The 57,671-nt window shown below is 44.0% G+C and carries 53 protein-coding genes (2 of these 53 only partly in view); 20 read left to right on the top strand and 33 right to left on the bottom strand.

The genetic code is table 11. The features are described 5' to 3' along the window. The 6 genes from ACP26M_RS22660 to prfH all read left to right on the top strand — a co-directional run. A protein-coding gene (locus tag ACP26M_RS22660) for a family 43 glycosylhydrolase (RefSeq protein ID WP_426583520.1) crosses the window boundary here: on the top strand, positions 1 to 593 show its 3' portion. Its footprint begins 295 nt before the window's first position; 593 of the gene's 888 nt are visible here — the last part of the coding sequence; its start codon lies off the left edge, out of view; it ends in the stop codon at positions 591 to 593. Further along, complete coding sequence (locus ACP26M_RS22665; RefSeq protein WP_426589755.1) at positions 491 to 1,444, top strand: hypothetical protein; 954 nt, start codon at positions 491 to 493, stop codon at positions 1,442 to 1,444. The genes ACP26M_RS22660 and ACP26M_RS22665 overlap by 103 nt, the downstream gene beginning before the upstream one ends. Positions 1,445 to 1,746: 302 nt before the next feature. Next, entirely contained in the window at positions 1,747 to 3,021 is a 1,275-nt protein-coding gene (locus ACP26M_RS22670) for an alginate lyase family protein (RefSeq protein WP_426583522.1), read from the top strand. 459 nt (positions 3,022 to 3,480) lie between these two features. Beyond that, complete coding sequence (locus ACP26M_RS22675) at positions 3,481 to 4,212, top strand: hypothetical protein (protein WP_426583524.1); 732 nt, start codon at positions 3,481 to 3,483, stop codon at positions 4,210 to 4,212. A 5-nt stretch (positions 4,213 to 4,217) separates the two neighbouring features. Then, the gene (locus ACP26M_RS22680; protein WP_426583526.1) at positions 4,218 to 5,618 is read left to right on the top strand and encodes an RtcB family protein; all 1,401 of its coding nucleotides are present in this window, start codon (positions 4,218 to 4,220) and stop codon (positions 5,616 to 5,618) included. A 2-nt stretch (positions 5,619 to 5,620) separates the two neighbouring features. Beyond that, positions 5,621 to 6,235 carry a peptide chain release factor H gene (prfH, locus tag ACP26M_RS22685; protein ID WP_426583528.1) on the top strand — a complete coding sequence of 205 codons (615 nt, stop codon included), beginning with the start codon at positions 5,621 to 5,623 and terminating at the stop codon, positions 6,233 to 6,235. Positions 6,236 to 6,626: 391 nt separating this feature from the next. Here the strand turns inward: prfH and ACP26M_RS22690 are convergent, their stop codons facing one another. Genes ACP26M_RS22690 through ACP26M_RS22710 form a run of 5 tightly spaced genes read right to left on the bottom strand, consistent with a single transcriptional unit; the run spans position 6,627 to position 12,536 of the window. Next, positions 6,627 to 8,009 carry a leucine-rich repeat domain-containing protein gene (locus ACP26M_RS22690; protein WP_426583530.1) on the bottom strand — a complete coding sequence of 461 codons (1,383 nt, stop codon included), beginning with the start codon at positions 8,007 to 8,009 and terminating at the stop codon, positions 6,627 to 6,629. 17 nt (positions 8,010 to 8,026) lie between these two features. Next, entirely contained in the window at positions 8,027 to 8,797 is a 771-nt protein-coding gene (locus tag ACP26M_RS22695; protein ID WP_426583532.1) for a hypothetical protein, read from the bottom strand. Positions 8,798 to 8,816: 19 nt separating this feature from the next. Further along, positions 8,817 to 9,914: a hypothetical protein gene (locus ACP26M_RS22700; RefSeq protein ID WP_426583534.1), complete on the bottom strand. Its 1,098-nt coding sequence runs from the start codon at positions 9,912 to 9,914 to the stop codon at positions 8,817 to 8,819. A gap of 2 nt (positions 9,915 to 9,916) precedes the next feature. Beyond that, complete coding sequence (locus tag ACP26M_RS22705) at positions 9,917 to 10,774, bottom strand: methyltransferase domain-containing protein (protein WP_426583536.1); 858 nt, start codon at positions 10,772 to 10,774, stop codon at positions 9,917 to 9,919. Next, the gene (locus ACP26M_RS22710) at positions 10,767 to 12,536 is read right to left on the bottom strand and encodes an FAD-binding protein (RefSeq protein ID WP_426583538.1); all 1,770 of its coding nucleotides are present in this window, start codon (positions 12,534 to 12,536) and stop codon (positions 10,767 to 10,769) included. The genes ACP26M_RS22705 and ACP26M_RS22710 overlap by 8 nt, the downstream gene beginning before the upstream one ends. Before the next feature lie 56 nt (positions 12,537 to 12,592). On the opposite strand from ACP26M_RS22710, the gene ACP26M_RS22715 reads away from it, so the two are divergent. The 3 genes from ACP26M_RS22715 (at position 12,593) to ACP26M_RS22725 (ending at position 15,218) form a co-directional block, all read left to right on the top strand. After that, positions 12,593 to 13,759 carry an aminotransferase class V-fold PLP-dependent enzyme gene (locus tag ACP26M_RS22715; RefSeq protein WP_426583540.1) on the top strand — a complete coding sequence of 389 codons (1,167 nt, stop codon included), beginning with the start codon at positions 12,593 to 12,595 and terminating at the stop codon, positions 13,757 to 13,759. Positions 13,760 to 13,996: 237 nt separating this feature from the next. After that, positions 13,997 to 14,932: a DUF6268 family outer membrane beta-barrel protein gene (locus tag ACP26M_RS22720; protein WP_426583542.1), complete on the top strand. Its 936-nt coding sequence runs from the start codon at positions 13,997 to 13,999 to the stop codon at positions 14,930 to 14,932. Between the two features lie 55 nt (positions 14,933 to 14,987). Beyond that, on the top strand, positions 14,988 to 15,218 hold the full coding sequence (locus tag ACP26M_RS22725) for a hypothetical protein (RefSeq protein ID WP_426583544.1): 231 nt from the start codon (positions 14,988 to 14,990) through the stop codon (positions 15,216 to 15,218). A 445-nt stretch (positions 15,219 to 15,663) separates the two neighbouring features. Here ACP26M_RS22725 and ACP26M_RS22730 read toward each other — a convergent pair whose 3' ends face one another. From ACP26M_RS22730 to ACP26M_RS22745, 4 genes are all read right to left on the bottom strand, one after another. After that, the gene (locus tag ACP26M_RS22730; RefSeq protein ID WP_426583546.1) at positions 15,664 to 17,172 is read right to left on the bottom strand and encodes a carboxylesterase/lipase family protein; all 1,509 of its coding nucleotides are present in this window, start codon (positions 17,170 to 17,172) and stop codon (positions 15,664 to 15,666) included. A 13-nt stretch (positions 17,173 to 17,185) separates the two neighbouring features. After that, entirely contained in the window at positions 17,186 to 18,784 is a 1,599-nt protein-coding gene (locus ACP26M_RS22735; RefSeq protein WP_426583548.1) for a S8 family peptidase, read from the bottom strand. A 115-nt stretch (positions 18,785 to 18,899) separates the two neighbouring features. Next, positions 18,900 to 20,573: a tetratricopeptide repeat protein gene (locus tag ACP26M_RS22740; RefSeq protein WP_426583550.1), complete on the bottom strand. Its 1,674-nt coding sequence runs from the start codon at positions 20,571 to 20,573 to the stop codon at positions 18,900 to 18,902. Between the two features lie 60 nt (positions 20,574 to 20,633). Beyond that, on the bottom strand, positions 20,634 to 22,385 hold the full coding sequence (locus ACP26M_RS22745) for a c-type cytochrome (protein ID WP_426583552.1): 1,752 nt from the start codon (positions 22,383 to 22,385) through the stop codon (positions 20,634 to 20,636). A 204-nt stretch (positions 22,386 to 22,589) separates the two neighbouring features. Between ACP26M_RS22745 and ACP26M_RS22750 the strand changes: the two genes are divergently transcribed. Genes ACP26M_RS22750 through ACP26M_RS22760 form a run of 3 tightly spaced genes read left to right on the top strand, consistent with a single transcriptional unit; the run spans position 22,590 to position 25,621 of the window. Beyond that, positions 22,590 to 23,645, top strand: a complete 1,056-nt coding sequence (locus ACP26M_RS22750; RefSeq protein ID WP_426583554.1) for an AAA family ATPase — start codon at positions 22,590 to 22,592, stop codon at positions 23,643 to 23,645. Positions 23,646 to 23,648: 3 nt separating this feature from the next. Beyond that, complete coding sequence (locus ACP26M_RS22755) at positions 23,649 to 24,305, top strand: DUF4276 family protein (RefSeq protein WP_426583556.1); 657 nt, start codon at positions 23,649 to 23,651, stop codon at positions 24,303 to 24,305. 11 nt (positions 24,306 to 24,316) lie between these two features. Then, a complete protein-coding gene (locus ACP26M_RS22760; RefSeq protein WP_426583558.1) occupies positions 24,317 to 25,621 on the top strand; it encodes an amino acid permease in 1,305 nt (434 codons plus the stop codon). A 13-nt stretch (positions 25,622 to 25,634) separates the two neighbouring features. On the opposite strand, the gene acs is transcribed toward ACP26M_RS22760, so the two are convergent. Beyond that, positions 25,635 to 27,536: an acetate--CoA ligase gene (gene acs, locus ACP26M_RS22765; RefSeq protein ID WP_229701670.1), complete on the bottom strand. Its 1,902-nt coding sequence runs from the start codon at positions 27,534 to 27,536 to the stop codon at positions 25,635 to 25,637. A 496-nt stretch (positions 27,537 to 28,032) separates the two neighbouring features. Between acs and ACP26M_RS22770 the strand changes: the two genes are divergently transcribed. After that, complete coding sequence (locus ACP26M_RS22770; RefSeq protein WP_426583561.1) at positions 28,033 to 29,691, top strand: glutamine--tRNA ligase/YqeY domain fusion protein; 1,659 nt, start codon at positions 28,033 to 28,035, stop codon at positions 29,689 to 29,691. 200 nt (positions 29,692 to 29,891) lie between these two features. Here the strand turns inward: ACP26M_RS22770 and ACP26M_RS22775 are convergent, their stop codons facing one another. The 6 genes from ACP26M_RS22775 to ACP26M_RS22800 form a co-directional block, all read right to left on the bottom strand. Beyond that, positions 29,892 to 30,674, bottom strand: a complete 783-nt coding sequence (locus tag ACP26M_RS22775) for an enoyl-CoA hydratase/isomerase family protein (protein ID WP_426583563.1) — start codon at positions 30,672 to 30,674, stop codon at positions 29,892 to 29,894. Positions 30,675 to 30,679: 5 nt separating this feature from the next. After that, a complete protein-coding gene (locus ACP26M_RS22780; protein ID WP_091166978.1) occupies positions 30,680 to 31,099 on the bottom strand; it encodes a cobalamin B12-binding domain-containing protein in 420 nt (139 codons plus the stop codon). A 644-nt stretch (positions 31,100 to 31,743) separates the two neighbouring features. Then, on the bottom strand, positions 31,744 to 33,099 hold the full coding sequence (xrtN, locus tag ACP26M_RS22785) for an exosortase N (RefSeq protein ID WP_426583565.1): 1,356 nt from the start codon (positions 33,097 to 33,099) through the stop codon (positions 31,744 to 31,746). Then, complete coding sequence (locus ACP26M_RS22790; RefSeq protein WP_426583567.1) at positions 33,080 to 35,587, bottom strand: XrtN system VIT domain-containing protein; 2,508 nt, start codon at positions 35,585 to 35,587, stop codon at positions 33,080 to 33,082. Before ACP26M_RS22790 ends, xrtN begins: the two co-directional genes overlap by 20 nt. 51 nt (positions 35,588 to 35,638) lie before the next feature. Further along, positions 35,639 to 35,941 carry a winged helix-turn-helix domain-containing protein gene (locus ACP26M_RS22795; protein ID WP_091166986.1) on the bottom strand — a complete coding sequence of 101 codons (303 nt, stop codon included), beginning with the start codon at positions 35,939 to 35,941 and terminating at the stop codon, positions 35,639 to 35,641. Next, positions 35,938 to 36,555 (bottom strand): hypothetical protein, encoded by a 618-nt coding sequence (locus tag ACP26M_RS22800; protein ID WP_188833656.1) that lies wholly within the window; start codon positions 36,553 to 36,555, stop codon positions 35,938 to 35,940. The genes ACP26M_RS22795 and ACP26M_RS22800 overlap by 4 nt, the downstream gene beginning before the upstream one ends. A gap of 316 nt (positions 36,556 to 36,871) precedes the next feature. Between ACP26M_RS22800 and ACP26M_RS22805 the strand changes: the two genes are divergently transcribed. Together ACP26M_RS22805 and ACP26M_RS22810 are read left to right on the top strand one after the other, a co-directional pair. After that, positions 36,872 to 37,690 carry a DCC1-like thiol-disulfide oxidoreductase family protein gene (locus ACP26M_RS22805; protein ID WP_188833655.1) on the top strand — a complete coding sequence of 273 codons (819 nt, stop codon included), beginning with the start codon at positions 36,872 to 36,874 and terminating at the stop codon, positions 37,688 to 37,690. A gap of 2 nt (positions 37,691 to 37,692) precedes the next feature. Then, on the top strand, positions 37,693 to 38,622 hold the full coding sequence (locus tag ACP26M_RS22810) for a TIGR01777 family oxidoreductase (protein ID WP_090532387.1): 930 nt from the start codon (positions 37,693 to 37,695) through the stop codon (positions 38,620 to 38,622). Between the two features lie 237 nt (positions 38,623 to 38,859). Here the strand turns inward: ACP26M_RS22810 and feoB are convergent, their stop codons facing one another. From feoB to ACP26M_RS22840, 6 genes are all read right to left on the bottom strand, one after another. Beyond that, entirely contained in the window at positions 38,860 to 40,974 is a 2,115-nt protein-coding gene (feoB, locus tag ACP26M_RS22815; RefSeq protein WP_426583571.1) for a ferrous iron transport protein B, read from the bottom strand. 10 nt (positions 40,975 to 40,984) lie between these two features. Continuing rightward, a complete protein-coding gene (locus ACP26M_RS22820; RefSeq protein ID WP_090532383.1) occupies positions 40,985 to 41,200 on the bottom strand; it encodes a FeoA family protein in 216 nt (71 codons plus the stop codon). 439 nt (positions 41,201 to 41,639) lie between these two features. Beyond that, positions 41,640 to 41,792, bottom strand: coding sequence for a hypothetical protein (locus ACP26M_RS22825; RefSeq protein WP_426583573.1), 153 nt, complete (start codon positions 41,790 to 41,792; stop codon positions 41,640 to 41,642). Continuing rightward, positions 41,789 to 42,178, bottom strand: a complete 390-nt coding sequence (locus ACP26M_RS22830) for a VanZ family protein (RefSeq protein WP_426583575.1) — start codon at positions 42,176 to 42,178, stop codon at positions 41,789 to 41,791. The genes ACP26M_RS22825 and ACP26M_RS22830 overlap by 4 nt, the downstream gene beginning before the upstream one ends. A 1-nt stretch (position 42,179) precedes the next feature. Further along, positions 42,180 to 42,560 (bottom strand): glycine cleavage system protein GcvH, encoded by a 381-nt coding sequence (gene gcvH / locus ACP26M_RS22835; RefSeq protein WP_176625936.1) that lies wholly within the window; start codon positions 42,558 to 42,560, stop codon positions 42,180 to 42,182. A 123-nt stretch (positions 42,561 to 42,683) separates the two neighbouring features. Next, positions 42,684 to 43,661: a tetratricopeptide repeat protein gene (locus ACP26M_RS22840; RefSeq protein ID WP_426583577.1), complete on the bottom strand. Its 978-nt coding sequence runs from the start codon at positions 43,659 to 43,661 to the stop codon at positions 42,684 to 42,686. A gap of 109 nt (positions 43,662 to 43,770) precedes the next feature. Between ACP26M_RS22840 and ACP26M_RS22845 the strand changes: the two genes are divergently transcribed. The 3 genes from ACP26M_RS22845 (at position 43,771) to ACP26M_RS22855 (ending at position 46,401) form a co-directional block, all read left to right on the top strand. Then, positions 43,771 to 44,982, top strand: coding sequence for a serine hydrolase domain-containing protein (locus tag ACP26M_RS22845; protein ID WP_426583579.1), 1,212 nt, complete (start codon positions 43,771 to 43,773; stop codon positions 44,980 to 44,982). 125 nt (positions 44,983 to 45,107) lie between these two features. Beyond that, positions 45,108 to 45,422 (top strand): YbaB/EbfC family nucleoid-associated protein, encoded by a 315-nt coding sequence (locus tag ACP26M_RS22850; protein WP_090532373.1) that lies wholly within the window; start codon positions 45,108 to 45,110, stop codon positions 45,420 to 45,422. 301 nt (positions 45,423 to 45,723) lie between these two features. Next, a complete protein-coding gene (locus ACP26M_RS22855; RefSeq protein ID WP_426583581.1) occupies positions 45,724 to 46,401 on the top strand; it encodes a metal-dependent hydrolase in 678 nt (225 codons plus the stop codon). Positions 46,402 to 46,704: 303 nt separating this feature from the next. Here the strand turns inward: ACP26M_RS22855 and ACP26M_RS22860 are convergent, their stop codons facing one another. The 7 genes from ACP26M_RS22860 to ACP26M_RS22890 all read right to left on the bottom strand — a co-directional run bounded on the left by ACP26M_RS22860 (position 46,705) and on the right by ACP26M_RS22890 (position 54,641). Continuing rightward, a complete protein-coding gene (locus ACP26M_RS22860; RefSeq protein ID WP_188833649.1) occupies positions 46,705 to 46,890 on the bottom strand; it encodes a hypothetical protein in 186 nt (61 codons plus the stop codon). Between the two features lie 72 nt (positions 46,891 to 46,962). Further along, positions 46,963 to 48,225, bottom strand: a complete 1,263-nt coding sequence (locus ACP26M_RS22865; RefSeq protein WP_426583583.1) for a glucose-1-phosphate adenylyltransferase — start codon at positions 48,223 to 48,225, stop codon at positions 46,963 to 46,965. Further along, complete coding sequence (locus ACP26M_RS22870; RefSeq protein ID WP_426583585.1) at positions 48,222 to 49,646, bottom strand: glycogen synthase; 1,425 nt, start codon at positions 49,644 to 49,646, stop codon at positions 48,222 to 48,224. The genes ACP26M_RS22865 and ACP26M_RS22870 overlap by 4 nt, the downstream gene beginning before the upstream one ends. A 412-nt stretch (positions 49,647 to 50,058) precedes the next feature. Beyond that, positions 50,059 to 52,866 carry a DNA polymerase I gene (polA, locus tag ACP26M_RS22875; RefSeq protein ID WP_426583587.1) on the bottom strand — a complete coding sequence of 936 codons (2,808 nt, stop codon included), beginning with the start codon at positions 52,864 to 52,866 and terminating at the stop codon, positions 50,059 to 50,061. Between the two features lie 158 nt (positions 52,867 to 53,024). Then, a complete protein-coding gene (locus ACP26M_RS22880) occupies positions 53,025 to 53,588 on the bottom strand; it encodes a DNA-3-methyladenine glycosylase I (protein WP_426583589.1) in 564 nt (187 codons plus the stop codon). Beyond that, on the bottom strand, positions 53,588 to 54,187 hold the full coding sequence (locus ACP26M_RS22885; protein WP_426583591.1) for a biopolymer transporter ExbD: 600 nt from the start codon (positions 54,185 to 54,187) through the stop codon (positions 53,588 to 53,590). Before ACP26M_RS22885 ends, ACP26M_RS22880 begins: the two co-directional genes overlap by 1 nt. A gap of 106 nt (positions 54,188 to 54,293) precedes the next feature. Next, complete coding sequence (locus ACP26M_RS22890) at positions 54,294 to 54,641, bottom strand: carboxymuconolactone decarboxylase family protein (RefSeq protein WP_090532360.1); 348 nt, start codon at positions 54,639 to 54,641, stop codon at positions 54,294 to 54,296. A gap of 121 nt (positions 54,642 to 54,762) precedes the next feature. On the opposite strand from ACP26M_RS22890, the gene ACP26M_RS22895 reads away from it, so the two are divergent. Together ACP26M_RS22895 and ACP26M_RS22900 are read left to right on the top strand one after the other, a co-directional pair. After that, positions 54,763 to 55,140 (top strand): VOC family protein, encoded by a 378-nt coding sequence (locus ACP26M_RS22895; protein WP_426583594.1) that lies wholly within the window; start codon positions 54,763 to 54,765, stop codon positions 55,138 to 55,140. A gap of 127 nt (positions 55,141 to 55,267) precedes the next feature. After that, entirely contained in the window at positions 55,268 to 55,627 is a 360-nt protein-coding gene (locus tag ACP26M_RS22900) for a VOC family protein (RefSeq protein WP_426583596.1), read from the top strand. 218 nt (positions 55,628 to 55,845) lie between these two features. Here the strand turns inward: ACP26M_RS22900 and ACP26M_RS22905 are convergent, their stop codons facing one another. The 4 genes from ACP26M_RS22905 to ACP26M_RS22920 form a co-directional block, all read right to left on the bottom strand. Then, the gene (locus tag ACP26M_RS22905; RefSeq protein ID WP_426583598.1) at positions 55,846 to 56,178 is read right to left on the bottom strand and encodes an MGMT family protein; all 333 of its coding nucleotides are present in this window, start codon (positions 56,176 to 56,178) and stop codon (positions 55,846 to 55,848) included. Beyond that, positions 56,178 to 56,837, bottom strand: coding sequence for a tRNA (guanosine(46)-N7)-methyltransferase TrmB (gene trmB, locus ACP26M_RS22910; protein WP_426583600.1), 660 nt, complete (start codon positions 56,835 to 56,837; stop codon positions 56,178 to 56,180). The genes ACP26M_RS22905 and trmB overlap by 1 nt, the downstream gene beginning before the upstream one ends. A 279-nt stretch (positions 56,838 to 57,116) precedes the next feature. Continuing rightward, the gene (locus ACP26M_RS22915; protein WP_176625917.1) at positions 57,117 to 57,563 is read right to left on the bottom strand and encodes a hypothetical protein; all 447 of its coding nucleotides are present in this window, start codon (positions 57,561 to 57,563) and stop codon (positions 57,117 to 57,119) included. Positions 57,564 to 57,566: 3 nt separating this feature from the next. Next, a protein-coding gene (locus ACP26M_RS22920; RefSeq protein ID WP_426583602.1) for a phage holin family protein crosses the window boundary here: on the bottom strand, positions 57,567 to 57,671 show its final stretch. The gene runs 246 nt beyond the window's last position; only the last 105 of its 351 coding nucleotides appear in the window; its start codon lies off the right edge, out of view; the stop codon is at positions 57,567 to 57,569.

Consider the following 57,671-nt stretch of genomic DNA (forward strand, 5'->3'; position numbering starts at 1 on the left):
TGCGCAACGGTAAAGAAGCTTATGGGCAGGGGATCTGGGCGCCCTGTATCAGGTACCACAACGGTACATTTTATATTTTCTCCAACATAAACCGGCACGGCCTGCAGGTATTTACCGCTAAAAGCGCGGCCGGCCCCTGGAAACAATATGACCTTAAAAAGCCTGTTTATGACCTTTCGGTTCTGTTCGAAAACAACAGGATCTACATCGTTTACGGGCAAAGCGAAATCAGGATGATTGAACTCAAGCCCGACCTTAGCGGCTTTGAACCCAATAGATGGACTTCAGGTCGGTGGGCCGTACTACGTTCCTCTCGCCTGTTACCTGGCAGGATGGCTGGCCTTACTTTGGCCTGGCGGACAACCTGGGCCGCTCGCCCAAAACCTGGTTTAAGCCTAACAACACATCAGTACCGCATGCCCCTTACGTGCGGAGCGACGATTTTAAATTGGGCCGGCTGGTCTCCGCCTGGCAGTGGAACCATAACCCCATCAACACTCACTGGAAACTTAAAGCCGGCGAACTACAGCTGCGCACCCTGCCCGCAAAAGATTTTTTATGGGCACACAACACACTTACCCAACGCTGCGTAGGCCCCGAGAGCGAAGCTACAGTAATCCTGGATGCCTCGCGTCTGAAGGAAGGAGATATCGCCGGTTTAGGCCTGATGAACATCCCTTACGCCTGGGTGGCCGTACTGCATGAGGGTAACCGGTATACGCTGCGTTTTTTTGACCAGTATAAGCATCAAACTATTGATAAGCCGCTACAATCGCCGCGGGTGAGCCTACGGGCCTTCGGCGATTTTGATAACGATGTTGCCCGGCTGAGCTACAGCACTAACGGAACGCGGTTTGAAAGCCTTGGCGATACCATTCGCCTGCCTTACCAGTTAAAAACATTCCAGGGTACCCGTTTTGCGCTGTTTGCCTATAATACCCAAAATAAAGAAGGCGGCTATGCCGCATTCAGTAAATTTGAACTGAAGGAGCCTATGGCTGACCGATCCAAAAACCTGCCCATCGGAAAAACAATTACACTAACCAACCTGGCCGATGGCCGGATGGTGCGGGCCGATCCCCACGGCATGCTCGTCCCCGGACGGAGTTACCGAACCAAGGAAAAAGACACGGGCTGTAAATTCAGGGTGATTGACCGGGGAAATGGCCGCGTTGTGCTGCAGGCCATGAACGGTACCGGCTTTGTAACCATTACCGGCCAGGGTATGGCGGCCGACGTTCGGCTCAGCCAACAGGAAACTGCCGCCAGCCTGCTGCTGTGGCAGGATATGCTGCGGGGCCAGTGCATGCTGCTCTCGTTACATACCAACCGTTTTGTGGGCCTGAACCCTCATACCGGCGAATTGTACGGGGCCGATTGGCCCGGAACCCTGCCCGGCAAAAAAGATGGTACCGTTTTTAGCTGGCAGGAAATTGTCCCATAAACCCGCGGCAAGTTTACCTGTATGATGCAGGGCTATATGGTGCAATTATCGGCTGTTTCATTTGGCCAGCCATGCCTGTCTATGAAAAAAACTTAGCTGTTTTTGAACCGGTGCCCTCCCTTATTTATCTATAAACACAGGAATGTGAACCCACTGATATACCACCAATTCGATTTAAAATTTAATTTTTGATTAATATTACTTTCCAGAGAGTATAAATAATTTGCTTTATTGTCTTATAATGGAGTTTTGCTCAGACTATAAGTAAAATATTGCTCACTAAATTTAATTATATCTACAAAATGAAAAGTAAATCAATTCGTTTGGCTATTTGTGTCATAGCCTCGCTTTGCGGATGCAGCAAACCGGTATCTGTTCAGAGCGTAACAACCGGCGGTAAAGACAGTGTAGCAGGCAAAAATTTAACGTCATATTCGTTAGGCAGCGTAACAACCATTGTTCACCCGGGAATGCTGCATTCGGCAGCGGATTTTGCCCGGATGACGGCCAAAGTAAATGCCGGGGCGCAACCCTGGCTCGACGGCTGGAACAAGCTCGTTGCTAACGGCCATTCATCTGCTACGTATGTTCCCAGGCCGGTAGATACTATTGTGCGCGGGAAGGCGGCAAGCGGAAAAGGCGAGAATTACATACTGGCTTGCCAGGACGCGGCCGCGGCTTATCAAAATGCATTACGCTGGAAAATTAAGGGCGATACCGCCTGCGGGAATAATGCCGTGGCTATTATGAACGCGTGGGCCGCAAAATGCAAACTGATTGACGGCGATAGTAACAAACAGCTTGCAGCCGGCCTGCAGGGTTACCAATGGGCCAACGCGGCTGAAATTATGCGTAGCTACAGTGGCTGGTCGGCATCCGATTTTACCGCTTTTAAAAACTTTATGCTTAATGTGTATTATCCCGTATCAAGCGATTTCCTGGCGAGGCATAACAATACCTGCGGAACACATTACTGGTTAAATTGGGATATGTCAAACCTTTGTACCGTGCTGGCCATTGGCATTCTTTGTGATGATATCAGTAAAGTTAATTACGCTATAAATTATTACCAGCACAGTGGTGTTGGTACCGCGTATATAGGGCGTGTAACCACCGCTACCTATCCCAACGGAATGGACCAGGCGCAGGAAGCCGGAAGAGACCAGGGACATGCCACGATGGAAGTTCCGCTCTTTGGCACTTTTTGCCAGATGTTATACAACCAGGGCCAAAACTTTTTCGACTATAATCCCTGGAACCACGTTAACCCGCCGCTTTTGGGGGTAAGCGAATATATCGCGGCTTACAACATCAATACAACCAACACTGTTCCTTATACAACTTATAATAACTGTGAAAATTCAAACCAAACCGTTATTTCAAGCGGAGGCCGGGGCAATGTTCGCCCGGGTTGGGAACTTGTTTATAACTATTATGTTAAAGTAAAGGGAAAAACAGCCACCTATACTACCCAATTTGCAACTAAAGTACGCCCCGAAGGAGGTGGCGGCGATTACGGAGGTAATAGTGGCGGCTATGATCAATTAGGCTTTGGCACACTGACCTTCTCCCGTTAAACAACAAACAACTAAACAGGCTGCACTGGCTTTGTCAAATATTGATGAAGCCAGTGCTTTTCTATGGTAATAGATATGCGCAGTTTAAATCATAAACAGCAAGCGCTGGCGATGGAAATTGTAGCTACGTTGCGGCCCAAACCTGCAAACTAAATAGCCGCCTCTTGATATTTCGAATTAAATTCTATCTTTGTATCCAATTCCTGATTTGTTAATCTTTTAAATATCAAGGAATCATGACAGAGCAAATCTACATATCGCCCCTTTCGCTCATTGCCTGATCAGGCAGGCAAACCCTGTATTTTATTAAATAATTAAACGGTTGCGTCAGTAACCTGTGCATTATTTTGCCTGCCCCCAAATTCACTGGATTTTTTGAGCGCTCTAACAAGGGTATATCCTTACTCAAGGACGAACTGAGATCAAAAATCAAATTCAGGAAAATTAAATGAAAGTGTGATGAACACACATGAATGGCCGCGCTGTGTCAAATCGGCACGGCGCAAAAGGCGGCTCGTTAAAACCGGTCGGGATAAACAACTGATACAGCTTGACAAACGGCGCGATGAACTAAGGGTGCAAAAAAGGCTTTTGCCTATGGTTGCGCTTGAACACCCGTATCAACGTGGCTGGAAACGTTTTTTTGTGTTGCGGGATGACCATAAGCATAACCCGGGGAATGACTTTTATGAAGCCTTGCTAATGAAAATTAACACGGTTGAATATCATCAGGACAAATCCTTCAAACGGAAAAGACGACGAAAACAACGTTATGTGTACCAGGCTAAACCGCAAATGCTGCGTGAGTTGTCGCAGCATAGCTGGGATATCAACAGGATCAATTTAACCGAACAGGAAAAGGTTTGCTTTACCCGTGTTGAAACTTTTGATGTTAAAACCTACCGTACCGAGGTGAAATACGTGTTTGCCGAGCCCTGGCGATATGTGCTGAAGGTGGTACCACATATGGTTACGCATATCAAAATGATCGATGCGGATATTGAAAGGGAATTAGCGTGGATAGACGAACACATTGATAACAACCACTTGTGGCCGCGCATTAACCTGTTAACCCGTGGCCGGAGCTATCGCTGGAAAAATGAGTTTAACGACCGGCCAAAATACATTAACAAATTTAAAAACACACCCAGGTATGCCTGTAAAGAAGCCTACCTGGAATTAGAAACATAACCCACATGGGCAATTTAAGAACAAAAGATTTAAGTAAAATAGGTTATCATAATGATCAGCTGCGAAGCCTGGTTATTGGTATAATCTCTAAAAATTTCAAGCACCATAGTAAGCAGCAGCTACTGGACTTATTGGTGGATATTAAGAACGATCCGGAAGCATTTCTGGATGATAAGTTAACAAGCAAGATAGCCGAAAAGGTAATTGGCAAAACGGATGCTCCATCCTTTAAAGCGTTTGCACTGCGTGATGAACCGGTATACTGCAAAACTTACGGTGGCAAGGGTATTGAGCAATCGGCCAAAAAACAAATGGAGCTGGCTAATATGCTGCCTGTAAGCGTTCAAGGTGCGTTAATGCCTGACGCGCATATGGGTTTTGGTTTGCCTATTGGTGGCGTACTCGCTGCAAACAACGCGGTAATTCCCTATGCTGTAGGTATGGATATTGGCTGCCGCATGGCGTTGTCGATTATTGATGAGAGCGATGGTTTTCTAAAACGGTTCGAATATCAAATTAAACAAGCCTTAAAAAATCATACTCATTTTGGTATGGAAGGGGGCCTGGAGGTAAGGCAGGAGCATGAAGTGCTGGATAGCAGGGTATTTGATGAGATCCCATTTTTGAAACCGCTGCGGAGTAAGGCGGTAAGGCAATTAGGCACATCGGGCAACGGAAACCACTTTGTGGAGTTTGGCGAGATTGAACTTTTGGCTGATAACGCTTTAGGTTTACCCGCTAAAAAGTACACGGCCTTGTTAACACATTCAGGCAGCCGGGGTTTAGGTTCGGCAATAGCAAGGCAGTACACGCAGATAGCCATGAATACCTGCAAACTTCCGCGCCACGCACAGCAACTGGCCTGGTTGGATATGGACAGCGAGGCGGGCCAGGAATATTGGTTAACCATGACCCTCGCCGGAGATTATGCCAAAGCTTGTCATGAGCGCATACACGCTAACCTTTTAAAGGCTTTAGGCTTGAAAGCTTTGCACGTGGTAGAGAACCACCACAACTTTGCCTGGAAAGATCGATTGGCTGACGGCCAGGAGGTTATTATCCATCGCAAAGGCGCGACACCGGCGCATCAAGGCGAGCTGGGTATTATCCCCGGCAGCATGACCACGCCGGCTTACCTGGTATCGGGCAAAGGCGCAAGTGATGCTTTATATTCTGCATCGCACGGTGCCGGCCGGGCCATGAGCAGGCAAAAGGCTAAAGACAGCATGACGGTTTCGGCCATGAAAAAGTTGCTGACCAATGCAGGTGTAACCTTAATTGGCGGTACCGTTGAAGAGAACCCCTTAGCTTATAAGGATATCGAGGCCGTAATGGCGGTGCAAAGCGACCTGGTTGATATTCAGGGCAAGTTTTATCCACGTATCGTTCGGATGAATAAGGAGTAGTGATGAAAAAGATGATGATACAAATCACTTCAGGCAAAGGCCCGGCAGAATGCTGCCGGGTTGTAGCCCGCGTACAAAACCTGATGTTGAAGCAAGCCAAACAGCAAGGCATTCAGCTTGAAGTACTGGAAAACAAAGCCGGCGGGTTAAACGGCACTTTACTATCCGCTACGATGATGGCTACAGGTAATAACCTGGATGCCTTTGTAAAAGAATGGAACGGCACTATACAATGGATAGCGCAAAGTCCGTATCGAAAATACCATAAGCGTAAAAACTGGTTTGTAGGCGTATCTGTTTTTGACGTAAAAGAACTGATGCAATGGAACCCTAAAGATGTAAAGCTGGAAACCTGTCGTTCGTCGGGGCCAGGCGGCCAAAATGTAAACAAGGTGGAAACCGCGGTTCGGGGAACCCATTTACCATCGGGACTGCAAGTTATGGCAATGGATACCCGGTCGCAGCTCGAAAACAAGAAGCTTTGTTTAGCCCGGCTGGAAGCCAAAATACTGATCTGGCAAACAGAAAAATTGATAGAGCAGCAGCAAAGTCAATGGCAGGAGCATAACGCCCTGGAGCGTGGTAATCCGGTTAAAACCATCAGGGCAGTAATTTAAAACACGCGGCAAAAGTAACCGGGTTTTTTCGTGAGAAAAGGTAAAAAATCGATGTTTTTATAAATGGTAAGGTTTAATAAAAGCCTCAAAACGGCGTTTGGCTGTTGTTTTAGAGGTTTTGAACACTCTGATATCCTCCACATATCGGTTACCAGGCTTTTAGATTAATTTCTAAAAGCCTGTTTTTTTATAGGTACTGCACCGGCACAACACTTTCCGTAAGTTTTATTGATATGTTCCAATCCCAATCTGCGTAAAAAATAGACTTGTAAGGTTTTTGGCCAAAACGTTGTTGTCCCAGCGGAAAGTATCTTGTTATCCGTTTCGTTAATAAATTAACTATCGGCTGATCCTATTGATACTGTCGACACGGCACCAGTATATTAATCATTTATCTGGTTTGAAAGTGAATATCACAATGCGGCAACCACTGCTTTAACTGTGTCTTGTCTTCTTTTGATAAGTAATTGTCATCCAATCTTATCTCTTTTAATTTTGTTAATTTTTTGATTTCAGGAGAAATATAACGAAGTGGGTTATTCCAAATTTCAAGTTTTTCGAGATTAACCAACGAACCTATACAGTTAGGGATACTATCTATTTGGTTATCAAAAATTAGTAATTCTCTAAGATTTGACAGATAGCGAATATTATCAGAGATGCCTTTAATCTTATTGCTATAGACCTGTAATGTTTGAAGCCCACTTAATTTATTATCTACGAAGCCCAAATCTTTAAACTCATTTTCTTCAATTGAGAGCCATTTTAGGTGGGGAACAGTCTTGATTTTTTCAGGAAACATTGACAATTTATTGCCAGAAATATCAAGGTATTCTAAACTATCAAGGTTTGAAAGATCAGTTTTAATTTCGTTGATTTCCGTTTTTCCTACCAGCAGGCTTTTTAGCCCTCGCATTTTATACAAATCATCAGGAAGTGACTTTATGGGGTTTGCACCCAAATAAACACTATGAAGTGATTTAATTTTATAAAGCTGTGAGGGTATTGTTGTAAATTTATTCTGTGCGAGGTAAATTGTATTAATTGGTAATGTGCTGACAGCATCGGGCAGGTAAGCAAGTCCGGCACCTTGAAGATTTAGATACGCTCCCTCATTAGCCATTACAATTGACACTCCTGAAGACGTATAAAGGGTTTTCAATTTGCCTGCATCAATTTTGTTCACAATTTCTACTATACGCTTCTGCGCTAATGAATCGGATTGCCCCCTTTTGCTAAATAACCATGCCTTTACTATTCCCTTGCTTTTAATGCAGGGATATTGAAAGTTTGGGTTCCATTCAATGTCATTCGTTTCAACTGCAGATCTATCGGAGTACCGGTATCGTTGCCAGGTTGGCATCTCTTCCTCTTTTGTAGACGTAATGACAATACCGCTATCCGGGATGATAACAGTTTTAGTCCAAAGAAAAGCTGGAGGTAGCTCAGGGTAACCTTGAATTCCGAAAACTATCCCTGCTGCGCCCCTGGATGCTTTAGAGAAGATAAAAGTTGTATGTTCCTGCCATTTCAAAGCACAATAAGAAACAGTAAAAATATATACTGCCGATACTCCCATCTGTATTAGTTTAAAATGTTTAGTCTTGGAAGCAAAATAATTAATGAGATAAAGTAATATTGAACTTATCATCATCAATATCCCTATTCCCAGTCCAAACCCACCGGTGAAGTAAATTATTGCAAGGCCTAAACAGATGGCCAATATGGCAAGGGCTTTGAGCGGAGTTATGTTTGATCTTTTCAATTTTGTCAAGCTTGGAATCGCTAATACTAATATGGCAACAACCAGGAATCCTTCCCTGTACTCAGATCGTAATGATAAACTCCCGCGCGCATGCCTGCGTAAATAATATTATTTCTGATAACCATTGAATTGGGATAAAGAGCCGCGTACCATAATCCTTTATCTACTAAAAAAAATATTTGTGCATTTCGACCTACTTTTAACAAACTTTTAGAAGTAATAATGATAAAGTTATCTTGATGATCTAATGCAATAGCTTCTGGTGCTGTTGGTAGTTTTAAGTGTTCTCTTACAGCCCACTTATCATTTGGTTTGTAGATTTCAATAATGCTTCCTTCCGAGGTTCCTAAGTGTGCAAGCCCTTCAATGGCGTATTGTTTGCCTCCTCTATTAATAAACTGCACTATCTCATGATTTGATATTTTATAATAATTCTTACCATCACTTGAAACCCAGTATAGAGCACCACCCCATTCACCTCTGTAAAAGCCCACTAAATAACCATCTTCTACTTTCAAGATTGAAGCCCTTCCCCCAAAGTCACGACTATCAGCTTTTTTAACTTTAATTTTAAAAGGTAATTGAGGAGATGGAAGTTCTTTCTTATCTACCACAAAAACAGAATCGTTTTTCTTATAGACAGCCCATTCGTGAAAAGAGAAACCATATTTTCTGAGGCTGTCCGGATTAGTAGGAATTGGATGCGTATTCCAGTTACTGATTAGCTTTTTATCAGTTTGGCCTAAACAACTTTCGAGGCTAAATACTATTAATATAATAAGTAGGTTAACTTTCATAAGTTGTAGAAAGAATTAATTAATAATCATAAATATGCTCTATCGTCACTCCTTTTAGTTTAAGTGTTCTTACAAGCGAGCTAAGGTTTCCCACCGTTGTCACTATAGCAACCCTGCTTAAGCCCGGCTTGGTAAAGATTGGCTGAGTAAATAGTATTTTATAATTACCGGTAACATTTAAAGGCCTGTCAGTTAAAACAGTAAGCATAATAGCACTTTTATTTCCGGCAATCTCAGTAAAACCAACACCATTTTCTGCCAGCTTATTAACCGCTGTATTGAATTCAGCATAACGCGGTAAATTAGCCAGCACCATACCGTTTGGCAATACTTTTACATTATGCATAAATCCGGTTGTATCCAAGCCTGTGGGTAGCCTATCCATCATTACTGCTGTTTGCAACGAGGCTGTTTCATAAGCCGATTTGGTGCCGAGGCCAATCAACCAGCCATAGCCGCTTTTAACCAATAGTTCGGTGGTTAGATAATAGCGCCTCTCCAGTTTACGAAGCAAATGCGGACCGGAGAAAGAGGTGCTGCTCCACAACATTTTAAGCTGATGGTTAAAATCATACTCGTACCATGGCAGCGCCTCAATAAATTTCACATAGCTCTGTTCATAGTCGGCGTTAAACTTATCTTCGGCGGTCATTTCTTCGTTGGAGCTGATGTCGGTCACCCGGCCAACAATGGTCTCGTAAAATGATTTAATACCGTACTCAACGGTTGTGCTGCCGGCTATTACCCATATCATCACATGATAACCGGTATTGAAAGGGAAATTGCCTTTAATCTGATCGTACATTACACCGTAACCACCCCACATCTGGTCAACATGTTTCAGGTATGGAAAGGTGGTTGAAGTATGGGTTTTAAAGTAATCTGCCTGCTCAGCCGGACTAAACACCAGGAACCATTCGGGGTAGGTCAGAAAAGTTTGATCAGGCGGACGTACGGCTGCCTGAGGTGTTAGCGGGTGCTTATTAATTGACAGCCAGGCTTTATCCACCAACAAACCCTTCCCGGCAGGCACAGTGGATGGCTTCCTGTTTTTAACAACAAAAGTTATGATAGCCAGTAGCAGCGCAATTAATGTCAGTATCCTTAGCCTTTTCATGCCTATATTTTGGTAAACAACATTAAGGTATTATCGGATGGATCTTTATCTTGTAGTATTCGTTTACCGGCATCTTTAAATCCCGCCTGCTCAATAATGGCTGCCCATTCATCTGCGGACTTGAAGTTTTTAAAATCTCTGGCTTCAAACTCCCAGGTTTCGTTCAATCCCACATTAAATACCGTATGCACCAAAGAAACAAAGGTGGCCATTTCTGGCGTTTTAACATTATGGTCGCGGATAACAAACGAGCCGCCGGGCCGTAGGATTCGGTATATCGATTCCACAAACCCATCCAGCTTCGCTACCGGGCAGTGGTGTAAACCAATATAGCACGTAACCACGTCCAGGCTTGCATCAGGAATAGTTAAACTACTAATTGGGTTATAGCCATTAATATCCACAAAATTGCCCAGCTTGCCCAGCTGCCCCCGCTCCATAATGTCTCCCGGCGAATTGGTTGGCGCGAGATCATTAATAAGATATATCGGGCCGGTGACCTTGATTTCTTTTCTTAGCTGACTAATATAACGACCGGTAGAACCGATCTCGGCATAACCGGAGATCTGTTTAACATCGCCTAATAACCCCAGTGTTTGCCTGACTATTTCTTTTTTTTGCTTTTTAAGCGCTGGCAAGGCATAAGTTAGTTCTGATAAGAATGGCTTAATGCCTTTCAATTTGCTTTGAACTGATTTATAGATCTCCTCATCGGTTTTGCCTATGGCGGTTTCTTCTTTTATTAATTGATGGAATTTATCCTCGGGATACAAATGAAATATCACCTGTAAAAAGCGGTAAAAATCGTCGCTCCATTTGGTGTCGTTAAATACTGCTTTAAATTCGGATGTATTAGCCATTGCTTGTGGGTTTTAATGGTTGATAATAGGTATCCCAAAAAATGTTCCTGAATTTATAGCCAGGATCAAGCTTGGTTTTCAAGTCGAATAACTTTTGCGCGTTAGGATATGCTTTATGAAACTGTGCCGCGGTTGGATGTACCTGGTAAGGTAAATAATAAGCACCGTTTACAGCAATTACGGCATCAGCCAGTTCACGGGTCCATACAGCAACAGCATGTTTAGATGCCGGATCTGTGCGTTGCTTGTAATAAACCACAAAAGCAAATACCTCTTCCCGTGCCCATGCCAGGTAAGTACCCGGGTCGGCTTTGGCATGTCTGATGGATACATTAAGCACGTTAACATTAAAACGGATAAATATTTCGGCCATGGCTTGTTCAAATTCCTCAAAGCGCTGAACAGGAACAAAGTATTCCAATAATACATAAGTGCTGTTGATTCGTGATTTGGGTTCCAGTTCGGCAACATCATAACCGGCTTCGTAGTTGCGCCAGTGGATCTTTTTGCCCCTGAACAGTAAAGGGTCAATTATAAACTCCCGGTAAGGCTTGCCTAATGGTCTTTCTGTAAACGCCCACAGGAAATACCGTTCCAGCGGATAGGATTCTTTCAGTGGCATCAGCCGGGTTTTAACTGTCGGCTTTTCGGTGGTTTCTATCCAGCTTACAGCTCTTAAACGCGTGTATTTTGGAGGGTAAATATCACCATTATGGAAAACTACCTGTGAATTATCGCGTATGGTTTTGAAGAAGTAATCTTTATATTCTTCAACTTTCATTTTTTTATCAATTCGTTTAATGGCCAGGTTATCGGCTAACTCGAGTTCAGCCTGAACGATAACGCCAATGCCATTATAACCGCCAATTGCGCCAAAGAATACTTCCGGGTTTTCTGTTTTAGTAGCATGTACTAACGAGCCATCGGCTAACACAACATCAATTGACCGTACTGATAAAACAACCGGCCCCATGCCCATATATCGCCCATGGGCATTAACACTCAATGCGCCGCCTACCGTGAAATTGGCGTAGGTTTGCATGACCTTGATGCTCAGGTCATACTCATCAATATATTGCTGAATATCGCACCAGCGGATACCCGTCTGTACTTTGATGAGTTTATCTGCTGCTGAAAACTCCAGTACTTTGTTCATTCCGCGCATATCAATATGCAGACTATGCGGGCTTGCTGTTTGTCCACCCATGCTGAAACGGCCGCCGCCTACGGAGATAGCGCCGGTAGCGTTTTTAACAATTTCGCAGATTTCTTCGACCGAAGTTGGACGCGCAATTTTACTAACCAATACGGGGTTCAGCCGGGTTACATCGTCAATAATACGCTCATCGGTTTTAAGGTGGGGGATCTCTTTACCTTCATCGTTTTTCAAATAATCGGGTGCCGACCCGGGTACCGAACCGTATTGGTTTGGCGTATAATCCCCTTTTTTGAAACCTAACCGCCAGAATAACCATAATGGCCCAAGCACGGGTATTAAAACAGTAAACAGCCAATAGCCTGAATAGCCCTGATCATGCAGGCGCTTAATAGAAGTAGCTATAATGATCCAGAATAATAAAGGATATAGAATAAACGTAGCACCTTCGCCAGCAAGCAATAACAAGTTGTACAACACGTAAAAAGTGCACCAGTAAAACAGGGAAGCCAGCCAAAAAGCCCCTTTTGATAAGCGGCCGTTAAAAGAAAATAGCAGATAGGTTACAGGTAGTTTTTGTTTCAGGCGCATGGATGGTCTTGGCAATACGCTAATATATCATTACTTTCAATTATAATTATAGCCGCGTATATAAATGTAACATGATACCCAGAGGTAAATTATATATCAGCTATAAGAATTTGGTTGAAGGTGCTTATTACTGCCTTACTGATCGCTTTCGCTCACCAGGGCCGGATGTTGATCAATGCGCTAACGAAATGGTTTGCCTCTCGGTGAGAACTGGAATCGATCTGGTATTAAATGCTTTGAATTTTCCGCCGGGCTTCGAGATGATTGTTACTGATATCAATATCCCGGATATGTTCGCCATAATTAACTGGCACGAATTAACGCTTGTTCCCATCCCGGTTAATAAGTATACCTTAAATATGTCCCCGGCCCAGGTGGAAGCAGCAATTACACCTGCAACCAAAGCCATACTGATCACTCACCTTTTTGGCGGTATCATGGAAATTGAAGCGATAGTTGCCATAGCAAAAAAGTATAACCTCATTATATTTGAGGATTGCGCACAAGCATATGCCGGTAATTTATATAGCGGGAATCCCGCATCAGACGTAGTGATGTTTAGCTTTGGCTTTATTAAAACCAATACGGCTATTAGCGGGGCGATGATCAAAATAAAAGACCCGGCTTTGTACGCTGAGGTTGTTGCGCAAAATAGGCGCTACCATCAACAAAGTACTGCAGGCTATTTTAAAAAGCTTTTTAAAGTGCTGTTTGTAAAGCTGCTCACCAATAAAGGTATTTATACCGGGTTTTATAATTTAGTAATGGCTTTGGGAAAGGACTTTGAACAGGTATTAGGTGGCTTTACAAAGGGCTTCCCCGGCAACGATATTTTTAGACAGATCCGGCATCAGCCTTCCACTCCAAATCAAAGGCTGCTCCGAAAAAAGCTTGCTAACTTTGATCAAAATAGTATTACTAAAAGGATCCAATTAGCCAAAGATATTTTATCAAAGATCCCCGATAATTATAAAATTGGTTTTGACAACAAGAGGCATTCTTACTGGGTGATGCCTGTTGAAACCCATAATCCGGACGCACTGATCAAACACTTGCGTAATAACGGTTTTGATGCCTCGCAAAAAGCATCAAGCTTAATCAAGTTGAGCGAGGCGGGCGGCGTTCCCAAACCTGAAGAATTAGCATTAGACAATCTTGTTTATTTACCAGTATATCCCGCTATGAGCGCAAAAGACCGTAATAAACTAATACAATTAATAATCAATTTTTCGCACTGATCTCTTCTTATGCTGACAGGTTGTGGTGCTTTAACGTTTTCCATAACTGGGCTTCAATTGCTTAACCATATCCCTGGCCGAAAGACGTCCGTTTATTAATAAAAAATAGCCCGAACTATCCCACCCCACCCATCCAAATCCACTTTTAAAAAAATATCATCAACAGCAATGAGGGTAAAACGCTTCAGGCGTGTTTAAGAGACAAATTTTAATAATCGTCTTAACAACACAAATGCTATGAAAGCAACATTCCTGATCTATCTTGTTATCTTTTTGATTTCGTTTAAATTTACTGCAGGCGCCCAGCAAAAAACGGCAACCAATGCCGATTCAGTATTTAAACCCAAAATCGGATCATTTGATGCCGGTTACTCCTACTCGCCGTTTACCGTTAAAAATAAAAACATGAACATCAGGCAAGTGAATGCTTCGCTCAACGTACCGCTGATAAATAATTTCAGGGACGGAAAGCTTGATTTTTTACTTGCCGGCGTTAGTTACAGCGGGCTTTCCTTATCCGGAACAGGAAAATCGTTCGGCGGTACTGATTTTTATTCTATTTCGGTGCCCATCACTTTTCAAAAATCGTTTTCTGCAAAGTACGCGCTGCTGGTATCAGCAATCCCTACCTTATCATCCGACCTGAAAGATGTTTCGGGCGAAGACATGCTATATTCAGGCTTTGCCATGCTCAAGATCCGTAAGTCTAAAAGCTTTTCCTACGCCGTTGGTGTGGGTTATTCAAGGCAGTTTTTTGGTACGATACTGCTGCCGGTTATCGGGATAGAATGGCAGATCAGCGAAAAACTGAGCCTTAGCGGCACCCTGCCCGTTTCCGAAAAATTAAAATACCAGCTCAACGATAAAAGTATCATTGGTTTCAGCAGCGACTTTGGTATTGGCGGGGGCTCATACCGGTTGTCAAAAAAAACCGGGTCAAATTATTTACAGGTACAGCAGTATAAAAACACGCTTTTTTATAATTACCAGCTGGCTAAAAACTTTTCGGTACAAATAAGCGGCGGGTACAATTTTGTGCAGAAGCTTGACTTGTACAATAAAGATCAAAAAGTTAACTGGGCACCATTTAACGACCTGAACAAACGTGTTCCCCTGGTCGAACTGAAAAAGACCGGCTTTACCGTCGAATCAGGGATCAGCTACCGGTTTTAACCCGGAGCCGGTGCAAGTATTCCTTATCAATGTATAACATCAATCAACCGCAGCAATGGAAACAACTATTAATTTAATGGTCGAGGTTTTTAAAACAAATGTTGAGGATCCAGCGCAGGCCGCAAAATTGGTGGGCCTGCTTCAAAAACGGATTACCAATAGCAGTGTAAATTTTGACCTGGAAGATTGTGATAAAGTATTGAGGATAGAGGGCCCGGATGTTTCACCGCAATCTGTCGTGGGCATCCTTAAAGATTATGGCTACAAGTGCCAGCCGCTTGAATAAACACAAAGCCCGGATTATAACACTTGTATGCCTATTCGCTTGTCAAATAAACCCGAAGAGCTGTTAAAAAACAGATGAAACGCGTTATTGAGAAAGCATCAAGGCAATCTGAAAAAAGCCGTTATGGCATGTAAAATATATTTTAGGGATATTATGCGGGGCCGCGTTAGGGATTGCAGTGCAAAGCCCGCAGCGCGGATGGGGATTGCGGGCCGGAAAAGCGAGGACTTGTAACGTAAAGCCCGGGCCGCAGGCAACGCCCAAATCTATAAAGTCAATCGAAAATATACTTATAATCAATAGCTTACAATCATGTCATTATAAGGAACGAAGCAATCCCGAACTATACGGAGCAACTCTGCTAACTGGGGATTGCTTCGTTCCTCGCAATGACGGCTTTTTCAATAAGATTTTATCAAACCATTTTAAACCGCATCCAGGGCAACTATTTTAGTACAAAGCAGGAAGAAGGATGGGCCCTGTCGTTGTAAATATCGTTAAGCTGCGTTGGTCCCGAAACGGTATCAAAAACCATGATATTATTTTCGCCGGCTACAAAATGAGGCCATTGCTTATCATTAACCTGGCCCGGAGCTTTGCCTTTTATAAAGTTTACCCAGGTTTGGTGTATTTGGTTAGCCAGTTTTAGTTCTGTATCGTTAAAATTGTTTTGTTTGGGTAAAAACCAAACATAGCTTAATTCATCGGCATGGGTTGCACCGGTACCATCGCGCTTGTAATCAAAACGGTACATCCAAACGTGGCTGCCTGCCTGCGCTAATGTGTTAGCCAGCCGGTAGCTGTGCATCTGGTACATGTATTGGGTGAGTACTTTTATGGCGGCGCTATCTGCACTGCCATTTTTAGCCTCACTTTCAAAGTTTGATAAAATATAACGGTAATTATCACCAAACCAGCCATATAGCACTGTGCTATCGGGGTGATTGAGGCGTTTATCAAAATTCATAAACATTTTACTTTCAAACTTATTGGTACCGATGAGGAAGTGTACTTTATCATTCCTGTTTTTGAGGATATATTGATATGGATCCTGCGAAATCACCGCGCCATCTATCACGGGGCCAAAATAGTTGGTGCCCTGTGCCCCATTGCTGATGTTTGCCTGTGCTGCTATAAGTTTTTCGGCGGAGATTTTGAGGAGATCGGCAGGTTTGCTAACACCCAGCTCGGTCATTAACCGCTGCCTGATGCCCTTAGCGGTAACAGAATCCCGGATGCATTGCACGGCGCCGCTTTCTAAAATCTGCTGGTTGAAATAGCCTTTGGATTGCGGTGTTGCCAACAGGGCACTGGTGAGTTTTGCGCCTGCCGATTCGCCCATGACGGTAACCTTCGAAGCATCGCCGCCCATCGCCGTAATATTTTGCCTGATCCATTTCAGCGCCATGATCAGATCGAGCAGGCCATTATTTCCGGATGATTGATAAGCTTTGTTTACATCGCCCAAATACATAAAGCCGAAAACGCCAAGGCGATAATTAATGGTAACGGTAACAACACTGTCATCGTCGGCAAAAGCGTGCCCGTTCATCCCCATACCCGAGCCGCCTGTAAGCGAGCCGCCATGTACCCATACCAGCACCGGAAGCCTGGCATCCCTTGCTGTTGTTGGTGTATAAACGTTCAATGTCAGGCAATCTTCGCTGCCTTTTAGTCCGCCTGTGCCGCCACCCTGCGATGCCGGGCTTCCAAATTTTTCGCATGAAAGCGTATCTTTCCATGCCATCATTGGCTGCGGGGGCATAAAACGCAAAGGGCCAACCGGTGGTTTAGCATACGGGATGCCTTTAAATACCAGGGTTGGCCCTTCTTCGATACCTTTTATCCATCCACCTGATACTTTTGTTACAACTGTTTGGGCAGAGGTGGTAAAACCTAAAAATATGCCCAGTAAAAACGTGTAACCCGGAATCAGGCGGATGATATTTTTCATAACATGGTTGATCTTAATAAGTGGCAGCCAGCTGAAGCGCGTTATAAGCATTAACAACGCCGCCGGTTACACAAAGATCGGTAAACGGAACTTCTTTTTTAGTCTCTCCATCTTTAATCTCTACATTATGCGATATTTTCACTACCGATTTCATGATGATCTCCTTAACCTGTACAGCCGTTAATTTTGGATAATATGAACGGATAAGCGCTGCCAGACCGGTTACAACCGGTGCCGCCATACTGGTACCATCATGCTCGGCATAGGCTGATTTTGGTGTGGTTGAATTAATGGCCACACCCGGTGCAAACACATCAACACTGGTTTTGCCATAATTGGAGAAAGATGCTTTCAGCGTTTCGTCGTCTTTAGGGCCCGATGCGCCAACTTCTATCCAGGCACCGGCTACGCCGCTTTTGTCCTCATAAATACGGTTAGGGACGTTCAGTTCAACTTCGGTGTTATTGTTGTCATTACCCGCGGCATGTACCAGCAGCACATCCTTGCTTAAAGCAAATTTCACTGCTTCATCAACAGCTTTTTTATTGTACGAGTAACTTTTGCCGAAGCTCATGTTGATCACCTTAGCGCCGTTAGCCGCAGCATAACGAATAGCGTTTGCTACATCCTTATCGCGTTCATCGCCGGTAGGTACTGTACGTACCGACATGATAGCTACATCATTGGCCACACCCATAACACCAAGGTTGTTATCCCGTATCGCGCCAATGATCCCGGCAACGTGGGTGCCATGATCAGCATCCGGGCCTGTTACGTCATTATTGCCGTAAAAACGCTCATTAGCATTGTTATAGTTATCGCCCACGGTATCCCTCGAATTGAAATTAAGGTTGAGGTGATAATCCAACTGCTCTTTAAAGTGAGTTAAGCCGCCGTTTACCTCTTTCTCCCTGAACTCGGCTACATTTTTAAACGAAGGCAGGGCGCTTACCAATACACGTTTAACATAGGCCTCGCCATTATCTTTAGGCTCAAATTTGGTGATATCATCAAGGCTTGGGTTTTGATTGCCCAGCTTCGTCAATACCCCATCAAGCAGGGTGTTGAATTTATTGATCACCGTATAGGTTTGCTGTGCTTTGGCAACCTGCTTATCCATATCAGCTTTCATAGCGCTGTATGCTTTAAAATCGGCAAGGTCTTTACCAGTAAGTTTCGTACTGTCGGCATTGGCAAAGCGGGCGTTGTTGATCCGTACAAGGCGGGTTAGCTCCAGGTTATCATAATGTACATCTCCCTTGGCCGAGCCAATAAAATCCCAGCCGTGCATGTCATCAGCATAACCGTTTTTATCATCATCCTTTTTATTCGCGGCGGTTTCTTGCGGGTTGTTCCAGATCACCTTTTTAAGGTCCTCATGGTCCACATCAATGCCCCCATCAATTACGGCTACCAGCACGGTAACGTGTTTTTTGCCTTTTAACAGTTCGTTGTATGCTTTTTCGGTACTGATCCCAAATACAGAATCGGTTTTAAGATCAAGGTTTTGCCAGTTGGGTTTTGTTTTTGGAGCTTCCTGCGCATAAGTGAATACAGGTAAGCAAAGCCCGGCTACCAGCACAAGCTTTTTAAGCGGAAAATTGTTTATCATTAATACTTTCAGTAATAGTTTATAAGTACAAAAACTCTAAAGTAGGTTTTTAATTATTTAAAAAATGTGCGGGTTTGGTGATTTTAACACGTTTTCAGGAAAAATATCTTGCCGGTCACTCTACTTTTTGCTCAAAAATATGTTCAATTATAAATTTTGATTCTTCTACGTAAACCTTTTTCCTGATCAGTTCCCGTAAATCGTCGGTGGCGCCATCCCTTATCTCATACTTCTTTTCTTTACAGGTTTTTATAAAACCTGTATATAATTGTTTCGCTTTGCCTGTTTCGCCTTTTGCAAGTGTGGCAAGCGCAATATTAAACATGGCGTAAGTGGCGTCATCCTGGTATTTCAGCGCCTTGTAAGAATATTTTATACAGTCATCAAACTTACCAGCGCAATAACATGACCACCCCAGGTTACCCAAGGCATTGGCATAAGTGCTGTCAATAGCTATTGCTTTTTTGGCGGCATCAATAGCTTCCTGGTAGTTACCCGATTGCGTATAGCTTAAATTGAGCCCTACGTAGGCGTATTTATAGGTCGGGTCGGCCTTTACTGCTTTCTGATGATAAGTTATGGCTGTTTCATATTGTTTTTTCTGATAGTAGCAGTCGCCTATCCTGTCGTATGGAAAAGGATATGATTTATCAATGCTGATAGCTTTTTGGAGATCTTTTATGGCATCATCCAATTTATCTGCGTAATAATAAGCGTCGCCGCGATCAACATAAAAAGTCCGTCGGTCGGGTTCCAGGTTGATGGCCTGTGTGTAAAGACTGATTGCTGTTTCGTATTCGTTTCTGTCGCAGTAAATATCACCTTTCAGGTTATAACCATCACCATCGTCGGCATTTTGGTTAATATGCTGATTGATAAAATAAAGGGCGCTATCAGGCATGTCCATATTTCTGTAGCACCTGGTAAGGTTGTAGTAAGTCCAACTATAATTGGGTTTTAACCGTAATGTCAATCGCAGATCAGTTGCTGCTTCCTTATATTTTTCAAGGTCGATCAGGCAGTCGGCCCGGTCATAATAAAGTACAAAATAGCCCGGGAAAAATTTAATGGCCTGGTTGTAATCAGCTATCGCCTTGTCAAGCTCATCAAGATTATAATAGCACTTAGCCCGCATCTGGTATGCATGGGCATACTGCGGCCATACCGCCAATATTTGATCACAAAACGTTATACATTCCCGGTATTTATGTTCATCAAACAGCATTTCTGCTTTCATTGTGTTGGCCGAAATCAATTTCGGGCTGTCTTTTAGCAACCGGTTCAATTCAGTACCTGCGGCTGATTTTCCTTTAAATGACGCGGTAAGTAATTTTAATCGTTTAGCAAAAACGGTATTAGGAGCATTTTTAAAAAAGCCGTCTAAAATTTTATCGGCATTTTTATCGCCGGGCTGTGATGTGAATACCAATTTAAAAAAATCTTTCCCCAGTTGTTTTTCCGCAGGCGAAAGATTGCTATTGTCAGCAATATCCTTAACAAGGCTAAAAATTTCGTATCCCTGATAGGGCATGATCCGCGTTACATCTTTTTGTAAGGTGATGTTTTTAATGCTTTTGGATAGTAACATCATTCCTTTATCAATGCTGTCTTGCCTGAAACAGGTGATAGCCTCTTTTAAATAGGATGCATAGTCGCTGATCTGGTAACCAGGTGCAGTTATTGGTACGGAATTTTTTTTACTGGAAGTATCCGCCGGTACTAAAGCCCAGGTGGTTAAGGGGGCTAAAATAAACAGCCAAAAAGCTATTGGTTTAAATGATAAGGTCATGCTATAAAAATAGCATATCCGGTTAATATTAAAAAATGGAAATGGGTTGCCGGTTTAATCCTATTTGCCCAGTTCAGCCCTAACCTTTTTTACCTCAGCCGCGGTAACCAGGCTGCTGTTATTACCAAAATTATTGCGGATATAGGTAAGTACAGCAGCGATATCAGCATCACTTAAAAAATTATGCTTGGGCATGGCGCTGTTGTAAGGCCTGTTTTTCACCTTGATGGGTCCATCGAGGCCATTAAGCAGTACCCTTATAGCAAGGTCTTTTTCCATAAACTTACCACCGGTTACCCATTCCGATCCGCTAAGCGGCGGGATCATATTACCATCGCCGCGGCCATTTTTTTGATGACAGTTAGCGCAATAGGTATTGTAAATTTTAGCGCCGCCTTTGAGCATGCCGGTTTGCAGATCGCTCTTTAAAACATCGGGCAACCTGAAACCCGGTAGTTTTTTACGGAGCTCCATTTTGGCAAGTTCGGCCTTGCCAAACCCGGCTTTGTTACCCGTGTAGGAAATTTTCCAGATCTTTCCTTCCTCTGTTTCGCTGATGTATAAGGAACCATCCGGCCCCATGGCCAGCCCCATTGGCCGGTAAGCCGCGTCACTTACGCTTACTACCGTGTTTTTTCCGGTAAAGCCATCGGCAAAAATTTCCCATTGCCCAAAAGGTTTGCCGTTTTTAAAGGGTACAAAGCATACAAAAAAGCCGGCCTGCGGATAAGGCGACCTGTTGGTTGAACCATGAAAGGCAATAAAAGCCCCGTTTTTATATCTTGCCGGGAACTGATCGCCGGTATAAAAAAACAGGTCGTTGGGGGCCCAGTGCGCGGGGAAAGCCATGATAGGCTGGGTGTATTTAGCGCCGTTGCCGGCTTTTATCCCATTGCCGCCATATTCGGGGTTCAGAAGTTTTTTCTTTTTAATGGGATCATAATAATAGTATGGCCAGCCTACATCCGTGCCTTTTTTTACTTTAATAAACTCTTCAGCAGGCAGCACCGCGCTTTGCCAGGCGCTGAATATTTTAGGGAACTGCAGGCGCAGGTCGTCGCGACCGTGGGCCACCACGTACAGGCAATTGTCGGCAGTATTCCAGTCCATAGCAACAACGCTGCGCATACCTGTGGCATAGCGGATCCCATCGGTCTGTACTTGATTAGGTTTAGCCTCATCAAACTGCCAGATGCCCCCATATTGCTGCAGCAAGGGGCAGCCCTTGATCCCTTTTGAACCGGGCACCCTGTTTTGCTCCTGGCAGGCGTTTGAGGGCGCGCCAAATGCCACGTACATGTGCCCGGCATTATCAAAGGCCAATGGCTTGGCGTCATGCTCATGCGGGGCGGTAGCATCATGTAAAATCAATTCGAGCGGGGCATCGGGTACCAATGTTTGCGGATTTAATTTTGTGCGATAAACATTTGCCTCCGAGCTGAAGTACAGGTATCCTTTATGCACCCTCATGCCTGTGCCATAGGGACCTTTGTCTTCATAGTTGGCAAACTTTTTAATGATGTCAGCCCGACCATCGCCGTTAGTATCACGCAGTCCAACGTTGCCGCCGATAGAATCGGGGAAGCGGAGTTTTACATAAACATCGCCATTGGTGTTCACCGCGATGTGACGTGCGCGGCCTTCCAGGCTATCAACCACCACAACCGCTTTAAATTTGCCGGGCAGGAATAAGCCGCCATTGGTGGTATCCTTAGCAGGTGGGATATTTTTTATTCCGATATTTTTAAAACTGAGCACAGATATCGCGCACAAGGCCATCAAAATACCGATTACGGTTGTTTTATTTTTCATTACGGATAGGCAGATTATGCTTAAGCCAGATTGTTGCTTAAAAGCAAGTCCTGCTATAAAAGAGATTTTAGTGGTAAATGTTTAGGAAGATTTATTTTTTAGCAGACGAGGAATGACAGAACGATAAATTAATGAAACACTGTATTAAAAAGATAAGGTTTGTAAATTGATATCGATTAATATTTAAATGATAAATTTGTGTTCATGGACTATATTGAGATAAAGGGATACAAATCTATCAAGGAAGCCAAAGTTGAGTTAAAGCCGATCAATATATTGATTGGAGCTAACGGCTCGGGTAAAAGTAACTTTATTTCATTTTTTGATTTTTTAAATAGGGTAAGTAATCAGAGTCTTAGAGAATATGTTGGACTTAACGGGGGAGCTGAAAAGTTCTTATATCAGGGAAGTAAAATAACATCTCAAATAAGTGCTGAGATTTCGTTTGAAAATCACAAAAATGCATATTCATTTACTGTTCAGGCAGAAGATGATGTTTTTATTTTTACTAAAGAATTATTCTGGTTTAATGATGATGCCCGGGATTCTGCATCGTATAAACCAGAAGCTTCGGTAAAAACAGCACCTGATTTTCGTGCAAAATATATAAGAGAGCATTTAAATAGCTTCAAGAAATATCACTTTCATGAAACTGGCAAGAATTCGCCATTCACTCAAATGAGCAATGTGTTGAACAGCTCTTATATCTTCTATGAAGACGGCAGGAACCTTGCGTCATTCTTGCACCACATAAAACAAAATGATCTGATAATATACAATCGCATCATAAAAATGATTCAAAGCATTGCACCGTATTTCTCTGATTTCTTTTTACAAGCGAATAAGGAAGGGCATATACGATTGCAATGGCAGGACAAATATAGTTCGACTATTTATGGTGCTTCCGATCTTTCGGATGGTACCATCAGGTTTATAGCTTTAACGGCATTGTTTATGCAACCTAAACTGCGCAAAAGCATAATCATTGATGAACCCGAACTTGGCTTACATCCTTTTGCTATCACTAAATTGGCCGGCATGATTAAAAGTGCTGCATCAAGAGGTGCCCAGGTAATTGTCGCTACGCAGTCCTCTGATCTTGTTAATCATTTTGAAGCAGATGACATTATTACCGTTGACCAGATCGACGGTAAAACAGAATTTAAAAGGTTACACGAAGAAGAACTATCGGCTTGGCTCGAAGATTATTCAATAGGAGATTTATGGCAAAGAAATATCCTTGAAGGGGGGCAACCGTAATTAATGAAAAGAATCATCATAGTCTGTGAGGGCCAAACCGAACAGGAGTTCTGCAAAGATGTATTACAACCTTATTTCAATTCAAAGGATATCTACCTCCAATATCCTCTTATAAAAAAATCAGGTGGTGGATTGGTGTCATGGACAGCTTTAAAAAAACAAATAGAAAACCACCTGGCACAAGATAAGGAAGCTTTTGTAACCACGTTCATTGATTATTATGGCATTGATGATAAACATGTCTTTCCTGGTTGGGATGCATCTAAAAAAGTAGCAGACAAAAGTCAGCGAATGAGTTTACTTGAAACTTCCATGCATGTGACCATTGATAATTCAATAAATCATCGGTTTATCCCATATCTCCAATTACATGAATTTGAAGGGCTATTATTTAATGACATTAAGGTATTTGAAGAAAGTTTCCGGCCAGATGAATTTCTTAATAAACCGGAATTGGAACAAACCATTAATGCAAATCCAAACCCTGAGTTAATTAACGACACCCCTCAAAATGCTCCATCCTATAGATTAAGCCGCTTAATTAAAGGCTATAACAAAATTGTTTATGGTTCCATTTTAGCCGAAAGCATCGGTTTAATAAAAATGCGGAATAAGAGTCCACGGTTTAATAACTGGATAACAATACTGGAAAACCTATAGCACCCAATAAAATGTCCGAAAAAAACAAATTAGGCCTGTGGACCAGCACCTCGCTGGTGATTGGCAATATGATTGGCGCAGGTATTTTCCTGATGCCCGCGGCTATGGCTTCGTTCGGGAGCATTGGTTTGCTGGGCTGGGTGTTTTCGGCAATAGGCTCGTTCTTTTTAGCGAAGGTTTTCAGCAACCTGAGCAAGCTGCTGCCCCATGCTACCGGCGGGCCGTATGCCTACACCCGCGACGGGTTGGGCGATTTTATTGGATTTTTAGTGGCCTGGGGATATTACCTTGCTGTGGCCTGTGCCAACGCGGCAATTACTATCTCGTTTGTGAGCGCTTTAAGCACCTTTTTTCCAATATTGGGAAGCAGTAGTGTTATTGCTGTGATTACCGGTTTATGCTCCATCTGGTTATTAGCTTATATCAATACATTGGGCGTTGTTACCGGCGGCAAGCTGCAATTGGTTACCACCATTTTAAAAGTGTTGCCACTGCTGCTGGTAGCTATCGGCGGTTTGTTTTTCATTAAGGCAGCAAACTTCAGTCCTTTTAACGCCAGCGGGACAGGCATAGTCAGCGCCCTGCAGGCAACCGCTACCATGACCATGTTTGCGTTTATTGGTATTGAAAGTGCCACCGTACCATCGGGCAGCGTGGCCAATCCTGAAAAAACAGTAGCCAGGGCAACCATGCTGGGACTGCTTATTACCACCTTTATCTATATACTGGGGAGTGTAAGCGTGATCGGTATTATCCCGGCGGCGCAGCTGCAAAAGTCACTTACACCTTATGCCGATACCGCGGTGATCATCTACGGCAGCAGCGCCCGTTATTGGGTAAGCGCCGGTATTGCCATCGCCGCTTTCGGTTCGCTGAACGGGTGGACGTTATTGCAGGGACAAGTGCCTTATGCCATTTCAAAAGATCAACTTTTCCCGCCGATATTCAGCCGCACTAATAAAAAGGGGGTGCCTTATATGGGTATTATCATCAGCAGTATCATGGTATCGCTGTTTATGGCCATGAATTATACCAAAGGCCTGGTAACACAATTTAAATTCCTGTTGCTGCTTTCGCTGTTGAGCGTTTTGATCCCCTATTTGTTATCGGCAGCGGCTTACCTGGTTATCCGGGTACGAAAAAGCCCAAAGGCGGGCGGCTGGGCCGGAGCTATAGCACTGGCTATGCTGGCTTTTGCCTATGCGCTTTGGGCTATTGCGGGAGCCGGGCAGGAAGCTGTGTATTACGGCTTTTTACTGCTGATGGCCGGGATCCCGTTTTATGTTTGGGCCGCATTTACCAAAAATGCGAATTAGTTTTTCTTAAATATTACAAAGCCCCTGCCTTGATCTCGTCAACTACTGCCGGATCAAGCAAAGTACTGGTATCGCCCAGGTTTGAGGTATCCCCCTCGGCTATCTTGCGCAAAATGCGGCGCATGATCTTGCCCGAACGTGTTTTTGGCAAGCCGGTTACAAACTGGATCTTATCCGGTTTGGCTATCGGGCCAATGATACGCGATACCGTCATGATGATATCCTTGCGGGTGATGTCCTCATCGCCATGCTTATCAGGGCTCACCACATAGGCATAAACACCCTGGCCTTTAATATCGTGCGGATAACCAACAACTGCCGATTCAACTACGCTGCTATGCATGTTGATGGCATTCTCCACTTCGGCAGTGCCTATACGGTGACCGGATACGTTCAATACGTCATCCACGCGACCGGTAATGCGGTAATAACCATCCTCATCGCGCAGGCAGCCATCCCCGGTGAAATACATGTTTTCGTAAGTGGCGAAGTAAGTGGTGCGGCAGCGCTCATGATCGCCATAAGTAGTACGCAGCATACCCGGCCACGGAAATTTGATACACAGGTTGCCGCTTACACCGTTGCCTTCAATCACTTTGCCGTTTTCGTCAACCAAAACAGGTTGTACGCCTGGTAACGGTAAGGTAGCATACCCCGGTTTGGTTGGGGTAATACCGGCGATAGGAGAAATCATGATACCGCCATTTTCGGTTTGCCACCAGGTGTCAACAATCGGGCAGCGGTTTTTGCCGATATTGTCATCAAACCAATGCCATGCTTCCTCATTGATAGGCTCACCTACGGAGCCCAATTTTTTAAGCGAGCTCAGGTCTTTATTATTTACGTTATCCAGCCCAAAACTCATCAGTGAGCGGATAGCTGTTGGCGCGGTATATAATATGTTTACTTTGAATTTATCTACAATCTCCCAGAAACGACCGCAATCAGGGTAAGTTGGGATCCCTTCAAACATCAGCGTAGTAGCGCCCTGCGAAAGCGGGCCATATACGATATAAGAGTGACCGGTGATCCAGCCGATATCGGCAGTACAGAAATATACCTCGCCCTGGTTGTACTGAAATACATTGGCAAAAGTATAACCTGTATAAACCATGTAGCCGCCGCAGGTATGTACCACCCCTTTGGGTTTACCGGTTGAGCCAGATGTGTAGAGGATGAAGAGCATATCTTCGGCATCCATCACTTCCGCAGGGCAGCTTGGGTTACCTTGTGTTTCCACTTTTTTGATCTCATCTTCCCACCAAACATCGCGGCCTTTGATCATGGATACCGGCGTACGGCTGCGGGTAAGCACAATAACTTTTTTAACCGAGCGGCATTGTACCAAAGCATCATCAATCACGGTTTTAAGCGGAACTTCCTTATTGCCGCGCTTGCCGCCATCGCAGGTGATCACGATAGTACATTCAGCATCATTGATCCTATCGGCAATGGACTGTGCAGAAAAACCACCAAACACTACCGAGTGGATAGCACCGATACGCGCGCAAGCCAAAACAGCAATAGCCAGCTCGGGGATCATGGGCATATAGATACAAACACGGTCACCTTTTTTTGCACCGTTGTTTTTAAGTACGTTGGCAAACTGGCAAACCTTATCATGCAACTGGCGGTATGTTAATATCCGGTGGTCTTCTTCCGGGTCGTTAGGCTCCCAGATGATGGCCGGTTTATCACCAAGAGTTTCGAGGTGACGGTCGAGACAGTTTTCGGTTATATTGAGTTTTGCACCCTGGAACCATTTGATCTTAGGCTCCTTAAAGTTCCAATCTAGTACGGTGTCCCACTTTTTTTGCCATAAAAAATTATCGGCAATGCCGGCCCAAAACTGCTCGGGCTGCTCAACACTTTGCTGGTAAACTTTTTTGTACTCTTCAAATGATGTAATTTTCATCGGTTGGTTGTTTGGTTGATGAAGCTGTTCCGGGTTTAAATTGTTTGTTTTTGTTCCTCCGTACCAAGTTTCATGCTGGTTTAAATGGTGGGCGTAATTTAATAATTTATGTGTGATGTATCTATTAAAATTCTTACTTTTTAAAATATTTTAAAAAGTAAGAATTGGACTAATTGTGGGCTCCGTTTGTTGTTGTTCCCGGCCGCGTGCGCAGGCAGCGTTAGGGATAGCAGTGTAAAGCCCGCAGCGAACGAGAGGGAGCGTAGGGGCCAAGCGAGGACTTGCAACGGAAAGCCCGGGCCGCAGGCAACGCCCATGTTATAAACCCGATTGGGAGGGCTATCTCCTTGCATTGGATACCCGGCATGTGGGGCACCGATAAATCCGGCATGGCTTCCTGTTTTGACTGGCCAATAATACACAACCGAATATGCTATGATAATGCGCACAGCCGCCTAAAATTTTGTTACTTTTGCTCATATTGCTATACTAATTTATGAGCGAAGAAAGATCACTGAACTTTATAGAGGAAATTGTTGAAGAAGATTTGGCTGCCGGTAAAAACGACAACCGTGTACTTACCCGTTTCCCGCCCGAACCTAATGGTTACCTGCATATTGGTCATGCCAAGTCAATTTGCCTTAACTTTGGTTTGGCAAAAAAATACAATGGCCTTACCAATCTCCGTTTTGACGATACCAACCCCGTTAAGGAGGATATTGAATATGTTGACAGTATTAAGGAAGATGTAAAATGGCTTGGCTTTGATTGGGCCAATGAGCTTTATGCTTCTGATTATTTCGATCAGCTGTATGCCTTTGCCGTTGAACTGATCAAAAATAACCTGGCCTATGTTGATGACAGCACAGCCGAAGAAATAGCCGCCCAGAAGGGTACACCTACCGAACCAGGCACGCCAAACCAATACCGCAGTCGCTCAGTAGAAGAAAACCTGCAGCTGTTTGCCGATATGAAAGATGGCAAATACCCCGACGGCGCGAAAGTACTGCGTGCAAAGGTTGACCTCGCGTCGCCCAACATGCACCTGCGCGACCCATTGATGTACCGTATTAAACACGCTCATCACCATCGCACAGGCGATAAATGGTGTATTTACCCCATGTATGATTTTGCTCACGGGCAATCGGATGCTATTGAAGAGATCACGCACTCTATCTGTACGCTGGAGTTTGTACCTCACCGTCCGTTGTACGATTGGTTTATTGAAAAACTGAATATTTTCCCTTCAAAACAGTACGAGTTTGCCCGCTTAAACCTTAACTATACGGTAATGAGCAAGCGTAAATTGCTGCAACTGGTTACAGAAGGCTATGTTGATGGCTGGGACGATCCGCGTATGCCTACCATCAGTGGTTTACGTCGCCGTGGTTATACTCCTGCTTCTATCCGTGAGTTTTGCGAGCGTATTGGCGTTGCCAAACGCGAAAACATGATAGATGTTGGCTTGCTGGAGTTCTGTATCCGCGAGGACCTGAACAAAACCGCATGGCGCCGTATGGCTGTGCTTGATCCGGTTAAGCTGATCCTGGATAATTATCCTGAAGGCGAAACCGAAGTAATGCACGGCGAAAACAACCCTGAGGTTGAAGGCGGCGACGGCGGCAGGGATATTCCATTTGGCCGTGAGTTGTGGATAGAGCGTGAAGACTTTATGGAAGTTGCTCCTAAAAAATTCTTCCGTTTAGGTATCGGGCTGATGGTTCGCCTAAAAAATGCTTATATCATTAAAGGCGAAAGCATTGTTAAAGATGCAGATGGTAATATCACCGAGATCCATTGCAGCTACCTGCCCGAATCAAAATCAGGCCATGATACCAGCGGCATTAATGTAAAAGGCACCATCCACTGGGTGAGTGTTGAACACGCCAAAACTGCCGAAGTAAGGTTATATGACCGGTTATTCCAGGTTGAAGACCCTTCAAATGAGGATGGCGACTTTAAAGATTATATCAATCCTAACAGCCTGCATGTATTGTCAACAGTATACATTGAGCCCGACCTGGTTAATGCCGAGTTAGGCAAGCCGGTTCAGTTTATGCGTAAAGGTTATTTTACTTTAGATAAAAACTCGACTCAGGATAAACTGGTGTTTAACCGCACCGTTACATTGAAGGACGGCTGGGGTAAAAAGTAATCACCCCTGGCCCCCCTTAAAAAAATCATGTCATTGCGAGCGAAGCGTGGCAATCGCACGGAAGCATATCCGCCCTGTATAGCATGCGATTGCTTCGTCGTTCCTCCTCGCAATGACATGTTTTTTGTGTTCCGGACACCCGTGACGACAACAACGGCATAGCCTTAAGCTTTCTGCATTCAGCTTTTAGCCTTATAAAGTTATTCCCCTTTAAACTCCGCTTTCCGTTTTTCCATAAAGGCTGCTACGCCTTCTTTAAAATCTTTTGTGCCGAAGCATTTGCCAAACTCGGTTATTTCAGTTTCATAGCCATTAATACTATCGGCATAAGCGGCATTGATACTGCGGATGGCTGCCGCAAGGGCTAAAGGGGCACGGGATAATATTTTATTCAGGATCTCTTCGGCTTTTATAAGGAGTTCCTCAGCAGTTGTTACGTGGGTAACCAGGCCATATTGCAGGGCATCGGCAGCAGTGATCATATCTGCCGTAAGGATCATTTCCATCGCTTTGCCTTTACCAACCAGTTGGGTAAGGCGTTGTGTACCCCCATAACCGGGAATGAGCCCTAAAGTTACTTCAGGCAGGCCCATTTTAGCATTGTCAGATGCTATGCGGATGTGGCAGGCCATGGCCAGTTCGAGCCCACCGCCCAAAGCAAACCCATTTACCGCTGCTATTACAGGCTTGCTGCCGTTAGCTATTAAATCAAAAACTTCGGTGTGGCCTGTACGCGAAAGCTGCATACCGCCATTGGTATCTAAGGCTGCAAACTCACTGATATCAGCCCCGGCAACAAATGCTTTTGATCCGGCTCCGGTAATGATGATACCACCAACCTCCGGATTTTGGAAAGCTTCGGTAAAAGCGCTATGCAGTTCGGCCAGCGTATCTTTATTAAGAGCGTTCAGTTTGCTTTCGCGGTTAATAGTGATTTGTTGAACGCGCCCCTTGTTTGTAATCAGCAAATTTTGAAATTCCATAGGTATTAGAAATTGCGGTGTTCATGTACCCAACCGGTTATATATTTTACAATATCCTGCGTACTGGTGCCGGGCGGAAAAAGTTCGCCAACGCCCAGCTTTTGCAGCTCAAGCATATCTTCATGCGGAATAATACCACCGCCGGTAACCAAAACATCATCCATTTTTTTCTCTTTAATGAGATTAATGATGCGCGGAAATACCGTCATATGCGCGCCCGAAAGTATAGAAATGCCAATGGCGTCAACATCCTCCTGCAGGGCAGTGTTTACCACCATTTCGGGAGTTTGGCGTAGCCCTGTATAAATAACTTCCATACCTGCATCGCGCAGCGAAGTGGCAATAATGCGCGCGCCGCGGTCATGGCCATCGAGCCCTACTTTGGCAACTAAAACACGGATTGGTCGGTTAAAGGTATTACTCATGAATAACCTATTGGTTTTTGTAAAAGTAATAAGAAAATTATGGAAGTTGTTTGTGTTTATTATAGGCGGTTTAAAACGATAGTTTTTGAATGTAGAGACGCATAATTGCATCTCACACTTGCAATTTACGGCAGCTGAGGTGCTTTTGAAATCGGCTTGTCCTTCGGAGACGCAATTATGCATCCCTACAATTTTTCTCATTTTTAAGCAAGTTCTTTATAATGGCTTGATCTTAAGTTGGTTTTTTGGTCGATTTATAAATATGGGCGTTGCCTGCGGCCCGTGCTATCCACTCATACTACACGGGCATTAGCCACAAGGCCGGCATCCGCTCCTATCACTAACGCGGCAACGCACACCATCGCTATGTATCTTAAAACCTGTTTAAATTTGACGAATATCGTTTACAGGTAGATAAAACTTCATTGCCGTTGGTTTTAACCAACGGAATAAAGCATTCACAACAAGAGGGCTTCAGCCCAAATCCGCTTGAATAATTAGGCTAAAGCCAGGAGTTTTCGGCTCTTAATCCGTTGGTTAAAACCAACGGCAATTAATATTCTTCATTCTTAAACAGCTTCTTATACGTCATCATGGTTCTTTCCGAAAATTTCCCCGATTGTTATTCGGAAAGGTGGTAAGTATCATTGCTTAATAGCCGGCAAATTTTTCACCTCCTCTAACAATGCGGCTTCTGTAGCTGCGTTAACGTTTACCAGGTAAAACGGCTTGGCTCCTTTTGCTGCTGCCCATCGCCATTCAAACTCATTGATTGATTTCATGTTACCATTATCAAACCACCAGGCAGCGTAAATCTTATCCTTTGCCTTGGTAAGCACTCCTAAATAAACCTGCCGACCGGCAATTACTTCCTTTTTTATCGTACTGAAAATATAACCGCTTCCCTGCCAGCAAATCATGGGGTCATGTTCGGGGCAATAAAATCGAGAGGGTTTCACATAAACCAGCGCACCGGTATTTTCAAATTTAATTACCCCGCTTTCCAGTACCGATTTTTTATAACCGGGTAAGGATACGTTACTTACGCTTTTGTCCTCCAGGTCATCTATCGATTTGATGTTTATAGTTATTACAACCAACGCCACGGCCAAAGCAAGGTGTATCAGCGGGAAGCGCAGTTCATCCGGCGCCAGCCTGATGGTTTTATAAAATCGGAGGTCGATGTACGGCTTTTCGGTTCGTTTCAATACGAAAGAAGAAAGGAACAATAAAGGCAATACCACGTAAATGAGCAGGCAGATAATCCCGGTCAGGTCATGCATCGTTGTACCAGCCGGTATTTTGAAAAAAACCAGCAGCAGGATACGGCAAAGGTTGCACAGGATGTTGAGCGCAAAAGTAAGCACCAACAAAAACAAGATCCACACCAGGTGCAATTGCTTTGCCGCCTGCCGCTGGTAATGAGCTATTATAAACAGGCAGATCATGAACGAGGTGGCAAGCATATGCAAACCTGCGCAGGCCTGGTCCACAGAAAATTCGAAACCTTTAAACCGGATGATGTTGCCTGCAGCGCTGGCTTCCATTCCCATAGATGCAAGCAGAGAGGCTGCTACTTCACTAAGCCAGATCCTTAAAGGAAAGCTGAATGTATTACTGACATATTCGAACGCGGGTGAAATGAGCAATAACAACAGGAACAATACCAGGCTTATTTTTCCTTTTAAGTTCTCAAAGAAAAGCAGTGCAGAAAACAGCAAGGCCAGGAACAAATTTGTTTTAACCGGAAAATAAATGGCAACTGTTGTAAAAACAATGGCCGGGACGAGGTGCCTTAATGAAAGGCTCCCACGCTTTACCTTGCAGATATAAGGCAGCAGCGCCAGGCCAAGCACCGTATTGGCATCCCACTTAAAATAAATGATACCTAACCTCGCTGCAATGCCAATGTATATTAACCAGCAGCTACTGATGATTAGCCTGCTGCCGGTTAATTTAAATGAGATATACTCCTGCAAATTATAGCTCCGGCTGAACATGCTTGCTCTTATATACTAAGAAATTTATCACCGCTATTACAACCAGGATCAACAACCACTCACCGGGTTCGGGTACTGCGCCCGATGATTTTGCAGAAGCGTTTTGAAGGCTGTTCTTATTTTCATCAATCCCGAAGCGTTCATAATCTTTTTGAGTTTCGAGTACAATAAGGCTCGAAACAGGCGAGGCTATAAAAGCCTGGTTAGCCTCATCGATAATATCCGGCTGCACATAGGTTTTATCAAAATAATGCGGACCAACCTTTTTCATAATATCGTTATAAGCAAACAGGCGTAGCAGGTGGTCAGGCGCATTGCCTGCTTTTAAAGTATCGCCAGTTTGTTCAATAACTAAACCCGATTGAGCGAGCACAACATGAGTTGAATCTTCCTGCGAATGGCTAAATTCATGTTTTGTGAGCTTACTTTGCAGCGTTGCTACATCTCCTTCGTTATAAGTGAATACCCGCATCTCTTTCAATGCCTTTAAATAAGGTGTTAGGTTGGTGCCGATATTGTATAACTGCAATTGTTTTGCACCCGGCAGATAGCTGGTTAATGCTTTGCCAAACTCCGATTCGTCAAGGTCGCGCAGGTTAGGAGAGGTTTCGGCGCATTTGGTAATCAGCAATGAACTTTCGGAGTGTTTGATCTCATTAACCGGGAACATACTGAAGTTGAGTTTGCCCATCCTGCTGTAAACATTGTCACGGTTATCTTCAGTCAAAGCCTCAAGCTTGCCATCGTAATAGTAAACTTTTTTGGTTTTGATGGCCGGCCAAAGCTCGTCCAGTTCGCTGGCCGACCAGCTTGCGTTAAGGTCGAGGTAGACGGCTTCCGGGTTAAAGTTTGTGGTTTGAGGCACATAATCTTTCAGCTGATAGCCTTTGCCTGCAAATGCGAACGGCATATCGGCAAGCGGCGGGGCTTTAAACGTGATCTGCTCATCCGGTTGATAAGGCCGGTCGGCAGTATAAACGCCTTCGCTGATCTCATCAAAGTTTGGCATGTGGAGGCTTTCAGGTTTCTTCGAAAAAGATACCTGGATGGCTTCGGTTGCGTCTTCGGGCGATGGGCCATCGAAATAACTGCTTTCATAGGTAAGCATATCGCTTTGCTTGCGCAGCGGACTGGTGATCCCCACCCTGAATTTGCGGTTTTCTTCGGGAGTACATGGAAAAATTCGTGCCGTTACTGTATTGCCCTCCTGCCAGTGAATTACCGATGGGTCATGCTGCTCAACACCTACAATCTCGTGATAGGCAGAGTCGGCTTTGGCTTTGGTGGTTAATCTTGATTTTTGTTCTTTACCATCTATCCATAATGATAAGGAACTAACAACCGAACCTTCGGGCACATGGAATGTGTATATCGCCTCTTCTTTGCCAAGCCATGCCCGAACGCCCCCGTTCTCAGTGTTGTGTACGGTTAGTGTTTTTTCGGTATAAGCTAAACGGTATTCAGGAAAGATTTTAACATTGGTGATCACGTTGGCCGTTTTTAACTTATCGCCGCTCCAAAGCCGTTCCTGCGCCTGGTGGCGGGAATCGTACATGGCTTCTAATATTTTTATCCGCTCCTTTTCGTCAAGGTTTAAGTCGCCGCCAAACAGGCTTGCTATCACTATAAAAGGATCATGCTGCATTGGTTCATCGAATGAGGCTTTATTCCAATCGCCCCAATACCAGCTATCACTAAGGTTGGCAGTTTTATACACGATGCCCGCTTTGATGATCCGTTGCGCTATAGCGTTTTTAGGGATATTTTGACTGATCACCACCCAGGTCGGCAGTTTGCCTTCAGACAGTGTATTGTGATTGATAGCAAGGTTAACCTGGTTATTGATGCTTTTCCATTGCCATATAAATATGCTGCATGCAATGACAGGCACTAACAGGCCAGCCCCCAATGCCATTTTTAAGGACTTGCTGCCCCTTACTGTTCTTTTAATGGTGATAAACGTTACTATAGCCAAACCCATCGGCACAAAAACATGCAGCGAAAGCCCCAGCGCGATAGCTGCAAAAATGCCGATGAGATACATGGAGGTAAGGTATACGCTGTAATAAATAAAAAGCAGGAAAGCCATCCCCAGGAAAAATGTCACCACGTGTTTCATTTTTGAACTGAGCTCATTCATAAATACAGAAAGTATAATGCTGATTGTGGAGATACAGATAACAACCGACAGCCAGGTAACCGAAGTGTTGAAAACAGGGATGCTCAGGTTAAGTGCGAACGCGCTGATGAACCAAAGTGCCAGGAGGAGCACCCAATAATGTAAGCGCCTGAATCCTTTATATATCACCACAAAGAAAAACACAAGTGAGGCGGAGTAATTGAAGCAAAAAGCACCAAAAGCAGTTCCTTCGGTAAGTTCAAAAAGGCCGGACCCCTCCATAAGGAAGAATCCGGCAGATATAGTGATTAGGATTAGGCCAAGTTTAACAACACTATCTTCAAATAAAATTGCTTTAAGGTTTTTCATATTTTATAAATTAAAAGTACTTTGTATTTCAAAGTTTATAGATAAAAAAAATTACAGTTTTTGTTGTTTAATCAAATTTTCGAGGGCAAGGAGGTGCAATTTGAAGGCGGCCCGCCCTTTTTCGGATGCCAGGTAACGTGTATTGGGTTTGCGGCCTATGAAAGTTTTCTCCACCTGGATGTATTCTTCCTTCTCCAGCGCTTTCAGGTGCGATGCCAGGTTACCGTCGGTAAGGTTAAGCAATTCTTTAAGCGAGTTAAAGTCGTAGCTTTCATTAGCAACCAATACGCTCATGATTTGCAGGCGAATGCGGTTTTCAAAGGCTTTATCAAACTGATCTAATGATATCTTCACTTATCGTATCTAAAATGCATTACTGTACCATAAATAATGTGGAGCAGGCCGAAACCCAGACTCCAGAAAATTAAGCCGTAACCCGGCATTACAGCACACAGCAAACCTAATAAAATCTCCAATATCCCCAAGCTTCTAATACCCGAATATGTATAATGGCTGCCTGCAACTAACGACATGCCATAAAATATCAATGTAGCAGGTGCCACAACACCATAATAACCACGATAAACAAGTATAATAGTAAATAAACCGCCGCTTACCAATGGGATTGCCATATTAATGAGCAGGCGTTTGCTTCCGGCGCCCCAAAAAGGCTGACTGTTTTTTTTAGCCTTGCGTACCGATAACCAGATCCCTGTGCCAATAGACAATACAAGCACCGCGATTGCCACGATAAATAATTTTATGATCAGCAATTCTTCATTGTAAGTATGGCGCTCCCTGAGGGTAGTATACTCGCCCTGCAGCAAACTGTATCCTATGCCGGCGCCGGCGAAGGCATAGATGCCTGCCATCACACCCGAAAGGCCGCTAAGCGAAATAAACTTGGCCGAACGCTCCATCAGGTCGCGGATGGAACTTAACTCTGCATGAATATCTTGTTCTTTCATCAAAAGTACTTTGTTGTTCAAAGTTAAATATAAGATTTGATTTTGCAAGAGGGGGATTGAGTTTTCTCAAATTATTTGCATCGCGCATAGTTAACTCACCCGGTCTGCGCTTCGCTGGACCACCCTCTCTTCGCCTTCGGCGGAAAGAAGGTAAGAAAAATAAAAGAATAAATCCCCTCTTTACGCTTGCGTAGAGAGGGGTGACAAGCGCAGCGATGTCGGGGTGAGTTAACACGCCGGCATACTTAATTTAATTTCAGTATTTATTGAAAGTTTAAAATATATTGTATATTTGTTTCAGAAAACACTGAAAATTATGAAAACGCTCAAGAACCACATGATCCTGTTTGATGCAGAATGCCCCATGTGCCGTGCTTATACCGGTGCCTTTGTAAAAACAGGGATGCTTGATGCTGATGGCCGCGCTGCGTACCAGGAAGCACATGCAGGTACCTGCCCTGTTTATGACAGGCAACGGGCTGTTAACGAAATAGCCTTAATTAACCTGAAAAGCGGCGAGGTTACCTACGGTGTTAAAAGCCTTTTCAAAATAATTGCCAATACCTGGCCTGTATTTACTCCCTTATTTGCTTTTAAACCATTCATCTGGCTCATGAGCAAGGTTTATGCTTTTATATCATACAATAGGAGGGTAATTATCCCTGCTGCCGAAACCGGCTTCGAATACCAGCCTGCGTTTAAGCTGCATTATCGTTTATTGTATTTGCTTTTCACCTGGTTTTGTACAGGGTTTATCCTTACCGCTTATGCACATCTGCTTAGGGGGATTGTTCCTTTAGGCAGCCCCTATCGTGAGTACCTGATTTGTGGCGGGCAGATCCTTTTCCAGGGAGCAGCTATATGCAGCTTTGACCGCCGTAACCTGTGGACCTACCTCGGCAACATGATGACCATCTCTTTTGCCGGCAGCTTATTACTGCTGATGGGGTTGGTTGTAAATCACTTTTTTCAATTCGGCCCGCTGATTTACACCCTGTATTTTATGGCGGTAGCAGGTTTAATGCTCCTTGAACACGTCCGCCGTACCAAATTGCTTGGGCTTGGCTGGGTGCTCACCGTTACCTGGGTAACTTATCGTATTGTTTTATTATTACTTATTTTAAACCTTAACTGATCATGAAAGCTTATAAAAAAATCGTACTGGCCGGCGGCAACGGTTATCTCGGTACCGTGCTGGCCAAATACTACCGCGATTTGGCAGACGAGGTGATCATCCTGGCCCGCAAACAAAAACCTGTTGATGGCAATGTACATACCGCTGTTTGGAATGGTGAAACCGAAGGGGGATGGACGGTTCACCTTGCCGGTGCCGATATGCTGATCAACCTGTGCGGCAAAAATGTAAACTGCCGCTATACCGAAAAGAACAAGCGGGAGATCATCCGTTCAAGGGTGGTACCTACCGAACTATTAGGCAGGGTGATCCATAAGATGGAAAACCCGCCAAAGGTTTGGATCAATGTAACTTCTGCCACCATCTATCGGCATGCTGAAGACCGTCCGCAGGATGAGGATACCGGTGAGATTGGTTATGGCTTTTCTATTGATGTTTGCAACATCTGGGAAAACACTTTCTTTAAAACAGATACGCCCCATACCCGTAAAATTGCCCTGCGCATGGGCATTGTGTTAGGCCGAAGCGACAGCGTTTTTCCGCGGTTGCTTAACCTGGTTAGGTTTGGCCTCGGCGGCAAACAAGGCGATGGGCAGCAATACATAGCCTGGGTGCATGAGCATGATGTAGCCCGGAGCACCCAATGGCTGTTAGACCACCCCGAATTAAATGGCATATTTAACTGCACTGCCCCTGAAGCCGCAAAGAATACTGATATGATGCAGATTATCCGCAAGGCTTATGGTGCGCCTTTCGGTTTACCTGCCCCTCAGTGGCTGCTGGAAGTCGGCGCGATGGTAATCGGTACCGAAACCGAACTGATATTAAAAAGCCGGTGGGTAATGCCCAAACGCTTACTGGATAGCGGGTTTATATTTCAATACCCAAAAGCGGAGCATGCGGTGCATGATATTTTGAGTTTGAAGAGGTAGCAGGTTAATAATATGGCAACGCGTGATGAATTTCTTCAACACGGACGCTGCCGGGAGTCTGGGCTTTAAATAGCGAAACTTAATAAGCAGGTATTGGTAAGAATAGTTTTTACTATGAACTAAAACTACTTCAGCCCTCGATATACTTCGCTATCCAAAGTCGGAGACTTCAGCAGTGCAAACATTGCTGAAACATTTAGGGCTATGAACCATCAACTATGATCCATGAACTAAAAATTACTTGAGCCAATGGTATACGATAAAGCTCGCCGTATAAGCCAGCGCGGTCATATAGGCAAACTGGGCAGCGGGCCAGCGCCAGTCTTTGGTTTCGCGGTAAACAACGGCCACTGTACTGGCACATTGCATGGCGAAGGCATAAAACATCATGAGGGAGAAAGCCACCGCTAAGGTAAATACCGGCTCTCCGGTTTGCGGATTTTTAGCCTCGTGCATTTTTTGCTGAACCGATTGCATCTTATCGGCATCGCCCTCCACGCTGTAAATGGTGGCCATGGTGCCCACAAATACCTCGCGGGCAGCAAAGGAGCTGATGAGGGCTATACCTATCTTCCAATCGAAGCCAAGGGGTTTAATAACGGGTTCAATAACATGACCAAATACGCCGGCGTATGAGTTTTCCAGTTTTTCGGATGCGATAACTTTGCTGAGGCTATCCGGCGTCATGGTTTTGGTATATTGAGGCTGGGCGTATTGTTTATCTATCTGGGCAAACCTGTCGCCGGGGCCATATGATTTCATTACCCACAGGATCACCGAGACCGCAATGATCACTTTACCGGCCTGCAGTACGAACGTTTTTGAACGGTCATACATCGTAAAGATCACGTTTTTCCACCTTGGCATGCGGTACACGGGCAGTTCCATAATAAAATAGCCGCGTTCGCGGGCTTTGAGGATAAACTTCATCACAAAAGCCACAATAATAGCCGAAAAGATGCTGAGCACATACATGGCAGTAAGCGCGAGGCCCTTCATATTAAAGATCCACCAAACGTTGCGGTTGGGCACTACCAATGAAATAAGCAAGGTATAAACCGGTAAACGGGCAGAGCAGGCTACCAGGGGGGTAACCATAATGGTGATCATCCTGTCCTTCCAGTTTTCGATAGTACGGGTACTCATGATAGAAGGCACCGCGCAGGCAAAACCGCCGATAAGGGGTACTACCGATTTGCCGTTAAGCCCTACCTTGCGCATCACCTTATCCATCATAAAAGTAACGCGCGACATGTAGCCTGTATCTTCCAAAATAGAAATAAGCGCGAAGAGGATGGCGATCTGCGGGATAAATACCAATACTCCGCTCAGGCCGGCCAATACCCCATCGATGATGAGGCTGCTCAGCGGACCGGCAGGCAGTATTTTAGCGGCGCCGGCCTGCAGCCAGATAAACAGGTTTTCGATGAGCGACATCGGGTATTCCGACCATGAAAAGATAGCCTGGAATATGAACAGTAAGATGGCGAAGAAGATCACAAAGCCAAACACTTTATGGGTAAGGATCTTATCTATCTTGTTGCTTATGGTTTCGTCGTGCGCCGTTTCAGCTTTTTTAACCGTATCGTAAAGCAGGTCGTTGATGAAGTTGTAACGGGCGATGGTTTCCGTAGCCTGCGCCTTTTGCGAGTGGAAAGAATGCTCATGCTCCAGTTGTTCAATCCGGTCGCTTTCGGCTGCTGAAAGGTAGCTTAGCGTTTCGTGCTGGTGGGCAAGTTGCAAGGCTATATATGGATTTTCAACCTGCATCTCCCCTTTTATTTGCGCTATGATGCCCGGCGCGATGCTTTCGATATCAATAGTATCCTGCTGCAATGGTACGCTGTTGGCAAAAGCAATGGCGCTTTTAAGCTTGTCAATGCCTGTATTTTTCCTGGCGGAGATAGGGACTACCGGAACGCCCAGTTTTTTGGCAAAAAGATCAATATTGATTTTGATGCCCGCCTTGTCCGACACATCTACCATGTTAAGCGCCACCACTACGGGGATCTTGAGATCTGCGACCTGGGTATAAAGCAGCAGGTTGCGTTTTAAATTGGATGCATCAAGGATCACCACAACCAAATCGGGCACCATGCCTTTTGATTTATCGGCCAGTACCGAAAATACGATGGATTCGTCTTTACTTTTGGGATAGATGCTGTAAGTACCCGGAAGGTCAATTATTTCGGCTGTGCGGCCGTCAGGCAGGGTACAAAAGCCTGTTTTTTTATCAACAGTAACCCCCGGAAAGTTTCCGATTTTTTGATTTAGCCCGGTTAGTATATTAAAGAGAGTTGATTTACCGGTATTTGGATTTCCTACAAGTGCAACTCTTATATTGGTTTTCAACGCTTACAAACTACTGCAAAATGATGGTGGATGCTTCAAACCTGCGTAAGCTAAGCTGATAACCAGATACGCTGATGGCAATAGGATCGCCAAGTGGAGCGATACGCGAAATGCGAACCTCTTCGCCGGGTAAACAGCCCATCTCCATCAGTTTTACTGACATTTCAAGATCGGTAAATTCCTTTACAATACCAGTTTCGCCTATTTCCAGTTGTGACAGCTTCATCATTTATAATATAAAACGTAGCAAATGTAAGCTTATTTATATTAAATCCAAATAAGATTTGCTATGATGTGCAGATTTTAAATAGGCAGTTGTACAAATGACTTTAGTATGAAGCTTGTACGTATACAGGGGGGGCAGACAGGCAGATTTAGGATATGCAAACAGGTTTTTAAATAGTATTGACAATGCTTTACTGACACGATTATGTCAGTGTTCAATTTTTAAAAAGCGGGTGTTCAACGTTTAATTTCTAAAAAATGCAAGTCGCTGATTATCAATGACGATGTGTTCATGTTGGGTGCTTTGCTAATAGTTAGTAAAATTAAGTATCTGATTATCAGCGATGTTTTTTTGAAAATAATTGCAAGTGTTTACACTTTAAAAAATTGAACACCCGTAATTGATAGTAAATGTGCTTTGCTGATATAGATTTACCTGGCTAAGCCATCATTTGCACATCTGCACATCTGGAATCGGCAGATTTAATTTTCCCAAAATGCGGACAGCCGCAACCCTTATGGAAAATGCCGCATGATGAACCGGCTGTTAACAGCAGCGCGCCCAATAAAATGATCAGTTTATTTTTTTTCATTTTTTTCCAATTGCCTCAACAGTTAGCATTACACTAAAAATCCCCATACAAGCTCCAAGCACATCGCAAAAAAGATCGTTCCAGTCGCCGCTGCGCCAGGTGAAAACAGATGCCTGCAGCACTTCAATAAGCCCTCCGAAAAATACGCTGGTCGCCCATATAGCGAATGCCCCTGTATACGTAAGTGGCCGTGGTTTTTGTTGCCTGATAATACCAAAACAAACCAGTACTATAAGGGTGAAAAATAAACCGCAGTGGGTTAGCTTATCAAAACCCTCAAAAAACATCGGCGATTTATCAACAGAATCAAGATGTATGGAGCAAATAATTAAAACAAATAAGGCCCACAAAATAGCGGGCCCATGATATTTTAAAAACAGCTTCATCTTATACGCCGATAACCGTTTTATAATCGCCGGCAGATAAAAGTGATTCAGCATCGGCAGCATTAGCTACAGTGATCTTTACCATCCAGCCTTCGCCATATGGGTCGGTGTTAACCAGTTCGGGTTGGTTATTTAATGCCGGGTTAACTTCGGTTACGGTGCCGGCAACAGGCATAAACAGGTCTGATACTGTTTTTACTGCTTCAACGGTGCCAAAAACTTCGTCTTTAGCAACCTCTTTACCTAATGAAGTAATATCAACATACACAATGTCGCCCAGTTCGCTTTGAGCAAATTCGGTGATGCCTACGGTAGCTACATTGCCTTCAACCTTAATCCACTCGTGGTCTTTGGTGTATTTTAATTCAGCCGGAAAATTCATGTCGTTAAATTTTGTGTGCTCAAAAATAGTAAAACTTTGGCTTTCGCAATTATTGATATGTAAATTATAAAATCATCATTTTCTATATGGCATAGCAATGATTTATCGGCGAAAAATTTGTAATTAAAATTTTCTTTCTGCGGATGCCATCCAGTCATCCAGTGCATTGCGCTTATCGGCATTGCTCTGCAGCCAGGCGGCACCGCCCGTCTTGTCACTATTTAGGCCGATCAGCTTAACCGCTGTTGGAAAATATGGTGTTTGTGACAGCTTATAAAAAAAAGCTGCATAGTAATTCCAAAAGAAGGTTTGTCTGCCTGGTTTTTCACCAAGTTTGCCAACCGCCGTAAAAATGTTTTTCAACTGTGTTTCGAGCTGACTGCCAGAAACCGAAATGGCGGTGCTTAGGGTTTTATTTAGTAACAGGGTTTCCGGATCTGCTTTAGCTGCTTTCAGGTCGCCGCCTTTTAGTAAACTTTGCAGGTTGGTATAAGCTTCGTCGGCGCGCGGGCCTTCCGGGTCGAGCAGCAGGAAGTTGCACAGGCCCATCAATGCCGGTACCCTTTTGTTTTGGTGGAAAGTTACCAGCCCGTATAAGCGTTGGCTATTAGCATGTTTAGGATCGAGTTTAATGGCTTCAATGGCAGCCAGCTCGGCATCGGCATATTTTTGCGCGCGGAAATAGGCTATCCCCAGGTTAAAATACAGCGGCTGATACCCCGGCTTCAATTTGATCCCCTCTTTATAAGCGTCGATGGCCTGTTGGGGTTGACGTGCAGTATCATAAATGCTGCCCATTAATTCATAAGCAGGGCCTGTTAGGTCGCCACCTGTTTTTATCACTTTGTTGAGATAAGGTACCGCTTCCGCACCCTTGCCCGATGCATTGAGGCTGAAGGCCAGCTGGTAGTTGGCCTGCGCATTATCTGGCTCGGCAGTAAGTGCCTCTTTGTATTTTTCAATAGCCGCCGAATAATTTTTTTCGCTGTTAAGTTTGATACCCTCCTTAATAATACTATTAACATCCGTATTTTGAGCATGCGCCAACCCTGTGCTAAGCACGAGGGCCATAATAAACAAGCCTTTTTTCAACAAAACCATACTTAAACATACTAATTGTGCTAACTAACAGAAAATTTTAAAACTTTAATCAATACCTGCTGTATAATTTCTAATTTTCGCATTCGTTTAGTGTGAGATAAATTGATTTATGAGATTAGTGTACAAAAGCCTGGTAGTGTTTGCTGCCCCCCTGTTACTGTTAGCCTGTTCATCCAAAAATAAAAATAAAGACCAATCGCAGTCGCAGGTTGCCGCCAGGCCGCTTGATACCACCGCGTTGCTGGCCTACAATCCTAAAAATGCTGATAAAAAGATAGATGCCGTAATGCAGGAATTGCACCGTACACGCGGCTTTAACGGCAATGTGCTGGTGGCAAAAAAAGGCAAAATAGTTTATGAAAAAGCCATAGGCTGGGCCGATTACCTGCACCGCGACAGTCTGAAGATTGGTTCGCAATTTGAGCTGGCTTCTGTTACCAAGACCATGACTTCTACAGCTATTTTACAGTTGATGGAGCGCGGAAAACTGAAACTTGACGATGATGTTAAAAAGTTTTTTCCTGATTTTCCGTACGATGGCGTAACTATTCGCCTGTTGCTCACCCACCGCTCGGGCATGATGAACTATGTTTATTTTATCGATGATATATACCGAAAAAATCACCTGAACCAACGCAAGGGGCTTACCAATGCCGAGGCCATGAAAATGATAGCAGATTATAAGCCAACACGTTTCAACGAGCCTAATAAGCGTTTCCTGTATAACAACTCCAACTTTATGGTGCTGGGCTCCATCATTGAAAAAGTGAGCGGAATGAGCTACGCCCAATTTATGCAGGAAAATGTATTTAAGCCGGCCAGTATGGCGCATACACATGTTTATTCAAAAGCGGTATATGATAAGATTCCGGTTGATGTGGTGGGTCACGACCGCGGACAGTGGCGTTATTCGGTAGTGCAGAACTTTTTGGACGGCCCTGTAGGGGATAAAGGCATTTACAGCACGGTTGGTGACCTGTTCCTGTTTGATCGTGCTTTGCGCGCGGGGTTGTTATTAAAACCGGCTACGCTTGATTCGGCCTATGTGCCACGCAACCCGATGGTGCACGGACATTTCAACTACGGCTACGGCTGGCGTACATTTACAGCACCGGGCGAGGAGGTAATTTATCATACCGGCTGGTGGCATGGGTTCAGGCATATTTACCTGCGTGATATGAAACACGACATTACCATAGTATTGCTGACCAACCTGGCAAACGGCAGTTTATTAAAGCTCGATGACCTGTTTAAAGCTGCTGGCATGCCTATTGTACGTAAAAGTGCATACAATGGTAATGGCGATACCAGTGATGATTAATTTTTTTGGTAAGTGGTTGATAGAGTTGATTTGGTAAGTGGTTTTAATAAACCGATTGATCATCTTTCCTCAATCCGTATTCCAACCATTCACCTAATCAACCACTCACTAAAAACTAAAAAATCATGTTTGATAAATTAATGGAAGCCCAGCAAAAGGCTGGCGAAATGAAAAAACGCCTTGATGCTATCAGTGTATCAGGCACAGCCGAAGGCGGCAAAATAGTTGTGAACGCTAATGCCAATAAAGTGATCCAATCGGTACAGATAGATCCTGATTTTTTAGCTGATGCCGACAAAGAAGAACTGGAAGAGTTGCTGGTTGTTGCGATCAACAAAGCGCTTGAACAGGCTGAAAACATCAGCCAAAGCGAAATGGCTGCCATGACCCAAAGCATGTTTGGCGGCTTAGGAGGCCTGGGTAATATGTTTGGTAAATAAAATTATACCATCCCATCTTAAAAATGTCATTTCGATGAGCGAGGGCGGGCAACAGCGGCTGTGCGAAGAGAAATCTCCTACGCCATGCATAACAAACTGTGCTAAGTGAGTTTATAGGGTGTACAGGATTTTCTCCCTATTCTCCATGTGCGAGTCTTCCCAGGCTCGGTCGGAATTGACATTAACTTTAAAGCTACCCCTTGCTTTTGTTTGTTCAAAAAACTGCTGTAACTTTTCTGCCAATAAATCAAATCGGGATTATAAGTGTTTACTTTTGAATTAGGTTAATAAACTATTTTCTATGAAAACTACTTATTATGGCCAGTCGGCCCTTGAGATTGTAGCTGGTGGAAAGAAACTGCTTTTCGACCCATTTATAAGCCCTAACCCGCTGGCAAAGGATATTGATATCCACAGTTTGAAGCCTGATTATATTCTGGTATCGCACGGGCACGGCGACCATGTGACCGATTTGTTGGAAGTTGCCAAAAGCAGTGGTGCAAAAGTAGTTTGCATTGCCGAAATTGCCGGATGGCTTGGTACTAAAGGCATTGAAAATGTACATGGCATGAACATTGGCGGTGGCTTTAACTTTGATTTTGGCAGGGTTAAAATGGTAAACGCTATACATTCAAGTACCTTGCCCGATGGCTCGCCGGGTGGTAATCCTGCGGGTTTCTTAATTTATGCAGAAGGAAAAGTGATCTATTTTGCAGGCGATACCGCGCTTACCTATGATATGAAGTTACTGGCCGATGAAAACCTCGACTGGGCATTTCTGCCTATAGGTGATAATTATACCATGGGTGCGGATGATGCCATTAAAGCGTCGGCGTTTATCAATTGTAAAAACATCATCGGCATTCATTATGACTCATTCCCGGTTATTAAAATTGATAAAGATGAAGTAACTGAGAAGTTTATCAAAGCCGGTTTGAATTTGAAATTGCCGGCTATCGGTGAAACTATAGAGTTGTAAAAAAACACATCAAATAAAATAATCGTCATTGCGAGTATCCATCAGGGGAAACCTGAAAAAAAACGTGATGACGTGAAAAATCATATTTGATAACCAGTTATTTACGATCACCTCATTATAAGGTACGATGCAATCCCCATGAAGCAGAGCGGCTGTGCAAGTCTCTCTGTAAAGTTTGGGATTGCTTCGTACCTCGCAATGACGGTTGGAGATATTTTCAAACGCAAACAGCCCCGGCATTTTGCCGGGGCTGTTTCTGTTTGATACCACCGGACTTAAAACTTCCGGCTTCAGACTAAAGACTTATTTTCTCTTCATCTTCATGGTGTCTTTTTTCATGATGGTATCTTTTTTCATTTTCTTCGTTTTCTTCTTCTTGGTAGTATCAGTTTGCATAATGCCTTTTGAGGGGCGAACTACTGTACCGTGAGCGAAAACGCTGCTGAACGAGATCGCTGCTAAAGCGATCATACATAGTGCCTTTTTCATAGTTGATTATGTTTTAGATGGTTAGTTCTATCTATAACAAATTAACTATGGTTTGTTTTTTTTATTTTTTAATTAAATAACCGTGCCGCTTGGTATTATAGCCCGTTTCTTAACTACAACAATGCCATCCTGCACGGTATGGGTTCCATAGTCACCGTCTTCAAGTTTTTCGCCGCAGTTGATGGTTACGTTATTACCGATGTAAGTATTTTTATCGATAATGGCGTTTTGGATATGGCAATTATCGCCTATACCCATAATTGGCGAACCGCTTTCTTTCGATTCGGCAATTTCCTCAAGGGTTTGGTAATTATCGCTACCCATCACATAACAGTTTTCGATAATGGTATTAACCCCAATACGGGTACGGATCCCTATTATAGAATGGATGATCTGTTTGGCATTGATAATACAGCCGTCGGCAACAATAGATTTTTCCATCAGCGTGCCTGATATTTTTGACGGCGGCAACATGCGCGCACGGGTGTAGATGGGGTTTTTATCAAACAGGTTAAACTTGGGGATGTTATCAGTTAAACCCAGGTTGGCCTCAAAAAATGAAGGGATAGTACCAATATCTGTCCAGTATCCTTCATATTGATAGCTGGCTACGCGATGGCCTTCAATTGATTGCGGGATGATCTCTTTACCAAAGTCGGTACGCTCATTGCCTTCAAGCAATTCATATAACAATTTGCGATTAAAGATGTAGATACCCATTGACGCCAGGTATACACGGCCTTCAGCTTCCATCTCCGGACTAACCTCTGACGCCCAGCTTTCGAAATTGCTTTTAGGTTTTTCGATAAACGAGGTGATCATGTTGTTCTCGTCCGTTTTCAGGATTCCGAAGCCCGGAACGTCAGCAGCATCAACAGGGATGGTAGCTATCGAAATTTCGGCATTGGTTTCGATATGATGGTTAATCATATCTTCAAAATCCATCTGGTACAATTGATCGCCCGACAGGATCAGCACATACTCAAACTCATGCACCGCCAAGTGGTGTAAGCTTTGTCTCACAGCATCGGCCGTACCCTGAAACCAGGCCACGCTTGACGGCGTTTGTTCTGCCGCAAGAATATCAACAAAAGCATCGCTAAAGCTGCTGAAATGATACGTGTTTTTGATGTGCTTGTTTAAGGATGCCGAGTTAAACTGCGTCAACACATAAATACGCGTAATACCCGAGTGCAAACAGTTTGAAATGGGAATATCCACCAAACGATATTTACCCGCAATTGGAACTGCCGGCTTTGACCGCGTTGCGGTAAGCGGTGATAAGCGGCTGCCCTGGCCGCCACCGAGCACAATGGAGATTACTTTGGATGTCATATAGTTAGTTTTAAGCTTTCGTATAGTTCAGTGTATTGTTGTGTTGAGCGTGTCCATGAAAAATCAAGCTCCATCATTTGTTTGCGGAGCTGCTGCATTTTTGCGCTATCCTGGTAAAGTTGTTTTGCCCTGAAAACTGAGTGGCAAATATCTTGTACGCTGGCCTGTACAAAGCGGATCCCATAGCCTCCCTCATCGCCAAAATCAATGACAGAATCTTTCAATCCACCGGTAGTACGTACAATTGGCATAGTGCCGTAACGCAGCGCATACAACTGGTTAAGGCCGCAAGGTTCCACGCGTGATGGCATCAGCAGGAAATCGGCCCCGGCATAAATTAAGTGTGCCAATGACTCGTCATAGCCAATAAAAGCATTACAATGCTCAGGGTATTTATTTTTAAGCTGAAGCAGGGCAAGCTCATTTTCCTTATCGCCGGCGCCTAATATGATAAAGTTTACTTCGCCTTCGTTTTCGAGCAGGCTGCGTTCAATAGCGGCAGGCAACAGATCGGCCCCCTTTTCAACAACGAGGCGACCGATAAAGGTGAATAATGGTTTTTCGGGATCGAGCTCAAAGCGTTTACAAATGGCCTCTTTATTAGCCCTTTTACCTTTAGCCAATGTTTTAGCCGAAAATTTGTTTGGGATCATTGGGTCGGTTTGTGGGTTCCAAACCTCCGTGTCGATACCATTCATGATGCCATAACCTTTTGCCCGTTCAATGTAAAACAGGTACTCCAAACCATTTGAGTTGTAGGTAAGCTCCTCCAGGTAAGTAGGTGATACCGTGGTATAACGCCAGCTGCATTTAACCGCGGCAGCCAGTGGGTTGATTCCGCCGGCCCAGTCAAGCAAGCCTGTTTTGGTCAGGTCAATTTCAGGCAGTAAGGACAGCCTGTCCCAGCCGAAAGCGCCGTGGTACTGGCCATTGTGTATGGTAAATATGGTTGGCGTATTGGCCAGCCTTGTATATAGTTTGGAATGATAAAGCAGAAATGGGACTAAACCAGCATGGTGGTCATGGCAGTGGATCAGATCGGGTGTTTGCTGCGAATAACTGATCCAATCTAAAAATGCCAATTGAAAGGCCATGAACTGGTCGCGCTCATCGGGGTAACTGTAGATGTTTTCCCTGTCGAGCAGCCCGGGGATCTTCACTAAGTAAAGCTCAAAACCGAGTTTGTTTGTTTTTTCTTTCAGGATTTCGAAGAAAAGTCGGCGATTACCGAGCAAGGTTGCAGCAGCAAACACAATTTCAAAGTCGTTTTCCTGGGTAAACTTACGATCGTAAAAAGGCATAACAACCGCAGCCTGCAAACCCGCAAGGTTCTGGTACTTAGGCAATGCGCCAACAACATCGGCAAGCCCGCCAACTTTAGCAACGGGATAGCACTCGGCACTCAAATGGTATATTTTCATTCAGGTTTTATTGGCTCAATTTAAGCAAAGATTACCAAAAGAGAAACCCGCGGCAATTAATATAGTTTTGTAAAATTTAGATTAAAAGCGCTGAAATTTTATTACCGTTAAGATGTTATAGTTGTAAAAATGATAGGGAAAAAGGGAAGGGATAAGTATAGGTTAGTGTATTATGAAGGGGAAAGAATTGTCTTATATTGCAAAATGCATCATAAATTATAGATATGTCAATGCGGTATCCGCCAGGGTAGCCCGAAAAATTAACTTGCGCTCGTTTGCAACGAGTGCTTAACACGGTTAGGCGATTGCATCGCCAGAGATGCGTTTTAAACGCAAGCCCATATTAAGCGCTCGTTACAAAAGAGCGCAAGGATCACATTTTTTAGAAGCTCCCCTTTAGGGGGCTGGGGGGCTAATGCGCCTCCAGCCAGTTCAATCCGGTTCCGATCTCTACCATGATGGGTACCTCGGTTTTGATGGCGGTTTTCATATTATGCATAATGATCGGCTTCACGATCTCTACCTCATGATTAGGTACGTCAAACACCAACTCGTCATGTACCTGCATGGTCATGCGGGCATCCAGCTTTTGGGCTTTGAACTCCCGGTGAATGTTGATCATGGCTATTTTGATCATATCGGCAGCCGAACCCTGTATAGGGGCGTTAATAGCATTTCGTTCAGCAAAACCGCGAACGGTTGCATTGGCCGAATTGATATCGCGAAGGTAACGGCGGCGGCCCATCAGTGTGCACACATAACCGTTTTCACGGGCGAAGTTCATGGTATCGCTCATGTATTGTTTAATGCCGGCAAACTGGATAAAATATTGTTCAATAATTTCGGCAGCTTCTTTACGTGGTATGCCCAGGCTTTGCGATAAGCCAAAGGCCGACTGCCCGTAAATAATGCCGAAATTAACCGCCTTGGCGTTGCGACGCTGATCGCTGGTTACCTCGTCAAGCCCGATGCCGTAAACGTTGGCCGCTGTTGCCGTGTGGATATCGTGGTTATTGATAAAGGCTTGCATCATGTTAGGATCTTTGCTGATCTCGGCAATGATGCGGAGTTCGATCTGCGAATAATCAGCAGATACTATGGTGTGATTGCTATCCCTCGGGATAAAAGCTTTCCTAACCTCGCGGCCCCGCTCGGTACGGATAGGGATATTTTGCAGGTTGGGGTTAACGCTGCTTAAACGGCCCGTTGCAGCAACTGCCTGGTTGTATGAAGTGTGTACCCGGCCTGTTTTAGGATTTACCATCTGCGGCAGCGCGTCAACATAGGTCGATTTTAATTTTTGCAGCTGGCGAAAATCCAGGATATCACGCACAATATCGCTCTTGGCAGCTAATGAAAGCAATACGTCCTCTCCGGTTTGATACTGGCCGGTTTTGGTTTTTTTGGCTTTAGGGTCAAGCATCAGTTTTTCAAACAAAACCTCGCCCAGTTGTTTTGGCGATGCAATGTTAAATTTTACGCCTGCTTTTTCATAAACTGTTTTTTCATATTGGGCAATATCTGTTTCCAGTTGCTTGCTAAACTCACGCAGGGTATCATGGTCTATTTTCACTCCCTCGTACTCCATATCCGCCAGTACATAAATAAGCGGGTGCTCTATCTCGTTCACCAGCTTTTCGCCCTCAACCTCTTTTAGTTTAGGCTCAAAAATATCTTTTAGCTGCAGGGTGATGTCGGCGTCTTCGGCTGCGTATTCTTTTATTTTTTCAAAATCCACATCGCGCATATTGCCTTGGTTTTTGCCTTTTGGGCCAATAAGCTCGGTTATGGAAACAGGCTTGTAGCCAAGGTAATTTTCGGACAGGATATCCATATTGTGGCGGGTATCCGGATCAAGGATGTAATGGGCCAGCATGGTATCAAACAGAGTTCCTTTCACTTCGATGTTGTACCATTTCAGCATCAGGATATCAAACTTAATGTTTTGCCCTATTTTGCCGATGTTTTCATTTTCAAGAACTGCTTTAAATTCGGTAACAATGCTTTGCGCCCCGGCCTGGTCGGCAGGAACGGGTACATACCAGCCCTGTCCTGGTTTAACAGAAAACGACAGTCCTACCAGCTCGCAATGATTAGGATCGGTACCGGTGGTTTCGGTATCAAAGCAAATGGCTGGCTGCTGCGCTAATATTTTGATCAGTTCGGCGCGTTTTTCAAGGGTGTCGGCCAGATGATACTCATGCGGCGTATTGTTAATATTTTTGGCAGCGATGATCAGGTCCTCACGAATATCTTCCACATCAACCGTCATGGTGGTACGACCAGTTGCCGTTGGATTGCCAAAAAGATCGATCTGGGTTCCGGCCGGCTTCAATTCAGTAATACTGAAATCATCACCAAATACACGCTTGCCTAAGGTACGGAACTCCAATTCGGCAAAAAGCGGCTCTAATAGTTCCTTACTTGGAGCGCATACTTCGAGGCCTTCTTCATCCAGTTCAACAGGTACATTTAGCAATATGGTAGCCAATTTTTTCGACATCAGGCCCTGCTCTTTAAACTGTTCAACGTTTTCGCGTTGTTTTCCTTTAAGCTCATGGCTATGCTCAAAGATATTCTCCATCGAGCCATATTGTTTAATAAGGGCTTTGGCCGTTTTTTCGCCGATGCCTGGAATACCCGGAATGCCGTCTACCGCATCGCCCCATAAGCCTAAAATATCTATCACCTGGTCAACGCGCTCGATTTCCCATTTGGCCAAAATCTCTTTCACTCCTTGTATTTCCATCTCGTTGCCCATGCGGGCCGGTTTATAAATGAAAATATTATCTGATACCAGTTGGCCAAAATCCTTATCGGGAGTCATACAATAAACAGTGTAGCCCTTTTGCTCAGCTTTTTTTGCAAGGGTACCGATGATATCGTCAGCCTCGTAGCCATCCGACGTGATAACCGGGATGTTAAAACCCAATATGATTTTTATAACATACGGTAAAGCCTTTGCCAAATCTTCGGGCATGGCTTCACGGTGAGCTTTGTAGCCTTCAAAATCGGTATGTCGTTCGGTTGGTGCTTCGGTATCAAAAACCACGGCCATGTGGGTGGGGGCGTCCTTTTTCAAAACATCCAGCAGGGTGTTTGTAAACCCCATCATTGCCGAGGTGTTTAGCCCGTTTGAGGTAAACCGTGGTGTTTTACTTAAAGCAAAATGCGCCCGGTAAATAAGGGCCATGCCATCCAAAAGAAATAGTTTTTTCATAATATCATTGACACTAATTGCACGAATTTAAGCTAATTGACTCGAATTTTTTGATGCCGGTGTTTATGCAAAGAACACGATTTTTAATGAATTGCATAGTTTTAATTTCATTATCAATTTGTGTAGTTCGGTCACATTCGTGAAGATTCGTGTTTGTTTTATTTGAAGCTGCAATCAGGAATGTGATCATTTACCATACCGGTAGCCTGCATGTGGGCATAACAAATAGTACTGCCGAAAAACTTAAAACCCCGCTTTTTCAGATCCTTACTGATGGCGTCAGATTCGGGGCTGGTAGCCGGTATTTTGTGCGAATGATTTACGATTGGCTTTCCATCGGGCATAAAGCTATACAGGTATCTATTAAACGAACCAAATTCTTTTTGTATACCGATGAACAGTTTAGCATTGTTGATAGTGGCTAATATTTTAAGTCTGTTACGGATGATACCCTCGTCATGCATTAAGCGCTCAACATCTTCATCGGTAAAAGCTGCCACTTTTTGCACATCAAAATTAGCAAATGCCTTGCGGTAGCCTTCGCGGCGGCGCAATATAGTGATCCAGCTAAGCCCGGCCTGTGCGGATTCTAATATCAGAAATTCAAATAAGGTATGATCGTCATGAACTTCCTTACCCCATTCTTCATCGTGATATTTGATATATAATTCGTCGGTGCCTGCCCAGATGCAGCGGGTTAGGTTGTTGGTTTGATTGCTCATTATATTTGTCTTAGGTAAGAATAAATGATTGAAAATTTGTTGATTTTTTGCTGACCTAACATGTCTATCACTTTCTTGATCTCCGGGTATGGGGTTTCAGCATCGGCCATAAGAACAATGCGTGTGCGGGCATTGTGCTGTTTCCATGTTGCTTTGCGCGATTCAATTATCCACTCGCTTAATTCAATGAGTGACAACCCTTGTTGAGCATAATAATCTGAAGCGTTATAATAGCCCGAAATATATTTTTTCATTTGGGGCAGTGGCGTTCCTATCACATCCGTTTCTCCAAATTTAGTTGCATCTGCCGGGGTGAATGTCATATTGTGCTTGCTTCCCATTTGTTTTAAAGCAGTTTCTCGTATATCGGCATCCTCAAGTTTGAGCATTAATTTTTTCTGCCCGATGAGAATTGTGGCGTAATTCCCCTCAGGATCGTTGGTGTTAAAGCACGATCCAACCGGCAGATTGATCAAAATAGGATAACGTGTTGCCGGACGACCACTCAGCATGAGAAACGATAGAACGATCAGTAATAAATTGAATATCGGAAACATATCTACATCAAAATGCTCTCTGCGGGAATTAGGTTTGTACATGACGTGAAAAGGTTAAGTAAAGGATTAAACAACGAAGTTACTAGGAGCGAAGCCTATAATGCTAAACAGAACGCGCTTCACTCGTTATAACGACGATGTCACGTACTTATTTCACTTCGTTCAATTCATCCCAGTATTCTACCGCTCTGCGATAATGTGGAATAACTATTGAGCCTCCAACCAAATTGGCTATCATAAAAATCTCGTTCATTTCATCGTGATTAACGCCCGCTTCGTGGCATTTGCCGAGGTGGTATTTAATACAATCGTCGCAGCGTAAAACCATGCTGGCAACTAGGCCGAGCATTTCTTTGGTTTTAACATCCAGTGCGCCTTCGGCGTAGCTGGTGGTATCGAGTGCAAAAAAGCGTTTAATATTGGTATTGGCGGTTTCCATGATCCTGTCGTTCATTTTAGAGCGATAGGCGTCAAATTCTTCTACAAGTTTTCCCACGGGATGTTGAATTAATTATCGAGTAAATATTTAAGCTAATTAAGCTAAAATAATTAGCAATTAAAAGTATAAATCTTTATTTTTATCCGGTAACATTAATAACAAAATTTACCGGATAATTATGGAAAGCCTATCGCCCAATATTTTTGTGAAAGACATCGCCGCAACCATCAGCTGCTATGAACTGCTTGGTTTTAAAGTAGCCATGAGTGTACCCGAAACCGGTACTGATCTTGTTTGGGCAATGATGACCAATGGCAGCGTTACCATGATGTTCCAAACGTTTAGCAGTTTAGCCGATGACCTGCCTGAGATAAGCCGAGTTGATGGCGGCTCATTACTGTTGTACATCAACCTGAAAAATATCCGTACCTTTTTTGAAGAGATAAAGGATAAAGTAACAGTATTAAAAGGACTTGAAGCAACCTTTTATGGTGCAACCGAATTCTCGATAAAAGATAATAATGGTTATGTGCTTACTTTTGCTGAGCATGAATAAATAACTTATTGATTAACAAATCGTCATTGCGGAGACGAAGTAATCCCCAAACAGCAGAGCGACTAAGCAAGATTCTCTGTATAGTTCGCGATTGCTTCGTTCCTCGCAATGACGCCTTTTTCATAATATGATCAACTTTAAACGCGCCGACCATATCCAGGTTTGTGTTCCGCCGGAGCGGCTGGAAGAAGCAAGGATTTTTTATACCGATGTTGTAGGTTTACAGCGGATAGAACGACCGGCCTTTAATTCAAAAGGCTATTGGTTTCAGAGATCAGATATTCAGCTTCATTTAAGTACCGAAGATGCTTTACCGCGAACATCGCGGCATACCGCCTTTGAGGTTGCCGATATTGCCGAAGCGCGACGCCATTTGGAAAGCTATGGCGTTGAGTTTTGGGAAGAACCTGTTCTTCCGGATCGCACGCGGTTTTCATTTATTGATCCATTTGGAAACAGGATGGAGTTGTTGCAGTTTACGGAGTAAACTAATAACTGCTGCTGGAGCCAACAAGTATTGGGAAGATTAAATTATCTATATCTTGAAATAAAAAAAATGTCATTGCGAGCGTAGCGCGGCAATCTCGTCGCGTATAGGTCGATCTATACTTGACTTTTATGCATTAGCTACGAGATTGCCACGTCGCGCTCACGCACTATCCAGCTCGCTCCTCAATGACAGGGTTAAATGAGTTTAGCGGGAGATTACAACGCCAGTTCTACCATAGGGTCCCAAAAAACTGTTTTAAAATCCTGCACCTGATCGTCAACTACTTTTACACCTTCACTTTCCAGCATTACGGCCATGCGGTTACCGCCGAAATGGGCTTTTGCGGTTAGCAGGCCCTGGCGGTTTACTACCCTGTGTGCAGGTACCGGAGGCTTTGCGTTCCCGGCCGCCTGCATGGCCCAGCCTACCATGCGCGATGAGCCTTTGGTACCAAGATAGGCTGCAATAGCTCCGTATGAGGTCACCCGTCCCGGCGGAATGAGCCGGGCTACTTGGTAAACTTTTTCAAAAAAATTAATGTCCTCCATCAGGCATTTTCAGGAAATGAAAACTTAAGGTAGTTAATGTTTTTGTTATCCTTTAAATATTTTTTCTCGTAGTAAGTTTTGATAGAAAGCACATCGTCTGCATATTCCGAATGATAAAGGTCTTCGGTTCTGGCGTGAAGGTTTAGCTTTAGCTCGTCAATTTTTTCGACAGTATAGGCGTGTAATCCATCGTTATCCGTTTTAAGGTTAACACAGCCGTCCGGCTTTAGCGTGATGATGTATTTATCTAAAAAACGGGGCGATGTCAGTCGCTTTTTTTCGCGGCTTATCTGCGGTTGCGGATCGGGAAAGGTGATCCAGATCTCATCTATTTCGCGGGGGGCAAAATAATCGAGCAGGTTTTCGATCTGGATGCGTAAAAAAGCAACATTAGGCACACCATCTTCGATGGCAGTTTTGGCACCGCGCCAAATGCGGTTGCCTTTGTAGTCGATACCAATGAAGTTTTTATTGGGGAACATGCGGGCAAGGTTTACCGTATATTCGCCTTTGCCGCAGGCCAGTTCAAGCACAACCGGGTTGTCATTCTTAAAAAACTCAACGGCCCACCGGCCCTTAAACGGTTTGCCGGCATCTAATTGCAATACATTACTAAAGGTTTCAACCTCGGCAAAACGCCTTAACTTATCTTTTCCCACTTTACGTTTTTAAAATAAAGCGCAAAAATATTGAAATTATTTTAACACGAATGATTTGCTTGTTGCAGAGCAATTAAATCGAATTACACGAATTGGTTTAATGGATCTGTATAGCAGGTTTGAGACATTCGAATAATTAGCAAAATTCGTGTGGGAATTTTTAACACGAATTGATTTGCAGATTGAGCAGCAACTAATCGAATTACACGAAGTTCAAAGATTAAACTTAATTCTAATTCGTGAAATTCGTCTCAATTCGAAAAATTCGTGTAAAAATTATTATACGACAGATCCGCCTACAGGCTTAACATATGGCGCAGGTTTGTATGCCGCGTCATCTTTCTTTTTGGTGAATTTGGCGAAAAGCGCTTTTGCTTTGTCCCAAATGCTGCTCACGGTATCCTCGTTAACATAATTTGAAGCTTTTTGTGATACCAGGCCAACCAGTGTTTTTACCAAAAAGTTGGAATGTTTAAAAAGCGTTTTATTCAAGGTAAGCGGAATCACGAACCTGGAGATGAGGTTGAGAATATCGGGATGAAAAAAACTGGTATTTTTTACACCATCAGTATCATTTGAACGCGGGAACAGCGTAAGCACAGTTGAAAATAAAGCAGAAGGGCTGTTAACGCGCGCCTTCAAAGCCACCGATTGCTGTTTTTCAAGCGTTTTTAACCTGAATATTTCGGCTTGCAGATCGCTGATGTTGGTGATATGAAGATCCATGGTTTATCTTTTAAATATTTTTTGAATAAAGATGTTGATAAGCGGCCTTTCAAGGTGTCGTTTAAATATCTTGATAAACATGGCTATCAAAAAGTAAAGCACGGCAAT

The organism is Mucilaginibacter sp. R-33 (assembly GCF_049949235.1).
Lineage (GTDB): Bacteria > Bacteroidota > Bacteroidia > Sphingobacteriales > Sphingobacteriaceae > Mucilaginibacter.

Excerpts from the sequence above, each read along its gene's own strand:
- ACP26M_RS22780 (WP_091166978.1), bottom strand. The coding sequence starts at position 31,099 with ATGAGTAATACCTTTAACCGACCAATCCGTGTTTTAGTTGCCAAAGTA.
- ACP26M_RS22745 (WP_426583552.1), bottom strand. The coding sequence starts at position 22,385 with ATGAAAAATAAAACAACCGTAATCGGTATTTTGATGGCCTTGTGCGCG.
- gcvH (WP_176625936.1), bottom strand. The coding sequence starts at position 42,560 with ATGAATTTTCCGGCTGAATTAAAATACACCAAAGACCACGAGTGGATT.
- ACP26M_RS22755 (WP_426583556.1), top strand. The coding sequence starts at position 23,649 with ATGAAAAGAATCATCATAGTCTGTGAGGGCCAAACCGAACAGGAGTTC.
- ACP26M_RS22810 (WP_090532387.1), top strand. The coding sequence starts at position 37,693 with ATGAAAGCTTATAAAAAAATCGTACTGGCCGGCGGCAACGGTTATCTC.
- ACP26M_RS22750 (WP_426583554.1), top strand. The coding sequence starts at position 22,590 with ATGGACTATATTGAGATAAAGGGATACAAATCTATCAAGGAAGCCAAA.
- ACP26M_RS22730 (WP_426583546.1), bottom strand. The coding sequence starts at position 17,172 with ATGAAAAATATCATCCGCCTGATTCCGGGTTACACGTTTTTACTGGGC.
- ACP26M_RS22715 (WP_426583540.1), top strand. The coding sequence starts at position 12,593 with ATGATACCCAGAGGTAAATTATATATCAGCTATAAGAATTTGGTTGAA.
- ACP26M_RS22885 (WP_426583591.1), bottom strand. The coding sequence starts at position 54,187 with ATGTACAAACCTAATTCCCGCAGAGAGCATTTTGATGTAGATATGTTT.
- ACP26M_RS22845 (WP_426583579.1), top strand. The coding sequence starts at position 43,771 with ATGAGATTAGTGTACAAAAGCCTGGTAGTGTTTGCTGCCCCCCTGTTA.
- ACP26M_RS22675 (WP_426583524.1), top strand. The coding sequence starts at position 3,481 with ATGAACACACATGAATGGCCGCGCTGTGTCAAATCGGCACGGCGCAAA.
- ACP26M_RS22855 (WP_426583581.1), top strand. The coding sequence starts at position 45,724 with ATGAAAACTACTTATTATGGCCAGTCGGCCCTTGAGATTGTAGCTGGT.
- ACP26M_RS22850 (WP_090532373.1), top strand. The coding sequence starts at position 45,108 with ATGTTTGATAAATTAATGGAAGCCCAGCAAAAGGCTGGCGAAATGAAA.
- ACP26M_RS22865 (WP_426583583.1), bottom strand. The coding sequence starts at position 48,225 with ATGACATCCAAAGTAATCTCCATTGTGCTCGGTGGCGGCCAGGGCAGC.
- ACP26M_RS22805 (WP_188833655.1), top strand. The coding sequence starts at position 36,872 with ATGAAAACGCTCAAGAACCACATGATCCTGTTTGATGCAGAATGCCCC.
- ACP26M_RS22800 (WP_188833656.1), bottom strand. The coding sequence starts at position 36,555 with ATGAAAGAACAAGATATTCATGCAGAGTTAAGTTCCATCCGCGACCTG.
- ACP26M_RS22740 (WP_426583550.1), bottom strand. The coding sequence starts at position 20,573 with ATGACCTTATCATTTAAACCAATAGCTTTTTGGCTGTTTATTTTAGCC.
- ACP26M_RS22830 (WP_426583575.1), bottom strand. The coding sequence starts at position 42,178 with ATGAAGCTGTTTTTAAAATATCATGGGCCCGCTATTTTGTGGGCCTTA.
- acs (WP_229701670.1), bottom strand. The coding sequence starts at position 27,536 with ATGAAAATTACATCATTTGAAGAGTACAAAAAAGTTTACCAGCAAAGT.
- ACP26M_RS22900 (WP_426583596.1), top strand. The coding sequence starts at position 55,268 with ATGATCAACTTTAAACGCGCCGACCATATCCAGGTTTGTGTTCCGCCG.
- ACP26M_RS22870 (WP_426583585.1), bottom strand. The coding sequence starts at position 49,646 with ATGAAAATATACCATTTGAGTGCCGAGTGCTATCCCGTTGCTAAAGTT.
- ACP26M_RS22915 (WP_176625917.1), bottom strand. The coding sequence starts at position 57,563 with ATGGATCTTCATATCACCAACATCAGCGATCTGCAAGCCGAAATATTC.
- ACP26M_RS22860 (WP_188833649.1), bottom strand. The coding sequence starts at position 46,890 with ATGAAAAAGGCACTATGTATGATCGCTTTAGCAGCGATCTCGTTCAGC.
- ACP26M_RS22705 (WP_426583536.1), bottom strand. The coding sequence starts at position 10,774 with ATGGCTAATACATCCGAATTTAAAGCAGTATTTAACGACACCAAATGG.
- ACP26M_RS22760 (WP_426583558.1), top strand. The coding sequence starts at position 24,317 with ATGTCCGAAAAAAACAAATTAGGCCTGTGGACCAGCACCTCGCTGGTG.
- ACP26M_RS22840 (WP_426583577.1), bottom strand. The coding sequence starts at position 43,661 with ATGGTTTTGTTGAAAAAAGGCTTGTTTATTATGGCCCTCGTGCTTAGC.
- ACP26M_RS22895 (WP_426583594.1), top strand. The coding sequence starts at position 54,763 with ATGGAAAGCCTATCGCCCAATATTTTTGTGAAAGACATCGCCGCAACC.
- ACP26M_RS22720 (WP_426583542.1), top strand. The coding sequence starts at position 13,997 with ATGAAAGCAACATTCCTGATCTATCTTGTTATCTTTTTGATTTCGTTT.
- polA (WP_426583587.1), bottom strand. The coding sequence starts at position 52,866 with ATGAAAAAACTATTTCTTTTGGATGGCATGGCCCTTATTTACCGGGCG.
- ACP26M_RS22670 (WP_426583522.1), top strand. The coding sequence starts at position 1,747 with ATGAAAAGTAAATCAATTCGTTTGGCTATTTGTGTCATAGCCTCGCTT.
- ACP26M_RS22695 (WP_426583532.1), bottom strand. The coding sequence starts at position 8,797 with ATGAAAGTTAACCTACTTATTATATTAATAGTATTTAGCCTCGAAAGT.
- ACP26M_RS22905 (WP_426583598.1), bottom strand. The coding sequence starts at position 56,178 with ATGGAGGACATTAATTTTTTTGAAAAAGTTTACCAAGTAGCCCGGCTC.
- ACP26M_RS22790 (WP_426583567.1), bottom strand. The coding sequence starts at position 35,587 with ATGAAAAACCTTAAAGCAATTTTATTTGAAGATAGTGTTGTTAAACTT.
- ACP26M_RS22880 (WP_426583589.1), bottom strand. The coding sequence starts at position 53,588 with ATGAGCAATCAAACCAACAACCTAACCCGCTGCATCTGGGCAGGCACC.
- ACP26M_RS22775 (WP_426583563.1), bottom strand. The coding sequence starts at position 30,674 with ATGGAATTTCAAAATTTGCTGATTACAAACAAGGGGCGCGTTCAACAA.
- xrtN (WP_426583565.1), bottom strand. The coding sequence starts at position 33,099 with ATGTTCAGCCGGAGCTATAATTTGCAGGAGTATATCTCATTTAAATTA.
- ACP26M_RS22725 (WP_426583544.1), top strand. The coding sequence starts at position 14,988 with ATGGAAACAACTATTAATTTAATGGTCGAGGTTTTTAAAACAAATGTT.
- ACP26M_RS22700 (WP_426583534.1), bottom strand. The coding sequence starts at position 9,914 with ATGAAAAGGCTAAGGATACTGACATTAATTGCGCTGCTACTGGCTATC.
- ACP26M_RS22820 (WP_090532383.1), bottom strand. The coding sequence starts at position 41,200 with ATGAAGCTGTCACAACTGGAAATAGGCGAAACTGGTATTGTAAAGGAA.
- ACP26M_RS22825 (WP_426583573.1), bottom strand. The coding sequence starts at position 41,792 with ATGAAAAAAAATAAACTGATCATTTTATTGGGCGCGCTGCTGTTAACA.
- prfH (WP_426583528.1), top strand. The coding sequence starts at position 5,621 with ATGAAAAAGATGATGATACAAATCACTTCAGGCAAAGGCCCGGCAGAA.
- ACP26M_RS22680 (WP_426583526.1), top strand. The coding sequence starts at position 4,218 with ATGGGCAATTTAAGAACAAAAGATTTAAGTAAAATAGGTTATCATAAT.
- ACP26M_RS22735 (WP_426583548.1), bottom strand. The coding sequence starts at position 18,784 with ATGATAAACAATTTTCCGCTTAAAAAGCTTGTGCTGGTAGCCGGGCTT.
- ACP26M_RS22770 (WP_426583561.1), top strand. The coding sequence starts at position 28,033 with ATGAGCGAAGAAAGATCACTGAACTTTATAGAGGAAATTGTTGAAGAA.